The organism is Candidatus Saccharibacteria bacterium oral taxon 488 (assembly GCA_005697215.1).
Lineage (GTDB): Bacteria > Patescibacteriota > Saccharimonadia > Saccharimonadales > Saccharimonadaceae > Nanosynbacter.
This window is the reverse complement of record CP040003.1, coordinates 230686-288356: the sequence shown is the minus strand read 5'-3', so window position 1 is coordinate 288356 and position 57671 is coordinate 230686. Positions and strand designations below refer to the sequence as shown.

The window sequence follows — 57671 nt, the reverse complement described above, 5'->3', positions numbered from 1 at the left end:
CTCTTTATAATTCTCATGATACGGAAACGCTTCTAACTCTGCCCACGGGTTATCCGCCTCTGTGATGCGCCCCGACCAGTGTCGTTCCAACTCTCCTTCGGCTACCGCGCAGCGCTGCTGCACCTGACGGCGAATATCCTCGTCACGCAGCAGTGGCTCTTTACCGTGCGCCACCACCGCATCAACTAATTCGGTAAACGCCGCATTAACTTCCTCAGAAGGTGTGAGCTGCGGCAAGCTCAGCACTCGCTCAATACATTCTTTCATAGCTCATCAGTATGGCGTATTGTGTAGCTTATTGCAATTTTGTCGCAATAAGTGCTACAATTGCGACATGGATACCTTACGCGACATCTTTCGCCAAGCCGACCTTCGCCTGACCAAATCACGCTGCGAAGTCTTTACGGCACTCGAATCCATCGACGTGCCACTGACCATCGCCGAAATCGCCAAGCGCTGCCCGAACACCAACCGCACCAGCATCTATCGCATCCTCGAGACCTTTCACGAGCTCCACGTCATTAACACCATCCACATCGGCTGGAAAGTCCGTTATGAGCTTGCCGAGCCATTCATCACGCATCATCACCACCTCTACTGCACCCGCTGTCATAACGCCGAACCGCTGGAGACACCAGAGCTAGAACGGCTCATTGCCTTGATCGGCCGGCGCCATCACTTCCGTATTGAGCGCCACCACTTTGAACTCGAAGGAGTGTGCCAGGCCTGCATGGCAGCTGGTGATACGCAGCCTGGCTCAACCAAGACGACGAGCCAAGCCTAATCAGCCGCCGGCAGCAGCTATCTAAACCCCAACGAACCACACGGCCCGATATCTCTCCTACAAACTACACCTCGAGCTTCGCCCGTAGCATATCCCGCTCGCGGGTCAGCGTCCGGTAGCGCTTAAACGCGCCCATCAGTTCGTTGCGTGCGGTCGCGTCTAGGTCAAAAATTGCTAGCAGCACCGAATCAATTTCCTTGACCGCCCGCTGCGCCTCTGACAAATTCGCCACGCCCGGCACCGTATCGAGGTACTCCTCGCGAATCGCTTCGGTCTTTTTCTCGTATAGTGCCAGCCGCTTGGCCGGGCTCTCGACCGCTTTTTTGCTCAGCCGACCCAGCGCCTTTTCATATTCCTGTCGCGCCGCTAGTACCGTCACATAATCAATATTCAGCCCAAACAGCCGCGCCGCCAAGCCGCCACGCTCCTGCTCAATCGCCGTCATTTCTCGCTCAATTGCCGCCAAGCGCCTCGTTACCTCACGCCGCAGTTTCTTAACCTGACGGCCGGCCCGCAGCCGCTGCCAGCACCGCACCAAAGGCCGCGCCTGCTTGTCCACCACGGTCACACCAACCTCACCGAGCACCGCCCGGTACAGTTCATACCTCATAAAATCTTCAACCTGCTGCCGACAGACCTCGATTGGCTGCTGGGTAAACGCCAGTGTTCGTCGATACGGCTTTTTCTCTCGCTTTGACGTAAACTGCGACCTAGCAAAGGCCAGTCGCTCCTCCTCGAGCCGCACCGGTATCATCATCGCAATCAGCTGTTGCCGCGACGACGTCTCGGCCAGCAAATCCTCCTGCAAGGCTTGTTGCAACGTTGTCGCATTATGCGCCGAGGTGATCGTCTCTAGCCTCGGCAAACATTCGTCCCGCCACGCCGTCAACATGTCATGCATCGTGCGCTTGCTACGATTCAGCACCCGCGCGTCTCGTCGAAATCGTCGCGGCACACGTGCCAAGACGGTAGCCGCTTGGGCTCGAAACACCAACGGGCGCTCTTGGCTTAACTTGACTAAGGTATCGTGCTCAATTATCTGCGTCATATGTATTCACTATACTATTTTAGAGACAAAAAGTCAATATTATGCTCACGCATATTCATCTAATGTTTCGCTTTCTGGCAGGTCACCTCACACTAATTCACGCCCAACCTTCACTTACACGGTGCAAGATCACGCCAAAAACCCAACTAAAAAAGCGCCAGGTAAGGGTGGGCATCACCTGGCGCTTTGTTACCCTTCAACCCACCCGAGCTCCCGTCTCAGTGAAGCGTCGTGACTAAAACTCCAAAAGTCCGCGCCTGATTATAATATCAACACCATCCAGTGCTCACCTTAACAGAGGTCGCCTTCAAAAAAGGGCAGTTAAAGGGGTTAGTATGCGCGTAACGTTGAATCGCAAAAAGTGGAGGGTAAGAATACTTAATGCCATTGCGCGCAACCTAACATATTAGTTAGAATAGGGGGTATAAGGTGCTTTTGATTAGCACTTCGGCTAACCAATCGCTCCTGATTATAGCAAGCATTTGACAACATGTCAATACTTTTTATCACAAAAGTCATGGAAATCAATAGAATCCGTCCAGATGAGCATATTTTTACCCAGAGGTTGGCAAGTATTGCTAATCCGCCGAAAAGCTTGTGTTTTATGGGAAAATTACCAACGAGTGGCGCACCGGTAGTAGCGATTGTTGGTTCGCGCAAACCCTCGGCGTACGGCCGGGAGGTGACCGAGCAGCTGGCAAGCGACCTAGCAAAAGCCGGCTGTATCATCGTCAGCGGCCTGGCGCTCGGCATCGACAGCATCGCCCAGAAAGCCGCCCTGGAGGCTGGCGGCACAGTCATCGGCGTCATTCCCAATGAACTGCCCGACATCTCACCGCAAACCAATTACAAACTAGCCATGAATATCATAAAAAACGGCGGTGCTATTCTATCCGAATGGAAAAAAGGCGACGGTAAAGTTGTCAATCGCTGGAGCTTTTTAGAGCGCAACCGCTTGGTCTCCGGCTTGGCTGACGCCGTCATTATCACCGAGGCAGCCGAGCGCAGCGGCACACTCAATACCGCCGCCCACGCCTTATCTCAAGGCCGCGACGTCTTTGCCGTGCCAGGCAACATCACCAGCCCGCTGTCTGCCGGCTGCAACGCGCTGCTCAAACAAGGCGCCCTCGTCGCCACCACTGCCACGGACATTCTCAACGTCATCGCCCCATCAAACGCTCAATCGGCTACCGACCAAGCCGTCATCCCCCTCGGTGAAACCCCGGCCGAAAACACTATCATCGACTTACTCCGGACCGGCCTCAGAGACGGCGACCAACTACAGCAACAATCCGGTCTCAACCCAGCCGACTTCGCCACGGCACTAACCATGCTAGAGATCAACGGCGTGATCAAGCCGCTCGGGGCGAATAATTGGACTCTTAACTAGTATCAACAATGCGTCTATGCTTGTAACATTATCTACTACGATGCTATGCTAGTCCCAATGAGGAGAGAATTATCAAGGCCCAATACAACCATTGAAACGTGCCATAATCCAGACACCCCTATCGACCCAGAGGTATCAGACGACATACTCACGCTACCCAATATCGTTACTACAGTAGGTGGACTATGCAGCATATACGGCATCCGAAACGCTGACACTATTAAGGGTATCGCCGCCTTGATTATTGGCGAACTGTCGGACAAGGCTGATGGAACACTAGCGAGACGCCTCCATCAGCAATCAAAACTCGGTATCAAGCTTGACCCCATCAGAGATAAAGTGGTCGCCGCCACTGCACTCCTAAAGATAGTAGAAGATGGTCTCGCCTCAAAGACTGTCGTTGCATCTATGACCAGCCTCGAGGCGACCAAAGCAATAGCCACGCTCATAGCGGAACAAAAGCACCGCCAACTCCCCAGCCAGGCCGAACCGCTCCGACCAACACAGGTTGGCCGCATCAGTGGCGCCCTCGTGTCGACCGCGACATTATTATACATACTCAGCGGCTCGGTAGAGTCATTTGGCCACGAGAAAACAGCAAAGGTACTCCGTAGCCTCGGTGACGGAGTATCTAAAATATACTTACCAGTTGCCGGCCTAGCAGCCGCTCAATATATGATACGTGCCGCCAAACTCAGTAAGCAAGTCAAGGAAGAAATACGCCAACAGCAATAAGAGGCTCTCGCGCCCAAACACCCTCGGCGGTTGTGGTTGCGAGGTGATTTGATATAATATAGAGTTATGAAAAATCTCGTCATCGTCGAGTCGCCAGCCAAAGCTAAGACCATTGAGAAATACTTGGGCAAGGATTTTCATGTCTTATCAAGCGTGGGACACATCCGCTCAATCGTCAAAAAAACCAAGGACGGCACGCCGCCAATTGATGTGGCGAATGATTTCTTCGCTATCTACGAAGTCGATCCCGAGAAAAAGAAAGTTATCACCGAGCTAAAGAAAAACGTCAAGGCCGTCGGCAAAGACAACGTCTGGCTGGCCACCGATGAAGACCGCGAAGGGGAGGCTATCGCCTGGCACCTCTGTAAAGTGTTGGATTTACCGATTGAGACAACCAAGCGCATCGTCTTTCACGAGATCACCAAAGATGCCATCACCAATGCTATCAAGAACCCGCGCACTGTCGACATGAACCTAGTGCAGGCGCAGCAAGCCCGGCAAATCCTCGACCGGCTGGTTGGTTTTGAACTCAGCCCGGTAGTCTGGCAAAAAGTACCGGGCGGCAAGTCAGCCGGTCGCGTCCAGAGCCCGGCAGTGCGGCTGCTGGTCGAGCGCGAACGAGAAATTATGAAATTTGCAGGCAGCTCGCAGTTCAAGGTGACCGCTATCTTCATCCACGACAATCAAGAATTCAAGGCCGAGCTCAACCAGAAATTTGACTCTGAAGCAGCCGCCCACGAATTCCTAAATAGCCTCAAGTCAGCCAAATTTACTGTCAGCGATATCTCCAAGACGCCTGGCACTCGCAATCCAGCCGCGCCGTTTACGACGTCAACTCTGCAGCAAGAGGCCAACGCCAAGCTTGGCTTCAGTTCTAAAGCCACTATGGCTTCAGCCCAGCGGCTCTACCAGGATGGTAAGATCACCTACATGCGTACTGACTCGGTCAATTTGAGCGGGCAGGCCATCGCCAGCGCCACCGACTTTATCAAGCGATTGTACGGCCCGGATTATTCGACTGTGCGCAAATTCAAAACCAAATCCGCCTCCGCCCAGGAAGCTCACGAAGCCATCCGCCCGACCGACATCACCCGCGAAACCGTCACCTCCAACGAGTACGACCAAAAACTCTACGACCTCATTCGCCGCCGCACCCTGGCATCACAAATGTCGGCAGCGAAATTGGAGAAAACAACGGTGGTAATTGCTATTGGCGGCGCTCGGGCATCTCATAAAACAATCCGGGACCCGAGACAATCCCAGATTTTTTCTGAGACGCCACTCGCGCCAGATACGCCAGCAACAGCGACACCTCCTGCGCCGGAGGCTGTGAAACGTTCGCGAGGAGCGGACGTTTCAGCCGAACGCTCGCGCAGTATCTCCAGTGGAGATACAAGCGAAAAGAGTACTCCAGCGCAGGAGTGTGGCGCTGGCGATGCTGGCTTTGCTGACGATGTCCGAGAGGCAACCGTGACAGATCTTTATTTTGAAGCCAAAGGAGAAGTCATTACCTTCGACGGCTTCTTGCGTGTCTATGGCGGCGGCAAAGACGAAATCCTACCAAAACTCCACGCCGGCGACACCCTCGAAACTCACGACATCACCGCCCGCCAAACCTTCGCCCGTCCACCGGCCCGCTATACCGAAGGTTCACTGGTTAAGAAACTCGAAGACCTCGGCATTGGCCGGCCAAGCACCTACGCCACCATCATCGACACCGTCCAGACCCGCGGCTATGTCGAAAAGGGCGACAGCGAAGGCCAACCGCGCGACGTCATCGTCCTCAGTTACAACGGCGAGGAAGTCAGCCGTGACGTTATCCAGGAAAAAACCGGCTCCACTAGAGGCAAACTCATCCCAACACCGAGCGGGGAACTGATCGCCGACTTTTTGACCGACCATTTCACGCAAATCGTTGACTATGATTTTACCGCCAATGTCGAAACTGAATTTGATAAAATCGCCGCCGCTAACCTAGCCAAAAGCGCCATGTTGCATGGATTTTACACGCCGTTTCACAAATTAATCGAACAGTCAGGTGGCATCGACCGCAGTAAAGTCGGCGCTAACCGCGAAGTTGGCATCGATCCAAAATCCGGCAAACCAATCCTAGCGCGCTTCGGCCGCTTTGGCCCAATGCTGCAGCTGGGCGCCACTGACGACGAAGACAAGCCACGCTTTGCTCCACTGCCAAAAGGTGCAAAAATTGAAACAGTCACCTTAGAACAAGCGCTCGAAATGTTTAAGCTACCGCGTGTCGTTGGTCAGACTAAAGACGGGCAAGACATCAAAGCCAACATCGGCCGCTTTGGTCCGTACATCCAAGTCGGCAAGCTCTTCGTCTCCATCAAACCTGAAGATCCGCACACCATAACCCTAGAAAAGGCCCGCGAACTCTACGCCGCCAAGCTCCAGGCCGAAGCCGAGAAGCACATCGCCGAATTCCCAGACGGCGTCAAAGTCCTCAACGGCCGCTTTGGCCCGTACATCACCGATGGCACGAAAAACGCCAAAATCCCCAAAGACACCGACCCAAAAACCATCACTCACGAGCAAGCCTTGGAACTCCTAAAAGCCGCACCCGCGAAACCCGCCCGCCGCGGCCGCTCCTCAGCCAAACCATCCAAATCCCCGAGAAAAAGCAGCCGCTCAAAGAAGTAATTGACCCGCAAAGTAACCCAATCAAGCCACATTTTATTAGTGCTGTATAGACCATATCCCCATAATTCACAAAATTAAAAACTATCACACCATTTCATTGCAAAAATTGTTAAATACATGCTATAATTACGGCGTACTACACGACTTGCTTGACACGAAAATATTTTATTGTATAATAGCAATATCGTCATATATCAACATAACTTCTGAGGTGAGGCAGAGAGGATTTAACATAAAGCCATGAGCGACATACAAGAACAGAGCGCACCAGACAAGCAGCTTCGGCAAGCGGCCGAGGATGTCTTGGCGCAGATTCCGCAGGAGCGCGAGAAAGAGATTATTAGCCGTCGCTTTGGCCTATACGGCAATAAAGAGACGCTGGAACAGATCGGCGACATGCTCGGGATCACGCGTGAGCGTGTCCGCCAGCTGGAGAAGGCTATCCTCGTTCGTCTCCGTCTATTGGTGGCTGATGGCGGTATACCAAGTGCCTCAGCTGCTGAAAAGATGGTCACCTCGCACCTGTCAGAAATGGGCCGAGCCGCACCGCTGCATAATCTCGCCAAGCACGTCCTCGGCCGGGATGTCACCGATAGCGAACGATCCCATGTCGCCTTTATCGCCGAGCTCAATCCATCGATCAACATCATCACCGAGAACGATGATTATTACCATTCCGCTATTATCGGCGCGCCAAACGACGAGAAAAATATCAAGAAGCAAGTTGAAGAAATTGTCAAAGCCATCAAGCAACATGGCCAGCCAGTCACCGCTGAGGAACTACACAAAACGCTCAATTATGAGCACCCATCCAACATCGCCGCGCTCGCCTCAATCAGCAAGAAACTAGCTCACCTCCGCGGCCTGTGGGGCCTGATCAAGTGGCCGCTCGTCAACCCAAAAACCATTCGCGACAAGATCTTCGTCATTCTCGACAGCAACGGCCAGCCAATGCACTTCTCGGACATCGCGAAAGCCATCAAGGACAGTGACTTCAAACGCAAAGACGTCACCATCCAGGCCATCCACAACGAACTCATCAAAGACAAGCGTTTCGTCCTGATCGGCCGCGGTATTTACGCTCTCGAATCGTGGGGTTACGCCCGCGGCACCGTCGCTGACATCATTGCCAGTGTCCTGCGTGAGGCCGGCGAGCCGCTGCACCGCGATGAAATCGTGAAGCGCGTCCTCGACAAGCGTCAAGTCAAAGAAACCACCATTCTGCTCAACTTGCAAGCCAAACCGCAATTCCAACGCTCCGCCAAGGCCACCTACATTCTGGTCAGCGAAGCCTAGGTTTGCATTTATCTATAAGGGGTGAGATAATGAAATAGCATGGAAATTATCTCTTCGATGATTAGTTTTTTAACGCAGTGGTACGTCTGGATACCCATCACAGCCGTGCTATCATTTTTGACGTGGCGCAACTATCAGCGGGCCGACGAATTCGAACCGACCGAGAGTGTGTTATTAGTACTCGAAATTCCCAAAGCCAACGACAAGAAAGAGTTGGCCGCCGAGCAATTATTCGCCAGCCTGCACGGCATCTTGCGCGACAAACGCGAGCTCAAATTATCAGGCGGGCGGCAGGAGCATATCAGCTTTGAAATCGCCTCGGTCAACGGTCAAATTCGTTTTTACGTCTGGGTACCCCGAACACTGCAAAGTTTCGTCGAGGGACAAATTTACGCCCAGTATCCAACCGTCCAAATCCACGTCGCCAGCGAAGATTACACCGAGCACGAGCGTGAGCACTCCACCGTGTACACCACTGAGCTAACCTTGACGGCGCCAGAGTTCTTGCCAATTCGCACCTTTCAAACCTTTGAAGTCGATCCACTGGCGGGAATTACCGGTACGCTAGCCAAGCTAGAATTGACCGGCGAGGAACTCTGGGTACAGGTGCTCATCAGGCCGATCGCCGACAGCTGGCAACAGTCCGCTGATCGCTGGATCGCCAGCGTCAAGAGTGGGCATAAACTTATCCCCGGACTCGGCGGTGGAGGCTTGCAATGGATTGGTACGCTACTGGAGGCGCTCTGGAAGCCGCCAGGCCAGGGAAGTGATGGCAAAAAAGCGCCCGAGCTATCTGAGCGTGACAAGACGCGCGTCTCTGAGGCAGAGAAGAAGGCCACTAAATTAGGCTACGACGTCAAGATCCGCCTGGCGTACCTTGGCGAAGATCAAACCAGCGCCAAGCTACATATGCAGGCGCTGGTCGGTGCTTTTAAGCAATTCAACTCAACCAACCTCAACGGCTTTCGCGCTGTCAAGGGTGCGTTCGGCAAGGAGTTTCTCGACAAGTACCGCAAGCGCGCGTTTTACGGCGATGGCTACATCCTGAATATCGAAGAGCTGGCCTCTGTCTTTCACTTGCCGCACACCAATGTCGAGACGCCAAACATCGTCTGGGCCAGCGCCAAAACCGCCGAACCGCCATCCAAGCTGCCTGTCCTGACCGGCAGCGACGCCAATGACGACCAAATTTCCGCTTTTGGCGTCACTAATTTCCGCGGTATCAACCACCAGTTCGGCATGCTGCGCTACGACCGCTCGCGCCACGTCTACATCATCGGCCAGACGGGGGCAGGCAAGTCGGGATTGCTCGAATTATTCGCGCTCAGCGACATCTTTCACAATCAAGGCTACGCCATCATCGACCCGCACGGTGATTTTGCCATCAACAATATGAAATTCATCCCCGGCTCACGGCTAAACGACGTCGTCTATTTCAACCCAGCCGACACTGCCTATCCGCTCGGTTTCAACCCGCTGGAAGTCACCAACCCGAACCAAAAAACCAACATTTCATCAGAGGTCATTGGCGTCTTGAAGCGTATGTTTGGCGATTCATGGGGGCCGCGGCTGGAATACATCTTGCGCTACACCATCTTGGCACTGCTCGACCGGCCAGAGACAACCATGCTGGACATCACTCGCATGCTGACTGATAAAAATTTCCGCAAAGAGACGCTGGGCTATTGCCGTGACACCGTGGTCTTGCAGTTCTGGAATGTTGAATTCGCCAGCTGGAACGACAAATTCGTCGCCGAGGCCGTCGCACCAGTCCTCAACAAGGTCGGCGCCTTTACCGCCAACCCAATCATCCGCAACATCATCGGCCAGCCCAAATCCACCTTCAACATCCGCCAAATCATGGACGAGGGCAGAATTCTCATCGTTAATCTATCCAAGGGCCTCATCGGCGAGGACAACGCCGCCATCCTCGGCTCATTCCTGGTCACCAAGATTCAGCTGGCTGCCATGTCGCGCTCTGATATCCCAGACATCCGCGACCGCCGTCCATTTTACCTTTACGTCGACGAGTTCCAGAACTTTGCCACTGACTCATTTGCCACCATTCTGTCCGAAGCCCGCAAATACGGCCTCAACCTGACCGTCGCCAACCAGTACATCTCACAGATGAACGAAACCGTGCGCGATGCAGTCTTTGGCAATGTCGGCACCATGATTTCCTTCCGCGTGTCTGCCGACGACGCACCAATCCTCGCCAAGCAATTTGAGCCAAACTTCGAAGCCGTCGACCTCTTGCAGATGCATAATCGTAACTTCGTCATCAACATGGTCATCGGGGGAGAGAAGACTCCAGCTTTCTCCGCACGCACTCTCGAGCTCCCACCAAGCCAAGCCGACAACACGCCGCACATCATCGAACATTCGCGGCGTATGTACTCACGGAGCCGGGAAGACGTCGAGCGAGAAATTGCCGCCGTCATCATGCCGCCACGCCCGCAAAAACAGCCCAGCCAGCCGCGCCCACAAGCCGTCGCCGCAGCTGCACTAGCCCAGCCCGTTCAGGCGGCCACTAGTCAACCGGCACAGGGAACCACGGTCACTAACACCCAACACCCCGCACCACAACCCGAACCCGTCGCACCCGTCACAGACAGCGGCGAAGTCATCTTGCAAATCCGCGGCAACAGCGCATTTGAATCAGCAGCCACCGACACCACCACACCAAAGAAACGCCGACGACGACGGAAGAAGAGTGCTGCATGATATATAATAATTAAGCCTCTCGACAAAAATAGAAATAAAACAGCCCCAAAGACAGCATAAAAACTACACAAATAACTAATAACTAAGCCAAATTAAAAGCTGGCTTGGTTATTATTTTGGCACTAAAATACGCTATTTATGCTTATCGCAAGCTATGCCGTCGCCGTCTCTATCAAGGTGCGGTGCATATCCAGGCTCACCCCGGCGCATGTGGCTATAACCAGCGGCGCGTGCCTCTTTGCAATTACGGAAATGAATTTCTGCCGGAGCTGGCTGCGGAGCGGCAGGAGTAGGGATAGCTTGACGAGGTGTAGGCTGCGGTCGCGCTTGCTGCTGTCGCTGCCGAACTTTAGCCGCGGCAACCGCTGCCTCTTCTTGCTTTTTATTCTCCTCAGCGTCTCTCTTGGCCTTCTCGGCGCGTTCTTTTTCTTCCTGCTCGGCTTTTTCTAATTTGGCAATACGTTCAGAGAATGGCGTACGTTTGCCGTCTGGTAATTTACCAATATCTGACTTGGCGCGAGATATATTTTCATCACTCAATTGTTCTTCGGCTTTTTTGACTGATTCCTCGGCGCGCTTGAGAGCTTTTTCTAGCTCTTGTTTGTCATAATCAGCTTTTGTCTGACGATGAATCTTAATGGTCTTATCGCCGCGACGCTTACCGTCAACAACAGAGATAGAAATATCGCTATCACCCTCTTTGATGTCTTTAATCTCATACTTGACACTACCAGCTGCGTCTTTGCGATCATGAACCTTAATCTTATTTTCCGATATTTTTACTTCAGCGAACGAGCTAATGCCCGATATTTTAGCGGATATCTCACGCTTATTCGTATGATAATCAAGTTTAATGTTTTCATCCACATTGGAAATAATGATAGGAATATTGTCCTTATCGAGACGAGATTGCTCCATAACGTTACCGACATGTCCTATAACAGCAAGAGTAACGACAACTCCGCCAAAGATAAGCCAGCCACGCTTCCGCTTTTTAACAGCGGGCTTACTCTTATTTTCCTGATCTGTTTGTTTAAAATTTTTTCTGACCACTGATATCTCCTGTCAATTCAACATAGCAGGGAACTCATTTGTCCCGTTATTGCTTGGTACACCCCTGATAGACGACTTGCGGGGCGTTAGCAATCTAGAATCTGCTTACAGACACAAGTCCTATTAGTAATCCATCGGGAACTCACCTATAAATATATCATAAAATACATTAAACGTAACTTGGTTTCCAGTGATCCGCCCCTAGCTAGCAAATAACGTAGAGCCGCCCATTGTCATAGAGCTTGACGATGGCCACTCATAAATCGCCTTGACCACCAAAAGCGCAGTTGCTCTTTGTTAGCTCAATTATGAGCAGCACAAGTATACTCCTACTCCTGCTGCAATTTAAGGCAGGCTAGTGGAATAGCGAAACTATCAAATGAAAAAACTCTACCCTTGTCATTCAAAAATCAATGCTTGAAAATGATAGAACAAAAAGCGAACTTGTCATATTGAGCTTTCAGCCCCCAAGATTTATGTATAAGCATGCGCAGACTTTATTATAATAATAATAATAATTATTAGCAACACAATTAATTACTGGCAATAAACGAGAATAGACAGAAGCGCTCAATCACCATAAAACATAAAACGCCGAGGTAATAAAACAAATCTAAGTTTTCAGTAAATTCCGCAAAACCGCATTTGGTAGATTTATCCGTCAATCACGGTAACAGCACGGGGCATCCAGTAAAGGGCAGTCAAAACTAGGCTAGCATTACATACAAAACAAAAAATATTATCGCGAAGAGACGATAGAGCATGCGTCTTTTCGTAGATAATTTAATGTCGCACAAGGTAGCTTTTACGTATTATAGTTATTTCGATACGCTAGACTTCAAATATCCACACTTAATATACCATTTATAACTTTTTCGCCTAACACCTCTTACGGCGGGGGATCTCCTCCAGACTTTCACCATACTACGGTGAGTGCTAACACCAGGACACGGTTCAAGCTACCATAAACAGAACGGGCCACACTAACCACTTTCGACTTTCAGCCGGGGGAGTTTGGGATGCCTCCAGCGCCAGCGTCGCCTCCGTCTCTCGAATAAATATCGCGAGCTAGGCCTTACCAAACTTGAACGTCGTTACGGTCTAAGCGTAACTCGTAGACTTTTCCACATCATAAGGCACCACCCAGCATGGGCATATGCGCTTATACGAGGCCGCGCACGACAAACACAGCATCCCGCTGGTTAAGCCTACAAACATTTGACTTTTTTCCTATTTTATTCCCCTGCTCTATTTTTCCACAAGTACCCTATTTGATTTTTTGCTATTTTGATATTATAAATATGTTTTTCTTGATCCTCTGATAAACGAACAAAAAGCGAACTAATATAATCAGAGACTACGTCTCTACCCTATTGGTGGCTCGACCTACAACCCGCGCGAACGAGTAATTCACCCCTGCCCGCTACTTATAAAACACTCGCTGATTGACGCGCACATCGATATATGCAGGAGCCGCGCCACTACTCTGGAAGAACGCCATAGCCTTGACCGCTTGTGCTACCTGCGCCGCTGCCTCCCTGTCGGTGGTCACTTTAATACTGTATGGACGGCTCTTGATTGATAGGAGTGCCTGACGGACGGTGTTTTGTGGCAGGATAATTTCCGTAACCTCTAGCTGGTGCTCACGAAAGCCGGCAACAGCTTGACCGAGAAAGCTGAGAAAGTGGCGATTGATAACCTCTTGGCCAGCGGCGGTCGGCACACCGCTCTGGTCTTTGACGATGACTGACGGCGAGCTCGCGTAGGTGGTCGAGAACGTCACGCCTGCGTCGTCAACAAAATAGCTTTTATCACCAGAAGTCCACTGGACGACTGGCTGGCGAAAGGTAAGTTTGAGGCGCGGCCTAGCGAGCTGGTCGGCCTCGAGGCGAACCGTCTTGACCTCCGGGGCTTTCTCGAGGAAAAAACTAGCCAGCGACTGGTGATTCAGCACAAACAAGAATCGCTCGACCGGACGTGCACTGAGATATTCATCAATGAGGCGGTGGTAGCGATCGGCCTCTTTGGCGCTCGCTGCGTCTGGCGTTTGTACCGAGACCGTGACGGTACATTGCCATGCGAGTAGACCAATGACGACAAGCACCAGCGCACTGCTGAGGAGGATAATCCACCGCGTCCGGCGACGTCGAGATTTCGCATGCTGAACCGTGCGCTCTGAGGTCTCGACTGGCGAGGCGGTGTGGCGGGTGTTGAGATTGCGATTACGGCGATAGGCTGTTTCAAATGAGCTATCCTCGTTAATTAGCGCCGCTTGACGACGAGCCGCAATTTCGCGGCGTGTGGTCGGCGTAGATTTTGCCCGAGAAAAGGGTAATTTCACCGACGTCTCCCCTGTCGACGAATGACGGTGAGGAGCATCGCTGCCATGTCTTTGGCGGCGTTGGGCTTCGCAAATGTACCGATGTTTCGCCCGAGGCCGGCCAAGATCCGCGGTGACTTGACGAGGCCAATGACCTTCTTGCTCAGCACCTCTGGCGTCTGTTCCAGCGTCGACTCCTCAACGATCACTGCCGCCAGCGCGTCCTGATACACCTTGGCATTTTTGAGCTGATGACCAGCCGTCAACATACCGTTCGGCACGATGACTGCTGGTTTATGAAGCGCCGCCAGTTCCAGCAGCGTCGTCGCACCAGCCCGCGCCACCACCACATCCGCTGCCGCCAATACTTCGGCCATACCATGATTAACAAACGCTTCTAGTCGCCAGCCCGCCCGGCTATCAACACGCTCCTTCAGCTCGTCAAACTGATGCTTACCAGAGATCAAGAACACCGACGCCTCAGCCAGTAGCTGCTCGCGCGTGGCTACCACCGCTTCGTTGAGGCGCGCAGCCCCCAGTCCACCACCAGTTACCACCACCAGTGGCCGCGCCGGATCAAAGCCAAACTTCGCCTTTAGCTGCCGCCGCTCAGCCGCGCTATATGGTCGAAATTCCTCAGCCACCGGAATGCCGACATACTCCGCCTTGACGTCAGGATAATTATAGTGCTCCAGCGGCGCCCCGGTGCCGATCTTGGCAGCAAATGGCGCCAATAGCCGATTAGTTAGCCCTGGATGCGCATCCGAATCATGCAGCACCAGCAGAATCTTCAGCAGCCGCGCTGCATAGCCAACCGGCAGACAGACGTAGCCGCCCTTGATAAAAATCACATCTGGCCGCCACCTGAGCAACTTACAAAAGCTCTGAATAAATCCAACCCCCACCAGAAAGATATCGCGCAGATTCGGTAGCAAAATTGACGGACGAAGATGAAACGTCATGCTTTTACCGTGGTAGCGGCGGATTTTGCCAGCGATAATCAACTCAACCGGGATCGCCTCGTCAAATTTACCAAAAATACCGCGAGCACTAGCGCCAAACTTCCGATCACACCAAAACCGCAATTCGTGATCACCCGATGATCGCAACTCCTTACACACTGCTACGACTGGCGTAACGTGTCCGCCCGAGCCGCCGCCGACCGCCAAGATCTTTGCCACTTCCCTCTCCTTCCATTAATGGTTTGTGCGCCGTGTAGGCTGACAGTTGAAATGCCAGACCCAGCGCCGCTGCGATAAATAACATGCTCGTGCCGCCATAACTGAGCAGCGGCAGCGAGATACCAGTCATCGGAATAATCCCCGTCATCGAGCCAATATTCATCAGCACATGCGACGCCACCCAGCCAAATACGCCCGCCACCACTAGCCTTAGGTGCATATCAGCCAGCCGCGACGTCACCTTGAGCAGGCTCAGCAGCAGCGCCGAAAACAGTGCCAAGATAACCAACAGACCGACAAAACCAAACGTCTCACCCATCACTGCAAAAATCGAGTCGTTAATCGCCTCCGGCAGGTAGCCCGTCGCCTGCACGCTTTTACCGATGCCGAGGCCCAGTAGGCCACCCGAGCCGAGGGCGATGCGCGCCTGCTGGATGTGATAATTATTTTCATCCCGGCTGGCTGATTGATGCGTATCACCCTGGATAAAGGTCATCACGCGCTCAATACGGTGCGGCGACGAGAACGTCAGCACTAACGCCGCAGCCGCGATCACCAGTACGATGCGCCGCAGTAGCCGAGCGTCCATCCCCGACACCGCTAACACCGACAGTACCAGCGCTACGAGCGACACACCCGTCCCCAAATCTTTCTGCAGTACCACCACCACAAACATCGACACCGCCATAATAATACCAAGTGGGATCAGCGTCTCGTTGATATCGTTGAGTTTACCTTGGCGCACTCGCTTGGCCAAAAACCCAGCCACAAACAATAGCAAGCCAAATTTCAATAACTCCGCCGGCTGAAAACTACCCAGTCCACCCAGATAAAACCAGCGGTACGCACCGTTGGTGTCCGATGCAAACGGCAGATGCAGCAACGCCCCACAAACCACCAACAAGAAACACGCTGCCAAGCCCGCGATGAACAGCCGCTTGGCCCACGTCTCGGTCAACCACCGATACGGTAATATCGCCGCCACACCAAACGCCACCACAGCAGTGATGACGCTGGCCAGCTGCTTATTAAAAAAGAAGGTGTCGCTATAATTCGCGCCGTGCGTATGATTCAACACATTCGCCCGCTGCGGCCCCAGCGCATACATCACCACCAGCCCCAACATCAACAACAACCCCATATACAGCACGATCTGATACATCGGCCGGTGTCGACGCACCGCCTTGGCGGTTGAGGTGGTAGTGCGGTTACGCAATATGACCCCCCGCCAGCGCCAGCATCACACCGATAAACGCCATCACGCAGCCAATCACCCAAAACCGCATCGTCACCTTGGTCTCCGGCCAGCCGCTGGCCTCTAGGTGATGATGGATCGGCGCAGATAAGAAAATCTTGCGCTTAAAGAGTTTTTTGCTCACAATCTGAATCAAGCTCGAACCTGCCTCGATCACAAACAACAGCCCAATCACCGGTAATAACAGCAACGAGTTAGTCAGCATCGCCACCACTCCCAAGCTAACCCCATAGGCAAAGCTACCAACATCGCCCATGAAAAACCGTGCTGGATAGATGTTAAACCAGAGATAACTCAGTAGCACACCAACTACAGTGAAACAGAATCCCGCCAGCAATACTTGTTGTTGCAGCAAGGCAATCACCCCGAACGCTCCAAAGCTAATCCCCAACAACCCGCCAGCCAGTCCGTCCATGCCATCAGAAATATTAACCGCGTTACCAGTCGCCACCACTGCAAAGGCAAACAATGGGATGATCAGCCAACCAATCGCCACGTCACCCATGAACGGCACATGGAAGCTGGCCACGCCCAGCTTGACATAGAAAAACCAGCCAAGGACGATGCCGATAAGCATAATCAGCGCAAATTTCACCGGACTGCGTAAGCCGGCTGCACCACCGCCCAGCCCGCGTAGATTAATAACGTCATCAATGAGCCCAACCGCGGCACCGCCGATCAACGCCGCGAGTGGCAGCCATGTCTGCGCTCGATCTAAATTACAAGAGAACGTCACCACAAAAATCGAAATAACACCGATAACTCCAGCCATCGTTGGAATATTTCGCCGCAATTTTGCCGCTTGGAATTTAGCAAAAACCTTCAACTCTTTGCCGTCGGTACTCTCCGAGCGCTGCCGCTTCCAGAACCGATACCGATAGGCAAAAAACGTATAAATCGGCGTCAGAAACATCGCTAGTAAAAATGCCCCGACACTGAGCAAAAATACGTGTGTCAATTCGTTGGTCATTGTTTGTAAAGCAGTTGCCATGACTATCCCTTCGGTGCTAATTTCATATAATCAATCATCCAGTTGGAGATATCAGTAAAAATTGGTGCAGCGTGAATGTTACCCTGTAAGTTCTTGCGCTTGCCAGGCGCCGCGACACGTACCATTATGACATACTCGGGGCGATTTGCGCCACCATAGCCGATATACGTCGCTACTGTTTCGTCCATGGTATAGCTACCATTGATCAGCGTCTCTGAGGTACCAGTCTTGCCGCCGACATCATAGCCCGGCTTATCTTTATCGGGCATACGCTGATTGAGGACCGCCCGCGCCGTTGACAGCATACCACGCATGGTGGCTGATGACTGCTCAGAAATCGTCCTTCGTAGTAGCGAAGCAGCTGTTGGCTTCAGTCCGCCATTCGCATCCACCGTTCCAGCTACCACCGTCGGCCGAAAATACTGCCCGCCATTTACCACCGAACAAAATGCGCTGGCTGCCTGCACCATCGTCGCATTCATGCCCTGCCCGAACGTAATGTTAGCGTAATTCACCTCCGCTCCCGGCCGATTTGGCACGTAAAGCAGCCCCGGCGCCTCTGCTAGCTCAATCCCCGTCGCCTCACCAAACCCAAATTTCTCGTGATAATACTCGTACAGCGTCTGCCGCGCACCCGGGGTGATCGTCGATCCATCGCCCAGTCGCCGCGCAATCGTGATCATACCGACGTTGAGCGAATTGTTAAACGCACTCTGCATACTTGTCGTGCCGCTAAGCCCCCTTAGGGCGTTACACATTTTCCGATCCCCCACCTCAGTACAATCAGTGTTCGAATACGTTGTCTGCGGCGTCACCACACCCTTGTCAATCCCCGTCGCCATGCTGAACGTCTTGACAATGGAGCCCGGCTCAAACGGCAGCATCGTCGTCGCGTTACTAAACACTGCTGCGTTTTTTTGCTTGGCGTACTCGGCTGGATTATACGTCGGATAATTAGCCATCGCTAGCACTTGTCCATTATTCGGATTCATCACTATCACGCTACCCTCGGTCGCGCCAGCCTTGTCGATACCTCGTTTGAGCGCTTCTTCGGCGTGACTCTGCACATTGCGATCAATCGACAGCGCCACATTCTCGCCCGACTTCGCCTCAACGCGCACGTTATCCTTACTCAGCGTCAGCGGCACATTACGCACGTCCGCCACTGTTTTGAGTAGGCCATCGCGGCCCTTCAGCCTATCATTCAGCGCCCCTTCAACCCCGTACTGACCCTTGCCCTCAGCATTCACGAAGCCTAGCACCTGCGCTGCCAGTTGCCCCTCCGGATAGTTGCGAATCGACCCCTTTTGATACAAGATACCGACAAAATCCTTGGCCTTTAACTTCTCGGCTTGCGTGCGCGTGATGTTGCGTGCCAGCACTTCGTAGCGAGAGGTGGTGCGCTCCAGCCGCTTGGCCGCGTCACTCACTACCTCGCCACCGGCAATTTCCTGTAACGCCGCGATAATCTGCTGGCGCTGCTCCTGCTTGACCGTCTGCGGATCAGCGATAACCGTATAGACCGTCTGGTTGAGCACCACGGGGACAGCCGTACCGCCGTCCATCATATATAACTTGCCGCGCTCGGCCGGAATGACGAAGTGCCGCTGCTGGCTGGCCTGAGCCAGCGACACGTATTCGCTGTGTTTAATGATCTGTAGATAAAACAGCCGCATCACAAAAATCGCCATCATCCCCAACAGAATGATAGCGAGTACGCCGGTTCGAGATTGCGTTAAGTGACGTTTCATACCGCTTGTCCTATTGTACCACTTTTACCCCCAGGCTAGCGAGCGTAGTTCGTCTGTGTCGGTGTTTTCATCGCCGAGGCGACGTTGCTGTGCTTGACCTTTTCAAGTGCTGTCAGCCGCGCATTCTGTACCTCTAGCTCTGACTTTTTCGTCGCCAGCTCATTCAGCTGTGAGTCCAGCCCCTCCGCCTCGTAGCCATAGGCCGTCGTCTTGGTCGCCTGCGTCAAGTACACCAACCCCAGCACCATAATCATCAGCGCCACCAGCACCGTATGTGCCACTGGCCCGAGCTTGGTCTGTGATCGAAAACGGGTGGCGTTCTGGTTACGGCGAAGCTGCGGCCCAGGACGACGCGGAGTAAATGTGGTGGATGAGCGTGTGTGCATAAATAATTTCTGTGTGTTTAATTTGTTACGGTTTAATGCTTTTGGTGGCGCGTCATCAAGACACGGGAAAACACAGCCGGTCGGCCCGCCCTTATCGCGAAAGAGCGAGCCGCCGAGCTTGCATACTTTTTCCGGGAAAACTATCAAGCGAGCTTACTTAGCCGCGGCGTACCGCAACGGTCTCAGCTGCTTCTGCGTCCTGGAATTGTACTTTGATGTGGATTGGCATGGTGTCGCCCTCCTTTTTTGTTTATGTTTTTACAGCGTAGCGAAACTTGGCGCTTCGACTGCGCGGATTGTGAACATCTTCTGCTCCAGACACCGGTTTTTTCTCTGGGATGATCAACTCGGCCTCGTAGCCGGCAGCCGCCTGCTCCCAGAAATATTGCTTGACCAATCGATCCTCCAGACTGTGAAAACTAATTATCCCAACGCGCCCGCCCCGATTAAGAAGGCGTGGCAGCAGCGGCAATAATTCCTCAACCAGCCGAAGTTCGTGATTGACTTCAATGCGCAGTGCCTGAAAGGTGCGAGTCGCCGGATGATGTTTCATCCCGCCGCGACCGACAGTGTGCTTGATCAGATCAGCCAGCTCGGTCGTTCCCCGAATCGGCCTGGCGCCAACAATTGCCTGCGCAATCCGCCTGGCCCGCCCCGGATTCTCCTCGCCGTAACGAGTAATCAGCCGCGTCAGCTCATCAACCGAATACGAATTGACGATATCCGCCGCTGTGATTTCCGTCCGATTATCCATCCGCATATCCAGCGGTCCGTCAAACCGAAACGAAAAACCTCTCTGCTCTGTCAAGCTGCGGTGACGACACCCCCAAATCAGCCAAAATCACGTCAAATGTACGTCCCTGCTTGACCAAATCCCGCGCTGCGCTCACAAAATCTTTGTGAATTAGCGTCGCACCTTTTTCAGCCAAATCGCCCAGCGTGTTAATCGCGTTATCATCGCGGTCAACCAGCACTGCGCCCAAGTAATTATCCGTCCTCGTCAAGAATTCCCTGGCATGGCCGCCATAGCCAGCCGTCAGGTCGAGATAACTCTCGCCTCTGGCTGGCCGCAACCTGTCCAAGGTCACCTCAAGGAGTACGGGAACATGAATCGGTTCGCTCATCTGAAGCGCGTCCGACTGTGGTGGATGTTCTTTAATACTCATAGCAAAAGTATACCATCCCGCAAGCCGATCCGCACGAGCGTAAGCGAGCTTTAGGGGGAGGAGGCAGCACGGACGAATTTAGTTCGACTGGCTGCCGGAGGGGCGAGCCCCTCCTCTTTTGCCGCTCGAGATCACCTAACTGGATATTTAATTCTGGCTGTTTTGTATTTGTGTTTTGTTTGTTTTTGTTGTCTAAGAGTGGAAATGTGATGATTGTCAGTAACAACCATAGTTTCCAAAAGAGACTTATGTGTGAGGTGGAGTTTTTTGGGAGGTGTTTTGAGGAAAGAACGTTGCCGTTTTTACCGTGGAGCAAATTGCCACCTGCCATCTTCAAATACCCAGATAGTTGATCTCGAGAGGTTTTCAAATTGTTAAGGTACTGACCCCGGCTAATCAATCCGCATTCTCAGCCGCCATTAGCCGAAAATACGCACCCGCCCGTACCGCCACGACTTCCCGGTCAATGCCGGCATAGTCGAGTAGATGCTGCTCAATCGTCACTCGGCCCTGTTTCTGGTCGAGCGCCGAGGCGGTTTTACCGCGGCGGAACTTGACATTCAGGTCGGCCACGCGCTCATCCAGAATACTTCCAGTCAGCGCGCCCTCCACCTCCCGATCCCAGACTTGCTGTGGATACAGGTGCAGATATTTGCCAAACCCGCGAGTCAACACGACGCCAGATACAAACTCTGCCCTGAGCTCGGCCGGGATCGTCAAGCGCCGCTTGTCGTCCAACTTTCGCTCAAAGTAATCTGTCTGCACGTCGTCCTTCCTCCGTGGTAGATTAGTTGGTTTTTCGCAGTGGATGTTTGTTTTGGTTGGTGTTACCCGCCAACGTTCGTTCCACTGATTCCACTATACTACCCACAACTACCCACATGCAAGCCTTTTTACCCACTTTCTACCCATTTCCCTACCAAACTAAAACTTTTCCACGGTTTTGTGGAAAAGTCTAGTGGTGCTATACTTGGCTAGACCGCTAATTAGTCACGCTGTACCAAGTCATGGGTCATCCGATCTAACTCACGCTTAAGTCGCTCTAATATATTGCACGTATTAAGATCCGCACCCTGCACAGTAATCTCGTGCAAATTTTCATCATCAATAATATAGACGCGACAATCGACTTTTTCACCTTCATCGGTATTATCGCAACAGATACGATACGTGTCGAACTCGGTCTTCGACACATCACCGTTTTTATCAAACCGACCAAGATCAATGTCCTGAGAACTAATACCCAGACGATGCATCACACCCGCCATACGATCCAAATAATCCTGCGCTGTCTGCTCACAGTCAATGAGGGTTCGATTCATCTCCCGTGAGACTTTGAGTAACCGTTCTCGTAGCGATGGACCGCCGTTTGTTCCTACTGCCTCATTCATGGATTTTAACCTCCTCCCTATGCGCACGTGTTAATCCATTTTTAGTTACTGCTGTCATCGATGATTCACCTCCTGTATTATCCCTTGTGGTGATTTGCATATTACCTGTTCTCTCTATACCAGAATATACTGTTCCATCTAATCCGCTAATAACTTGTATCTGAGGAAATGCCTGAGACAGCGCTGGCGCCGTACCCCTACGTTGCTGCGGCTTGTTACCAACCGTAAGAGTCTCAAATCTTTTTTCCTGCACAAGTGGATGACATGAGTTTAGTATGATCGTATCTATCTCCAGCGTCTCTATCAGGCTACGCATACCTTTTTTATTGTACCATTCCCTATGATTAGGCGGTATCTTCTCGTACGACGACATGAAAAAATGCTTCTCAGAGCCATGACCAAACAGGACAACTGTATCAAACGTATTACTATCAACACCGACCCGTTCCAGCTTTGCTACTACATCAGACAGATCGCTCGTATGGTTTATTTCAACAGCAAATGTATCAGCAGATTTTATATTTCTATACCCACTCGCAGCACCGTTATGATCTCCTGTAACTCCCCTGACAATAATCGTTGCCGGTTTACCAGATTCGGTACATCCAGTTTCTAGTAGCTTCAGTGTGCCCTTCAAAGTCTCTGGACTCCAATCACCAAAATGGGTTATGCCAAGTTCTTCATGCAGTTTCTTGGCGTTAGCTTCTCCAATTTGGTAGATAGTATTGATAAGTGCAGAACAGCTATCCTCGTCCTCGTGGCCATTAATAAATACCTTGGGAGCAATATCCGGCCAGCGCCCCGCAAGATACTCCTCTATCAAATAGGACCGCCTAACAATGTCAGGATTTGTCAGTACACTCTCATCACCGCCGTGTATGTCTGCCGTGCTTCTTACAAAATAATCAATTATCTCGAGATCGAAGAACTCTCTTTCTATCTCATCTCCAGCAAGTATTCGACTACGCAGTGACTCTGGAAAATCCTTTTGCTCCCTCGCATCTCGCGGCCAGTACTCTGGCGGAAAACCATGTGACCCCAGCCAGTCTACACACTTATTAAAATCATGCCATTGTACTTTCATACATCTGGCCACCTCGTTAATTATTGTGTCTCTAAGGTCTTCGATTATCTCCTTAGGTAGCACCCTCTCAGCATTCATTAGTTTAACGGCCAGTTCATGGGTATCGTAGCTATTGTCAAAATAAGAACGTATTGAATCAAGCATATCCCGCATCGTATGACGTAGCCTATCAGTAAATTTTGGCATACGCTCGTAATGTTCACTAAAAAATGCTGCTATATTGTCTTGTATCAAACGTGACAAGGTCGTCTCAGCATAGCAAAGATCGTAATACCTGTCATCAGTCTCTTCCGACTCTGGATTAAGCCGGCTATCGCTCGCAACTACTTCTCTTATATTGGGTATGAACTTTTCAATTTTCTCATACTCACAGTATATAAACGCATTTATAATATCACTATTCCTATACCCCATGAGAAGGTCGGTATAGAAGTCACACTCCTCCTCAATCTCCTCAATTCTCTGCAGTGTTTCATCATCAAGTGTTTCTTCTGCTTTTTCCGCACCATCAGAATTTTCGCTATCAGCACCACCGTTGTCTCCGTTAGCTTGGCCACCTTCGCCGCGCGCCATGAGCCGCAACGCCAAATTACTCATGGTTCTTTTTACTCTACTCAAAACGCCCAGTTTTTTGCCTTCTGTTTCTGGCAGAAGAGATTTCTCATCAACCTGAGAGGAGGGCGTCCCCTCACTGGCAGTGCTAATGTTAGTAGTATTTGTTTCGGTCATTGCCAGTTGCATAGTAGCATAATATATCAAGAATGTCAACGTTGGTGCTGTCTTGCCTGTAGCTTATATCGGCACCCTACTCTATGGATTTGGATTATTTCCGCAGCTTCTTGATCACCGCCGCAAACCAGCGCGCGCTTGGCCGTACCGTCCGGGCCATGGTCTGCCGATCGACTGCCACCAGACCAAACTTTGGCCAGTATCCCTTGTCCCATTCAAAATTGTCAAGCAGGCTCCAGTGCAAATAACCGATTAGCTTGACGTCATGTTTGAGCGCCTCGTGCATGGCCTTGATCGTCTCGGTCAGCCACCATTGCCGCTGACTATCAGTGCCGTCCGCCAGCCCATTCTCGGTAATCATAATCGGCAACCGATAGCGCTCGGCTACGTCCTCCAGTAGATACTGCAATTTATCCGGCTGCATATCCCAGCCGAGATCACTGACCTTCAGGTACGGGTCATGTGCCCGATAGCCATAAATCCGCCGCGCAAAGTAATAGTTGATCGCCAAGAAATCACTGTGCCGCCGCACTCGACGCAGTACCCACGTATTCAGGAAATAATTCGCCACCCGCGCACTAGCACGACTGAGAATCGCATCATCGCCAGGATAACAATAGATCAGATGATGCGCCATCGACACTTTCCATTTTTTGCGAGCACGCGTCAATTTGTAAACTTTCTTGTGCGTCGCAACAAGGTTGCAGAGTACACGCAGTAAATCACGCTTGCGAGTTTTATTCGGCGGCCAATGCCCCTCGAGATAACTCTCGCCAGCATAGACAGTCGGCTCGTTAATCGTCACGATCCACTCAATGTCGCGCCCCAGCTCGCTCAAGACTTTTTCAACATAATACACGAAGTATTTGATGTTGCGCCGCTTTTCAAAACCACCCTTGGCCATAAACCACTCCGGCAGCGTAAAATGAAACAGCGTCACCACCGGTGTAATACCCATCTTTTTCAGCGTCCGTAGATACGTCCGATAGTGGGCAATCGCCGCCGCATCCCACGCGCCCTCTTGCGGCTCAATTCGCGCCCATTCGATACAGAACCGAAAGGCATTCATGTTGAGGTTTTTGAGAATCGCGAAATCTTCCTCATAGCGATGGTAATGATCGACACCCCGCCCCGATACGTAGTTGTCAGGCCTGGTCGCCTCTTTTTTGATGCGCAGCCAGCTGTCAATATCACCAAATTGATGCGGTGCTTGCACGGACAGCCGCTTAGCATGTTCAAGCTCCCACGTCGTCCACTGATTCACCAGGCCACCCTCGACCTGATGCGCCGACGTCGCTGCACCCCATAAAAACTTCTTTGGAAACACGATGCGTTCAGATTGCTTCGTTGTCATCAAAATATATTATACCAAGTTATCAGCTCATCTGCCAACCTAAGGCTACTGCACCACATCCTCCCCAAAATGTTTCTGTAGTCGCATCTTAATCGAGCCTTCATGGCGGCCGAGTTTTTGACTAAGTTGCTGGATAGTTGCGCCCTGTAAAAATTCCTGTTTGAGGATGTCATCGTCGGCTTTTTCCCACGGCATATAGGCGTTGGGGTGGGTTTCGCGCATTTTGGCAATCTTTTGCTGCCAGCTGGCGGACTGAGACTTCTTGCCGGATTTTTTCGGCATTGACTGTGCCCGCTTCATTTCCTCCAGCATTGGACGATAGTGCTTGGCCACCTCACTACTTGCCCGCTGCAGCACCTCGTCAATCGCCAGTGCATCTGGTGAAATTTCCAGTGCCTTGCGGTTGATGCCATAGAGATACAGATTATCAAGATCCCGCACCCGACTGAGCGCCACATAGCCCATACCTTCAACGAACGCTTTTCTCAGGTCAATTTTTGCCGCGTCCAGTGTCATGCCTTGGCTTTTATGCACGGTGATAGCCCACGCCAGGCGCAGTGGCACCTGGGAAATACTGGCGCGCTTGCGCTCACCGTCACGCAATTCCCACACATCCGGCACCATCGTCACCTGCTGTCCACTACGAAACTCCACAATTGGATAGTCCGTCAGCGGCTCGAAATCCACCACCGTGCCGATACTACCGTTGGCGTACAATTTCTGGGGCGAATTTTTCACCGCCATCACCAACGCGCCCAACTTCAACACAAGTTCGCTCGGCGCCAGCACCGACCGCTGCAGACTCTCGACATACATCTTTGAACCCGTCGTCGTCTGCTGATACGTTCGCTCCTCGCCCGCCAGCTCCGCCAGTTTCTGGCTGTTGATGGCGTCGACATCAACAGTGACGGTATGCAGTTCGGTGATATCGCCGTCGGGCAGTTCGACCTCCGTCCGCGCTAGTAAGGTCTCAGCATGATGCCGCCTAACGTCGTCATTTCTCAGTGCTGTCAAAATTCCTAATAACTTCTCGTCATTTTGCCGATATTGCCGCTCCAGATACAACACCGCCGGCTGCAATTCCTGCCACGCCTCCGAGTACACCACGAAACCGCCGCCCTGCTCGCCTGGACGATTGATCGGCGGTAATTGGAAAAAATCACCGCTCATCACCAGCTGCACACCACCAAATGGCTGGTCGTTTTCTCTGACACCGCGCAGCACCCGGTCAACCATGTCCAGCCGAAAATCATGCAGCATGGAAATCTCGTCAATTACCAGCACGTCGGTCCTAGAAATCACCTCACGCCGCGTTTTTGACAGCCGATCAAAAAAGTTGTTCACGAGGTGATCGCTAACGCCAATACCGCTCCAACTGTGAATGGTATTGCCACCTAAATGCGTTGCCGCCAAGCCCGTCGTCGCTGTTACCGACACCTTTTTACCCTGGTCACGCGCCTGTGCAATAAAAGTATTCAGCAGGTGCGTTTTACCGGTACCAGCCGCACCCGTCAGCAGCGCCGACCGACCACTCATTAAAATCGCCAGCGCTAATTCCTGGTCCATACTTAACCTCGTGGCGGTTCGCCTTCTGGCTCGCCCAACAGTTTTTTCGATTTAATTTCGTAGCGCTTGCCGGTAATTTTGCTCTCAATGTAGTCCTCGTTGATCAGGTTCACAAACATATCCAGATCATTGCCATCCATGATGATAATTGCACCGTTATCATCACTCATTAGCTCCAGCTGCATCTCGTCAGCATAGTCCAGCACCTGCTCTTGCTTGACCTCGCCAATCTCTAATTTCTGTAGTTTATTGATGGTCTTCTTGCGCTCCTTGACCAGCGCATTGAGATCCAAGCCCTCTGGGAAACTCAATTTATATTCCTTTTCAATCTCCGCCACTTTCTTATCAGCAATCACCTGCTTCTTGTACTCATAACCAAACATCCGCTCGAACTTTGAAGAATTAAAGGCGAAAATATCCTGACCGATGATCAACACCTGGTTATCATCTGGCACCTTAAAACCAACTTCCGCCTTAAAAGCGCCAAACGTGCCGTCAGAAAACTCCCACGCCAGCGCACTTTTGAGCGTCTGCCCCTGCTGAATTAACTTGGCGGTGTAAAAGACTTTTTCTGGATCATTCGGGTCAGTAAATCGCGCTATCAGCCCTTTCATCCGCTTAAACTCATGCTCGGTCTCCGAAAACTCTACAATGTCGCCGCGCTCATGCTCAATCAAATGAATCAAGGTTTCCGCTCGGCCAACCTTGGCGAGGTCTGTTCGCAGTAGCACGTTTTCTTCCGCTTCGCTTAGCTCATAATCACGCACACTGAGGCCAGTGCCCGCACCCAAATTAACTTGATTGATATAATCAAACAGAAATAGCGGCCGGAGCTGCTGCTCAATATCGCCCTTCAAGGGCATGAAATACGGCGTGTAATTTTTATTAAATAAAAACAGCTCAATCTGTAAATCATTCTTCTTCGCATCAGTTTGATTCGCCCACAAAAAAATATCAGTCGTTTCCCTCACTTCTTCCATGAGGGTAATTATAGCAATTTTTATAAGATGCCGCCAGCTGTTATTTAGTTAATCGCTCACCTTCACGCGCTCGGTTGGCCCAAGTGTCTGCCAGCTCATTTCCCTCGTTGCCCTCGTGGCCGCGCACCCAGCGGAGCTCCGCCTGGGAATTTGAGTATAGCTCATACAGTTCACGCACGATATCCAGATTCTTGATCTCACCGCCCTTCTTTGTCCAGCCGCGCTGCTGCCAACCCGGCGCCCACTTGGTCACCACGTTGATCCAAAATTCGCTATCAGTATAAATCACGCACGGTGCCTCGTCCGCGTCCCGAAGCGCCGCAATCAGCGCCTTGCCTTCCATACGGATATTGGTCGTCTCGCCATCCTCTGAACCCAAAATCCACGGCTGAAGATCACGAATCACCGCAAAGCCACCCGGGCCAGGATTGGGGCTAGCCGAACCGTCAGTGTAGTAGATTGTCATACCCTGATTATACATAGTTTGCCGAACCTAGGCGAGTTCATGCTGCAGGAAATACCACAAATCCTCTAAAAATGCATCACGCGCTGGAGTTGAGCGCTCGTTCACCATGAGATCATGGCTGGCATAGTCGCGCCGCTGATGGATCTGCTTGAGCAGCCGAGACATCGTTTGAGCAATGAAAAGTTTCTCCTCATCAGAGACTGAGCGTTGCCGCTCTAACTGACGAATATATTTATAAATAATGTGCGCCACTTCCCCCGTTCGTGAGCGCTGCCGCTCGGCCTTGGTGACAAACTGCACTTCGACCGGTACGCCATTGTCTAGCTCTGGATAATCCATCAGGAAGGTTACTTTAGAAACCTGATATTTCTGGCCACGCTGCTTTACACTTTCATCATCTTGAATGGCAAACTCGCAGCGTCCTATATCAAACCCGTGTTGCCACATTTCCCAGCGCACGGCATTAACATAATCAACCGTACCCTGCACATATATTGCACTGGATTTGCTATTGGCCTTTTTCAGCTGAAACGCTGGGTTCATATCAATTCGCCGCTGTAAAAACTCCACGAAATCACGTGCCTGATCCTTTACCGTACCTGATATAACGGTCAGGCCGAGTACGTCCATCGGCGTATACTCCAGTTTGTCATTCTGGCGAGCTTCATGCACCTTGGCTGCCCACGACCCCACGGTTTTCAGGCGATATTTTCCCTCTACTTTCTTACCATTTTTTGCTAAGAAATCTCCAATGTGAATCGACCGATTCGGGCATGATTCTTCGCTACGCGGACCGACCACTGCTTCGGTCTTAACTTTCTCAGTACCAAAAATTGTATTAACTAAATTGCGAACACCAACCTGGCTAATTGTCTCATACTGCTCGCGGATCTCCTCGATGAGCTTACGTTTACCCTGCCCCTTCAGCCGAATGATATGCGCCTGTGAACGCAGGCTTGCCGCCAGCCCATCAAACCCCATCACTTCACACAGCGGTGCATAGAACGACTCCGCCTCCAAGACATCCTGCAGTTTGGCAGACTCACGCGACGATGACGGATAGCGCATATTGTCGAGTAGCTCACAGGCCTTGATAATCACCGCCTCAATATTGGTTTTATCTAGGAACTCAGCCATCTGCTCTACATCAACAAATGGCTCGATCTGCCGCCATGCTTCAGCTGGCACCGAACCTTCATAACGATCCGTGATAATCTCTCTGATATTTTCAGGAATAGTATTAGCCACCTGTAGTCGGTGCCGGCCAGAAACCTCTTCTACTAGAATAAAGTCCGCTAGTAGCGACGCTACATATGAACCCTGCTCGCGCGTCATCCTAGTTTTAGGATTCGTAAATACATCGGCCAGAGCCAAGCCAGCAGCCTGTCGACGCTCCGGTGTACACTTCTGGCTATCTCTGTTATGAAAGCGGTCGACCACATCATGCAGCAGCACGGCATGAATCGCCTCGGGCGGTAGTTTCAAACCGGCAAACTCCTCCACCAGCTTCATCGTTCGCTCAGCATGCGCCGCCAAATCCTCTCGTTCATTCACGCCTTCACCCCTAAAATACTCCTCAAGTGCCAATTGAAAATGAGACTCAAGAGATGGGCGCTCAAGATCGATCTCAAATTTCTTTTGTAGCGTGCCCAGCTCTAGCTGCTCACTGCACGAAGAACATAATTCACTCATAATTCAGTTCGTTATCAAACTGGGCTATTATAACAGATGATGTATATTTAGTCAATAAAATAGGTGCCGGCGTCAGGATACGCATTGTACTGTTTCAACGACATACTCTGGCAATACGCCCCCGCGTCAAAGATCACTAGCTTATCGCCAATTTCCGCCCGGGCCAGCTGCCGCGATGCGAGATTCTCTGGGTTGCTGGGCGCTGGTGTCAAGATATCGCCCGTCTCGCAGCAGTGCCCCACCACGATGTACTCTCGCTGTTCCTCGCGACCCGCGAGTACCATCATCTCGTGCTGTGCGCCGTACATCCCTGGCCGCGTAATGTCGTTCATACCAGTATTAAGGCGCAAAAATGTGTGACCATCTGCACCAGTATCAACGATGTCCACTACCTCCGCAACCAGTACGCCAGCATGTGCCACCAGCCACGTTCCTGGCTCAATTTCTAGATGCAGTCGCCGCCCGGTTTCCTCGGCAAAACGAGCTAATTTCTGAGAAAACACCTCGCAAATTGCCGCTAGATCCGCCTCTTGTTCATCGCCAAACCGATGCACCTTAAAGCCGCCGCCAATATCCAGAATAGTCACCTCCGGCAGTCGCCCAACGAGCGCCAATGCCGCATCTATCGCCTCGCCCCACAACCGCGGATCAGCACCCGAGCCAATGTGAATGTGTAGCCGATCAATCGTTATGTCGTGACGCCTCGCTAGCTCCACTGCCTGCTCGGTATAGGCATGCCACAAGCCAAAACTAGAATTAACCCCACCGGTCATCGTCCGATTATTATGCCCCGAGCCCATACCAGGATTAAGCCGCAGACCAACCGTATTTGGGCGGTGTGGACTCGCCGCAAACAGCTCTAATTGATGAAGCGATGTCGCCACGTAACGTACACCAGCCTGAAGCAGTTCATCGAGGTTGTGCGCTGGCTGCTGGCTGGAGAGGCTGATCGTTGGGCCACTCACTCCCTGCTTGAGCAGCAACGTCGCCTCGTAGCTTGAACTCACATCAAACTGCAACCCCAACTTATCAAATAATCGTATAATCTCGGGGTGCGAATTTGCCTTGGCCGCGTAACGCACCGTCAAGCCGAACGGCACCTGGCACGCCAGCGCCCGCCGGGCCCGCTCCTTCAACATCCGCCTTGAATATACAAAGCTCGGCGTATCAAGCACTTCAGGCAGTTGATCAATTGGAAAGTTCATCATCGCCAATTATACCAGGAATCTGGCTCAATGCTGTCGCTACTGGCCACTCTGGATTCTCTGGCGCCATAATATCATTGTACTCAACTGTCTGGATAAACCGCACGCCATCAGGCAGATCGCTGCCGATTGGCTTATCATCAACCATCCACACCTCGCCAGTGAGGTACTGCTCGCGGAAATAATCGCCTTTCGACTGCAATGTGGTAATGATCTCCGCCCCCTCAAGCGACGGACACAGCGCTGCCTTGAACTGCTGGTAATTCGCTGGCCCATAGGTCAAGACATGCACGGTTCCGCGCTGCCTGGCCCACGCCACCAACTCAGCCACTCCGTCGTACTCCATTCGCCCATCAGCCAACGTCGACTGAAGCAGGAATGCGAATACCGCCTCCTCTCCGAGTCCCGCCGCCCGCACATGCGCCGCAAAATCATAATAGTACGCTTTCTCAGTGCGCACATGAAAGTCAGTCCGCCGCGCCAGCTCTGCCTCGCTGTCAATGCCAAACTGCCGCCCAAGCAGCCCCCACTCCGCCTCGTCCAGCTCACTTGTCCGAAACAAGGTGCGATCAAGATCAAGAAACAACTTCAGGCTCATGAAAAGTAAATCCTCATTAGTTCTCGCGCGATTTTATCGCTGTCGTGACGGATCAGACTACGCAGCGCCGCCAGCGGATCGGCCTTTTTATTATGCTGACGAATGCCATGAGCGATCAAGTGCTTGCCCGAGGCGTAGTAATGCTTCTTCTTGAGCTCCTCTTCATCCCATTCCACCAAATATTCACCATTGTGCGCGTATTTATCAAGCAGTTCCTGTGGCGGACGATAATTGTTATACAGTACATAATCCATACTCACCCCAGCAAACCGCTCAATCTCATCGACAAAGTCCGCCACCGTAAAGCCGTCGGTCTGCGTCGGCTTGGTCACGAGATTACAGACGTACACCTTCTTGGCCTTGGTTTCAGCCAAAGCCCGCGTCACGCCGCGCACCAGTAGTGCTGGCGCCAAACTACCGTACAACAACCCCGGCGCTACTACCACGAGATCAGCATCCAGAATCGCCTGTCGAGCGTGCGGATTAATCGTTGCTGGCGGGCTGAGTTCCAGCCACGGACGCTCATCACCTGGAATATTCGTCACCTCGATGGCATGCTCGCCCTCAACGACCGTACCGTCACGCAGCTTCAGTGATAGCTTGGTATCATCCAGCGTAATCGGAAACACCCGTCCGTTTACGCCGAGCACCTCGCTGGCTGTCTCGACCGCTTGCGAAAAACTCCCCGTCATCTTTTCCAGCGCCGCCATGAATAAATTACCAAATGCATGCCCCTTCATGCTACCCTCGTCAAACCGGTAATTGAACAGATCGCGCACCTTTGGCGAACTGCTCAGCGCCACTAGACATTGCCGCACATCACCCGCCGGCAACACGCCCAGGTCGTCGCGCAGCATGCCTGTCGAGCCACCGTCGTCAACCATGTTAACCAGCGCCGTGATACTATGGGTATATTTTTTCAAACCCGACAGCAGCGTGAAACTACCAGTTCCGCCGCCAATTACTACAATTTTTACTCCAAAATATTCTCTACTCAATTCGTATGTCATGCCCGCATTATAGCACTTCAGCGAGGTTAGACCAACGTGCCCTTTGGTAGCGGCCACTCGAGGAATGTCTGGTACTGTGTACTGACGGCGGTGAGTATATGCTCAGCCACCTTGGCTGGGTCGTTGAAGAAAGCATAATCATCCGGCCGATGTCCCCGCCAAAACGGCGTTTTCATCGCCCCGGGCAAGAACAGCGCTACGCGAATCGGTAAATGCTGCTCATCTGCCTGGAGGGCCAAGCTACGCGCCAGCCCCGCCTGGGCGTGCTTGGTCGCTACGTACACCGCTTCGTCCGCCCGAGCTTTGATACTACTGGTTGAGCCGATTACCGTTAGTGTAGAGCGTATCCGCTGCTGCGCCATCCTATACCAGGCCCAATGCACCAACGGCAACGGGCCAGCAAAATTCACTTCTGCCATGGAGCGCGCATCAGGCTGATCCTCGAAATCACCACGCCAGCCGTAGCCTGCCGCCCAGACAAATTGTTCAATAGCATCGCCACTCAGAATCTGCTCAATCCGCGCCGGTGCTGCCGCTACTTGTTCGGGATAATACACATCCAATTGGAACCCTTCGCCGTGCTCCTGGGCGTTATATGTCTTCCCTAGCACCAACACGCGCTTACCACTTTCTCTGAGCTGCCTAGCCATTTCGCGGCCAAGCCCGCTCGTCCCACCAAGAATAATATGCATGTGGTTATTATAGCAGGAGAAGTGATGGACTGTAAAATGCCAAGCGTAGGTACCTCAATTAAGATAATTGAGCGCCTTTACTGTTCCCTCAACTTCTTCATTAGGATATCATAGCCATCAGTCACCTCATCGTGCTGGCTACTAATCCCCAACTCAGCCATCTCGCGCCACAGACAATTGACTATAGCAGCAGGATCAGCATCCTCATCGGCTAATTGCTCCAATTCCATAAAGTCACCTAAGCTCTCCACCGAGTCGATACATACTTCTGTACCATTCAACGTGCCAGTCTGGCGAATCTTTGACATATCCGAAAACGCCACAAAGCCCAGCCCCTTAACGATAGCAATCATAGTATCTGGATCGCGAACTTCCGTTTCATGCTCAATACTATCTAGCTGCCCGGTCACTGATCGTTTGAGAGTGAACAACGCCCGCTTCGTTGCATCTTCACCTTGTCTACGCGTCTCAGTACGCACCCGTAACCAAGGCGCTGTATTGCCGTCACCGCCAGCTTCTCCCGGCAAGCCAAACACTTGATCACGCTGATGCACTGGCTCGCTGAGAACAACACCCTTAGCCGCCAGCGCAGCCAGCAACCCTTTTTTATCTCGCAATTTAACTTTTATCTCAATTTCTCTCATACCTAAATGGTATCATACTCAGGACACGCGCATTTGCGAATGACACTCCAGCCAATCAGCGATTACATCAATATCGAGATGATCGGTCGCGACGCGGACAGCAAAGTCCTCTATGTCTCCGCACCACGCCACGAAGTGGCTAATCACCGTCTTTTTGGACAAGATCCTTGTAGAAGTCGAGCAGCCTGTGAGTGCCGAAGGGTTCACCTACGCAGTCGTGGAGCATGTTCCATGAGATGAAGCGCAGCGTGTCGGCCCTTCTCCGGTTGAAGAGTCCGAGGGCTCCGATGAGGGGCGACAGGATGGCGGGTGACATGGTTGCGATTTTTGCGGGCCGATTGAGAGCTTGGAAGGCGCACTCAGCGAGCCCTTTCCAGGTGAAGACCTCGGGGCCTCCCACGTTCCATGCGCCCTCCTCGCCGTCGGTCAAGCGGTCGATGCAGAACTTCGCGAGGTCGGCGCCGTGAATGGGATTGATCCTGGTTTCCGGGCGGAAGAGGAAGACGCGACCCTTTTTGGCCATCTGAAGAATCTGGGTCATGTCGGAGAAGTACCCGGGGGGATTGATGATCTGACTCGATATCCGGGAGGCTGTCAGTTCTTGGGCGAAAGCGGTCTTTGCCCGGGTCAGCTGTGCCGGGCACTGGTCGCCTCCGATGACGTTGACGAAGCAGAAGTGCTTGACGCCGTGCTTCTCCGCGGAGCGGAGGACGGCGAGATTGGCCTGGTGGTCGATGTCCCAAGGATTGGCCTTCTGCTTGGTGACCCCCAAGGCGGATATGACATCGTCGGCCCCTTCTGCGACATCGGCGACGAATGCGGGATTCGTGACCTCCCCGACGGCCCAGTCGTCGACGAGGCCATCCAGTGAGGGAGAATCCCAGGGGCCTGGAGAGACGGCCCGCTCGCGACTGCGGGTGATCGCGCGCACCTTGTGGCCACGGCGGTGCAGCTCGGCGACGACGAAACGTCCGAGATAGCCTGTGGCTCCGGCGACGAGAACCGTTTTATGCTTTGTCATTTTGCCCCTCCTTTTTGAAATTAACAACCAATTGTATACACATAATACCATACCTGAAGCCATTAATCACGCACCGGCCCGATAATATCCGTATTGCCAAAGTAAAAATCGGTTAAGACCTGCCGCCATGGCGTGCTGGTTGCCGCAGCATATATCATTTTGCCAATATCGCCATGGCAAGCCAACAACACCGTTTGATCTGGATGTTGACGCGCCATGAAATCAAGCACCCGCTGGCCGCGAGCCAATAACTCAGGAAAAGTCTCAGCGCCATCAGGATGCAAAAAATAGGTCACGTTTTCTGCTTTGATGATGTCCGGCGCACAGATTTCCTCAATATCAGCGGCCGGCTTACCAGTCATAATTCCAAAATCACGCTCGATTAAATCATCGTGAATTATCGGCTCGGCAAGCTCCAGCTCCGCCGCTACAATCGCTGCCGTCTCGAAAGCTCGACCAAGCGGCGATGCATACACCGCGTCAAAAACTAGTTCCCTATCCTTGATGTGACGCGCCAATTGCCGCGCTTGCTGGCGTCCCAAATCGGTCAATGGCAGATCGCGATGACCGTTCAAAATCCCGCGCACATTATCTTCATTCTGGCCGTGGCGAGCGATATAGATAGTAGTCATAAACCTTAGTATATCATCTCTATCAGGCGGCGAGGAACCTCGTAGAAACCCTACTTACCACTAAAATTCCTTGTTATCAAACCATCGATACCTCCCGCGAATGACGCTCCAGCCAATCAGCAATCGCATCAATATCGAGATGATCGGTCGCGATGCGGACAGCGAAATTTTCTAGTTCGCCTCGCTGTGCTGTAAAATTATACCCATTCACCTCCAGTAAAGTCAGTCCAGCGAGCATTGCCGTCCGCTTATTGCCATCAGCGAACGGATGGTCGCCAATAATCCCGCGCATCAACGCCGCTGCCTTGGCAAATACTGTTGCATATAATTCCTCGCCAAATACTACTTGATGCTGTGTTGACACCGCAGCCTCCAGCCGTCCAACGTCACGCACGCCATCTGCACCGCCGTCTTTGACAAGCACCAGCGCATGAAACTGCAGAATCTGCTCGAGAGTCAAACTAACCATTAGCGCTTCGCCAAGTGAGAAAAGTCCTCTTTGTATCGCTCAAGGAGCGAGTTTGCAGTTTTGAGCACTTGATTATCGTCAGCCACCTCCGAACACTTACGTACTGTGACTTCAATTTCGTCGCCATCGCGAATCCCCAGCGCCCGCAAATCCCGCGCCGGCAGCGTCACGCCGCGACTGGAACCAATCTTGATAACTTTTTGAATTGTAGTGATTGTCATGCAGATATTATAACAAAATTATAATTTTATTACAATATTTTCCCTATTGTACACCGCCAGCAAGCTTTATCAAATCTGTAGTCGTATCTGAATCAATCAAAGCGTGATGGATAGTACGCCCATTCTTTAACATGATAAGCCCTAGCTCGTCTATCGTTCTTTGCGCCATGGCGTCCAACCACTCATTCGTCAATACCTCGCCAGTTTGTGGTTGCCGAATATCCTTGCATGCACGCTGAATAGCCTCTTCAAAATAATGTTTCATTTCGCTATTAAACGAAGCTCCCCTATGCCTGGACTGCCCTACATAGGCGCCCGGAGCACCTGCAATCTTTAGGCCATAAAGCGTCTCGCCAGCACCCATACAGATCTCATCATCTCGCATAAACCTTTCACGTAGAAATTTAACCGCTTCTTCCAAATCGTGATACTCTGAGAATCCCAAAATAAGCGTATCCTGGCGATACCGCTGCAGACCCTCTCTACCATATGGAACCCAAAGTTTTCCATAGTCCGGACGAACACCTGAATTCACAAGGTCTGCTACCACCTGCAATGACGATAGGTCAGTGCGATGTAAATATAATCTATTGGGGGCAGCTCACCGTCCTTACTGCTTCCAAATTGGAAAGAAGGTACCGCTTGTTCTAATTCAAAGACCCCTTTTTTGTAGCCGGCTCGCTCCAGAGCGTTAGCTAGATTTCTGAGTCCATCGTTAATAACTTTAATATCACCAGAACTAAAGATTCTCTCGCAGTAACCTATCATAGTAGCATAAATTGAATCCTTCAAACTCGTCGGCTGCACAGATTCCCTAATCATATCGCCATTTGGCATTTCTTTATTCGTAATACAATATTCGCTAAGTATAAGAGGGCCTGGACATTCTATCGAGTTTAATTTTGGGCCCAAAAACCACGTCTGTCCAGTAGCCCCATCACGCAATTTATTACGTATAACCTTCAAGGGAGCAACAGTCCGACCATCGGGTTCAAGCCGCCCGCGAACTGCCCCCATGATTATCAGCTTAACCTCAGCTTCACTTATAAGTTCTAATTTGCTCGTATCACAATCACGATAGTCGCAATTACTCAATAGCTCCTGTGTCATATCAATTATTTTTAATATAATATTAGGTTTATGTCAATATAAACGCTGCATATTATTCGCAGATACCCTTTTGCATAGCTGTTGCCATTTCATATGCGCCCCATAGGCTCGAGCTGACGCGTCAACCTCGCTCTTCTGAAGCAATAATTCCTCAGGATTAATAAACATTATTTCATCGCCCTCTTCACCTGGTATAAAATCAAAGTTCTCCGGCCAGACGCGACAATAAAAACAGATTTGATTTGCATCAAGCCGCTCGATATACATCTGTTCTGATGCGTCAAACAGTTGATAGCGCAAATCACCTTTATAGCCAACTTCTTCGTATAATTCACGTTTCAGCGATGATTCAAAATCCTCATCATAATCCATGCCTCCGCCCGGCAAATCCCAATACGTCCGATTGATTTCCTTAACAACCAAAATTTGCCCAGCATCGTTATAGATGAGAGCTTTGAGCGAAATTCGGTAGAGGTAATCGTGGCGAGTCACTCCGACTGAATCTTGCGTTACGAGATGTCCGTTGGTGAGTTTTGTCATAGGGACAATTATAACACTTTTAGCCTAAACCCGGCGTAAGTACCGTCTTGCTTATACGCTTCCTCGCCAAGGAAAGCCGGAATGGCCTGCAATGTGTCGTTATAGACAAAGTTTTTAAGATCGACAATACTTCGCTCTTCCTCGGGCAAGATCTTCCCTATCATCTTATAAAAAGTTCGCGCTTGGTCAACTGTCTCCTCGTCCAAATATCTTGCTATGTCGGCGCATATTTGCTCATACAGATCATCGTTCAAATGCGAATTTGGAACTTCATAAGCCGCGAAATTCGACACCACCGTCGTGATGTCATTAAGCGGCTCAACCGCCAGAACGTCTTTTACAGCGCTAGAGTTGATAAACCTCTGCACTACTTCATTATTTTTATCTGCCGTTATCAAAATATTTGGCTGCTCGGCAGTGGTCGTATGAAAATCCAATACCAACTCCGGCTTCAGTAACCGAATCCGCTCCTCAATAATCTTCGTACGCCGACCCTCATAAGTATCCAGGCCAAGTCCGTAGCTCCTATTTAGATCTGATTCAGTATAGCGCACATTCTTTGCGTAAGCACGCGGATTAGCTATGATGAACTCCATATTTTCCAACAGTTTAGACCGTTTGGCGAGCATATACGCCAGCAGATTTGGGCCTAATAATTCGTTGCCGTGAGTGGAGATTATTGCGAGTATTTTTGTCATTAAGACATTTCCCGATTTACTATGTATCAGATATACTCCATTATACCAAAAACCTCGACGGGGACGAACCCAAGCCGAGGTGCTGTGTGTATTATATTAGCAGAGATGCGCATATAAATCAATCCATACCTCCGCCCGGCAAATCCCAATACGTCCGATCGATTTCTTTGACGACCAAAATCTGCCCAGCGTCGTTGTAAATCAAGGCTTTGAGCGAGATGCGATACAAACAATCCAGATGGTCCGTTCCATCTAGATTCTGCGTGATGATATGTCCTTTGGTGATTTTTGACATGAGAGTCATTGTACTACACCTGAGCGCTAAATGGCTGATACCATTTCACCTACAGTATATTCTGTCTTTCCAATATCCATGATTAACTGCTCATCGAGTGTTAACACGTTGGGAATTATCTAATTGTGATACTCTTTTATTTTATGTTCATATTCATTCAAAAGATTCTTTGAATAAATTTTTTCATTTTTTGAATTTCTAACTTCTTTCCAAAGAATAGAAGCTACTTTTAATTTGTTCGAATAGTTGCGACTATTTTCGTCTGCACTAAAATCCTTTAAAAATTGATTCCATTGACAAACCGAATTATCATACTTGGCATAATCCGACTCTCCATAATACACCTTCAGCATATCTTTGATTGTAAATTTGCCATCCTTTTCTCTTTTTACTTTCCGCCAAGCAGTAGCCATATCAGCAGTAAATTTAAAAGGTGTAATACCTGTTACGGCGGAGAAATATTCTCTGAATTTTGCATTAAAAGAAAAACCACATTCAAGTAACGGCGTGTCTAATGTAATATTTTCAACTTGCTTTGTTTCGTTTTTTATTAGTGATTTTTTAATCAGATTACCCTTAAAGTACTGCTCAATAATATAATTGAGTTCTTGTTTTGTACCTCTATATTCTAATCCTAATGACTTGCAAATCTGTGAAAGTTCTTCACGATACCAATAATATTTATTAAACTCGTCAAACGATGTAATTTTATCAAACTCAGGTCTACTTTCTATCAATATTTTAGCTCCTCAAAACTAATTTATTTTTTCATATCTAGTATCTACAGCTCTCCGACCCTCACCCGCCGCTGCTCCGTCGTATCCCGCTCGCGCACGGTGACGGTGCCGTCCTCTAGTGTTTGGAAGTCGATCACCACGCAGTGCGGCGTGCCGATTTCGTCTTGGCGGCGGTAGCGTTTGCCGATGTTACCGTTGTCGTCCCACATCACCCGGCCTGGGTTGGCTTTGGCGAGTGTGGCGTAGACTTCGCGGGCTTTTTCTACCAATTCTGGCTTGTTTTTCAGCAGTGGCGAGACGGCAAATTTGACCGGCGCCAAATGCTCTGGCAACGCCAAATACACCCGCTTTTCACCGTTTTGCTCGTCCTCGCGGTACGCGCCCGACAACACCGCCATCAGCGCCCGCTCGACACCAAACGACGGCTCGATGACGTGCGGAACAAATTTTGTGTTCGTCCCCTTGACGGTGTATTCCATGCTCTTGCCACTGGCGCGCTGAATGTTCATCAGGTCAAAATCAGTCCGATACGCGATGCCCATCAGCTCCTCGCGGCCAATTGGATAATCGTATTCGATGTCAATCGTCTTTTTGCTATAATGCGCCCGATCCTCCGCTGGCACGTCCAGCTCGTGAATATTCTCTTGCTTCAAGCCCAGTTCTGCCAAAAACTCATGCGTCGCCGCCAGTAGCTCATCAAACGCCTCCTGCCAATGCTCAGGGTCGACGAAATATTCAATCTCCATCTGCTCAAACTCCCGAGAGCGGAAGACGAAGTCGCGCGGCGCAATTTCATTACGAAACGCCTTGCCCTGTTGAGCGATACCAAACGGCAAGTTCGGGTAGAAACTATCGACGACGTTTTTGAAATTAGTGAAGATGCCTTGGGCGGTTTCGGGGCGAAGATAGGAAATCGACTGTGGATCGTAGGTAATCGCCTTCATGCCACTAGGACTACGCTTACCATCGACGCCCCTCGTCAGCTCATCAATCGCCAGCTCATTTTGCCCGCTAGCACCGACAAATGTCTTGAACATCATGTTAAACTGTCGCGGCTCACTAAAATCACCTCGCGTACCACAGTTAGGACATTTAATCACTCTTAGCACATGCGACCACTCTTTCAGCCCAAAATCGCTGGCCTCCTCGAGATCAATCTCACTTGGGCCAAGCTCCATGTCCAGTATTTTCTTGAACAACTCGGGCTCTTTTTCTTTGATCTCGTCATAGAAATTCGGCGCCGTGGCATGCTCGCGATACCATTGGATCTTCTCGGTGAGAGTCTCGTACCCGTCCAACTTTTCCTGTTGATCTTTGAGTAGATGATCTTCACGAAAGCGCGCCTTGCAGTGGTTACACTCCACCAATGGGTCAGAAAACGTATCCACATGCCCACTGGCCTGCCAGACCTTCTGATTCATCAAAATCGCCGCGTCAACGCCGTACATGTCGTCGCGCTCATCAACAAACCGGCGCCACCACAAATTCATGATATTACGCTTCAGCTGCACGCCCAGCGGGCCGTAATCCCACGTACCACTCAGGCCACCATACACATCCGACCCCTGATAAATAAAGCCGCGACGCTTACACAGGCTGATAATATCTTCCATTTTTGCTTGACTCATCACACAACCTTCCTCCATGTTGGTAACATGGCGATTCATTAACTAAGGTTTATTATAGCATGCTTGACGTGTCATTAGTGATGGTGGTATAGTCGCCCTAGAACGAGAACTTGGAGGGTCAAAACATGTCGAAAAACCGAGCGTCTTCTTGTGCTGAATCAGGCTATTTTATGTACCCTGCTGAGAGCGCAACGGATGAGGTTCCTAACCCCTATCCACCATATATCATTGATAATCGCCTCTACTCTATTATTGACGCGCAGCGGTCTCCAGGACAAATGGAACATTTATTGGCTCAATGGCCACTATTATTTGAACGCGGTATATTTTTTGATAACCCGATGCCGTATCTCCAGAATCTCACCAACGAGCTAACTGATCCAGCAACGCCTTATGAGCAGACTCGTCTTGTTTCGGGTCTACTGCTTGAGGAGCAGCTGAGTAATACCCCTAAACCACAATGCGACCAGCCAGCCACTTATATCGAACGCATCAGGGATATCAACATAAAATATATTCTCGCCGCTACAGAGGCGCTGTGCTCTATCCAAAATTTATTCAATGAAACCAATCCCAAATGTAACTCTGAGCTCACCGACGATGCGCGCCGCGAATTATTTCACAAAATCCAGCAGCAAATTGCTAATTTTTGGGAGCAATTTCCCCGTCAAGATACTAGCCAGCCGACAATAACCAGCACCATCCTCGACATGCACACACATGTCGTGACGCATGATTTAGCGCTTTTTTCGAATGAACCAAGCGACCCAGAGGAAAACATCGAGGCAAAAATTAGCGCCATAAAGGGACTCCAGGTAGTTGAACGTGACATTGAATATATCATGAAGCAATCACAGCAAAACGGGGTTTCTGGAAGGCTATGTTCGTTCCATAATCATGTGAGATATTTCTACTACCTCTATGCTAAGGAAATCGGTTTTGACCCAGAAGCAGGCCGGTTGATCCAGCCAGATACCGAACTTGGAAAGACAGCCGTCGCCACTGTCGTTACCTCACCGCAATCACCACGGCCACCTAAATTCCTCGTGACTACACCGCGGCATGCTGCCTAGCCACCAGCCAGCAACTAGCGATGACCGGGCCGAGGCCGCCGATGTGGGTGAGATTTTCCAGCGGCTTGGCCTGAATGAGGCGCAGCAGCTTGATGTGATCGGCCGTTAGGTCACCCTGCTCACTCGGCCTTAGGGCCTTTTCGCTTGGATCGTACATGTATGATTTATCGCTCGTCAGCATCCGCCCAGCCACGTCAGTGCGTAAATTCAGCTCATCACCCAGCAGCCCGGCGTACTGCATATAAAACCACGTCTCGACCAGCAGCCGATCAACCGCCGGCCGATCAAGCCACGCCAACACCTGGCTAAGCACCGCGAACCACTCTGGCCCATCAACGGTCTCGGTCGCCTGCGCCACCAACTTGAGCGCCTGGTAAGCGAACTGCATCCGCTCATAATCCTCGAGGATATGCCGATAAAACGCGCTGAGCCTGGCACTGGTCAGCAGCCCCAGCTCGCCGCGGCCCGAACGAATCACCACGTCACACAGCGCCAGGAGTTCAATGCCGCCAGCCAGCTTGCTCCGCTCGCGGCGCACCCCCTTGGCGATCACCGCCCGCCGCCCCTGGGGCGTTAGTAGCTGCAATACTCGATCAGCTTCCGCATAATCCGTCCGCCGTAGCACAATCGCCTTGAGCCGCTCGCCGTCTTTCATTCAGCCTCCTCGCCTAGCACGCTGAGCGCGGCCCGCACGTCGTCGGGCGTCATTCGCGCCTTATCAAGCACCGCCCGCACGCCAAACGACCGTAGCTGATCCAGATCAAGCACTACATTACTACACACCACCACCGGCAACCGTGCCAGATCCTCATGGCTTTGCAGCTCATTCAGTAGCGCCATCCCCGTCTCACCCGCCAGCAGCATATCAAGCACCAAGCCATCCGGCCGCCACTCATCAAGCATCGCTATCGCCTGTCCAGCCGCCACCACTGTTCGGGCCGTATACCCCGCCTCCAGCGCATACCGCTCCAGCACTGCCGCCCACTGCGGATCATCCTCGATGATCAGGAGTTTTTTCATAATAAGCTCATCTGCTCGCTGAGCGGCACATCAACATAAAACGTCAGTCCGTCTCGGTGGCGTATCAGCCCGATCTGCCCGCCCATCGCCCGCGCGAACGTTGCAGCGATATACACGCCGAGGCCGCTGCTATCTGGTCGGGTTCTGACTGACTTACGCACGGTCATTTCATCCACCAACCGCTGATACTCAGCCGGGCTCATCATCGGCCCAAAATCCCGTACACCCAGCCGCACCATCGTCCCCGCTTGACGCATGGTCACGCGAATTGCTGCCCCAGCCTCACTGTAGCGCATCGCATTATCGAGAAAATTCATCATGATCCGCCCAAGCAGCAATGGATTAGCCACCACCAGTCGCTTCTTGCCCGTACGCGGCCACGTCACCCGCCGGTCATACAGCCGCAGCATATCGCGCGACTGGTGCGCCAATTGGGCTAGCAGCGCCAGTGGATTAACCGGCTCCAGTGGAAACAGCATTGGCTGCACATTCACGGTACGTGCCAAGTCCTGTACCAAAGCCAGCGAGCGCTCCGCCGTCAACGTCAACCGCCGCTGCATCAGCTGCGCCTCGGCCGGACTGAGCTGTCCATCCTCAATCAATAAACTCATCTGCCGAATCAGCGCCAGCGGTGCCTTCAGCTCATGCGCCGCCACCGCTATGCTGGGCATTGCGGCAAACTCCTTATCACTCCACTGTGGCTGCGCCATATACCTCTAGTATAGCAAACCGAGGCGCCAAAAAGAACTGCTGCCGCCCCGTGTCATTTCACGCGCCAGCCACGGCCGAGAAAATTACTGTACAAATTTCACTGTCTTAAGGATGGCCTCAAAATCTGGCTTGAACGTATCAGCATCGGTTGAAAAACGCAGCGTCTTGTCGCGCACCTTCATCAGCACCACGGAGCCGCGCAGATCCTTACTGAACGCACCATCAATGCGTGTTGCGGTATTACCGTTATATTCAACGCTACTCGAGGTCAAATCACCCTTTTTCAGCAAGCTAGCGTACTGCTCCAGCGTCTTATTAAAGTCGCTATTGAGAATTTCGAGGCGCAGCGCAAACTTGTTTGGGTTATTGCTGTTTGTACTCGTTGGTGGCACGATGACTGGATGGAGATATGCCTTGTAATCGCCGCGATCGCCACCGTCAGCCGCCACGTAAACACTCCAGGTCTTTGGATACATAAATGAGACGCGGCCGTATTGCTCGGGGCCGACGAATTCAATGCGCGGGTTTTTGGCTTCTTCATTAAATTTCTCGCGGTCAGCCTTTGATTGCTCTTCGCGCGCCTTGGCCGAAGCTACCGCCATCCGACTCTCGACCGCAGTTTTTTCCTGTGAATATGCCAGGTACGCCCAAATTGCCGCGCTACCAGCCGCCACGAACAGCACGATTGCGCTGATAGCTACAATCATCCAGCTATTCACATAGCCCTGTTCCATCTCTGTTTTTCTACTCATATGCATCAGTATAGCTTATGCTTCGGGCGATGTAAAGCCTCCCGGCAGCCGATAGAGAAAATAGCCGTGGTATTCTTTTGTCGGCTGCGTGCCGGGGACAGAAAATCCGTAGCTCACGAAAGTCAGCGGCTCGGTCTGAGCGGCTGCTTGACGCTCGGCCAGCTGAAACATTTTTGCGATATCGCGACCGTCGCCAAAGGTGTACATTACCGTTACCTTGTCAAGCACCGGCTGCCGCCAGATATTCGCCCAGTGCCCTCGGGCGCCCGGTAATTTCCGCAGCCGCCAGCGTGATATCAATACCAGAAACGGATTAATCTCATAGCCAATTGCCCGCGCGCCCTGCTGGGCTGCCGCCATCAGCACCACGCCATCGCCCGACCCGATATCAAGCACGACGTCGTCCTTACCAAGTGGCAGCGCCTCAGTAAATAACCGCCGCACTTCGCGCGACTTTGACGGTACATACGGTGCGCCGATCAGCGCTGGCAGTGCGAAGATCATCAGAATCGCTCCGCCAAGCCACAGCATCCATATCACGCGTCAAAGTCCTCGCTAAGCACTGTGATGTCGTGCTGCATATCGTCCAGCGCAGCCGTGATGTCTTTCGCCAGCTGCCGCGCCTCGATAAACCGCTGCTTGGCCTCATCCAGATTAAATTCCTCGCCCTGAAACCACGCGATGCGTTCGTTCAGCTCCGCCATCATCTGCTCAATCGTTTTCTCATTCGTTTTATCGTTTTTCACTACTCTCAATCCTCGCTTTCATAATCATATCTTTTGTTGTAATCTTTACAATACTACCAATTTGACGATCGCCGCTAATCATCGCATAACCGCGCCGCAGCGCCATCTCTGGGTCGTACTCAGCAATCATTCGTTGCTGCGACGATATCGCATTTTTAGCAATATCAACGCGGCGCAACCACTGTTCAAGCGCCGCTTGTTGCGACATTGTTGCACGTAAACGATGCTCCGCAATCTGCTGTTGAATTACATCCGCTACGCCGCCCAGCCGCAGCGCTAACTGCCGCCTCAGGTCATGCTTATCCGGAAATAGCAGCTGCGCAGCATTGCTCGGCGTGGCCGCCCGTCGATCAGCCGCCAGATCGCACAAACTCTCGTCAACCTCGTGCCCGATACCAGTCAATACCGGCACGCGACTGCCAGCCACCGCTCGCACCAAGCATTCGTCATTAAAGCTCGCCAGGTCCTCCGCGCTACCACCACCGCGAATTAGCACAATCGCCTCTGGCGGCTCCGCCAGCTGGTTACAGTGGGCAATCGCCCGCACCGCCTGATCAGCTGCGCCGTCACCCTGAACCTTCACGTTAGCGACGATAAACTTCACCCCGCCCCAGCGCTCACCAGTAATTTTCATAAAATCCGCGTAGCCCGCCGCTTGCGTGCTAGAAATAACCGCCACGCGAGCAGGATATGGCGGCAAGGGGCGCTTCCGTTCCGCGTCAAACAGCCCTTCGGCCGCCAGCTTCGCCTTGAGTAGCTCGGTACTGCGCTTGAGGTGACCCGCACCCAGCGGCTTGATCTCTTGTACCGTCAGGCTAAACTTACTCTTGGCGGTTAGCTTGGCCGAGGCCCGCACCACCACGCGCATTCCCTCCTCGATCGGCGTTCTGAGCTGCCAGGCCATCATGAAACAATTGACCACGCTCTCGCTGTCCTTGAGGGTAAAAAAGACGAACTTCTGCTGACGCACCGTGAACTCAGCGACCTCGCCTTCAATCTCGACAATCGGGACGGCCGTTTCCAGCACTTGATTGACGACCGCCACGAAGTCGCTGACGCTAAACCGCGGCGCTATCGTCATCTGGCCGCCCGTATTTGATCAGCGCGTGCTGATAAAATATATACCCAAAAATAATCGTCCCCGCGAGCAAGATCACCCGCGTCAGCACGATTCCAGCGATAGCCACGTCTGGCGCCACACCGGTCATGCTGAGAAACACGATCATAATCGCTTCGTACACGCCCGCCCCGCCCGGCGTAAAGGCTACGAGACTAGCCAGCCCCGCCACGCCATAACCAATGATCAGCACCGCCGGATTGACCGACACGCCCAGCGCCCAAAACGCCACGATGAACATCAACACATCAAAGATGGCATAAATCGCCCCCCAAACCAGCGGCTTGATGAGCAAATACCGATGCTCCGACAGCTCCACGAAATCATCATGCATCTCAGCAAAAAACGCTTCGATTTTTGTCGAAACCAGCAGCCGCTTGATCTTGCCCAGCGTCGCCCACCGCACCACCGCGTTGATCAGCCGCGACACCCGCACCGCCGTGTTGTGCATACGCCTTCGTGACGAGAACATAAAAATCAGCCCAAATGTTAGCGCCAGCACCACCAGCACGAGGAGGAAACTTGACGTCACGATGTAGCGATTTACCTGCCCGTCAATTGACAAGATTAACACCGCCACAATCAGCAGCACCATCAACGACAAAAAGCCCGTCACGTAGCGGATCACCTGGGCAAACGTTGAGCGTGCCGAGCTGACGCCGAGCTTGTGCATCCGCCACGTTGTGTAGGAAATACCGCTGACACCGCCTGACGGGAAAATGTGATTAACCAGATTCAGTTCCAGCGCAATCCGCGTCTGCTCAAACCGCGAGATATGCCCGATCAGTTTTTTGTCGCGAAGATAGGCAAAAATCATCTCGCCGCCCGCGAAATACACGATAATTTGAAACGGCAGCAGCAACATCAATAGCCAGATATTTGCCCGGCCGAGCAGCTCCCATGCTCGTACCAATTCCGCGCGCGACAAAAAAACGATCAGTACCAGCACCGCCAGCGTCACGACACTCATGATCGTCCGCGGTGATCTCAACGCCTCTAAAAACTGCCGTATCCCTTTCGACACCATATCGCCCATTATATCACGCGGTTTTTGCTATAATCAAACCATGTATATCGCCCTGCTTGGCCGCCAGCCAGAGATCTCGCTCGCCGAACTTGCGACGGTCTTTGGCGCGGACTGCGTCAATCGCATCAGCCAGCAATTCGCCAAAGTGCAGACAGATCAATTCGACATTACTACATTGGGCGGCACCATCAAATGCGCCAAAGTGATCGCCGAGCTGCCAGCCAGCCGCACCGACAAGGCCTCACTCCTCGCCGCTTCGCGCTTCATCACCCAGCATTATCAAGCCAAGTGGGCGCACTCGCCACATAAAATCACCCTCGGTCTCAGCGCTTATAACCTGGCTATTAGCGCCCGCGATGTCCAAAAAACCGGTCTGATACTCAAATCATCCCTCAAAAAATCTGAGACCAGCCTCCGTCTCATCCCCAACGATCAGCCCGCTCTCTCCACTGCCACCGCACACAATAATAAGCTCGGTGGTTCGCCATATAAAGTCGAGCTGCTGCTTGTTAAAACGACCGGCGGCCGCCTGATCATTGCCGAGAGCCGCGGCGTCCAGAATATCACCGCCTATACCCGCCGCGACCGCCATCGCCCCAAGCGCGACGCCTTCGTTGGCATGCTGCCGCCCAAATTAGCGCAGATTATGCTGAATTTAGCGCTGGGTGCTGGATCGCTGACCCGTCAAAGACCACACGACAATTCTGTGACAAGCTCGGATTCCAGCCTCTCCGATAAGTCGATGGTTCTGCGGACGGCGTTGCCGGATGCATTCGACGTGGAGGAGACGGCTGGAAGCCGAGCTGCCGTGACAATCCTCGACCCGTTCTGCGGCACTGGTACCGTCCTGCAAGAAGCCCTGCTCGCCGGCTACGACGTCGTCGGCACCGACCTCAGCCAGAAAATGGTTGATTACACGACAGAGAACCTATCGTGGCTACAATCAACTTTCACCGCGCCCGGCAACATCATCGACATTCATCAAGCCGACGCTACCACGCACCGCTGGCTAAACAGCGAGAGCCTAGCCGCTATTGTCTGCGAAACTTACCTCGGTCAACCTTTCTCCGCGCCGCCCACACCCCAAAAACTAGCGGCAGTTGTCGGTAACTGTAACCACATTATCACCAGCTTTCTCACCAACATTCGCCCGCAACTGGCGCCGAACACGCCGCTGTGTATCGCCGTGCCAGCGTGGTACGACGCGTCCGGCCAGGCCACTCATCTGCCGCTGATAAAGCACCTCCAACAGCTCGGTTATCACCACCTCAACCGTTGTACACCACTCATCTACCGCCGCCCCGACCAGGTCGTCGCCCGCGAGCTACTGATCTTGCTGACTAGCCGAGCACCGGACGTTTAAGCCGTAACGCCGGATCATAGTCTGCGAGCTGCCCCAAGCGACCCACCAATTCCTTTTCCAAAAGATCAAGCTGCGCTTGACGCGCCTCTGCTGCTTGCTTGGCCGCAGAAGGAGCGATCGCCTCCTGATGATACTGCTGACACATCGCCAGTAGATCCCTAGCGCCCAGACCAATCCGCCGCTGATTCAACGCCACAAGTAAAAATGCCAATGCCAGCCGCGCCTGCTCGGTCATTTCCGTCGTCATCTGTTGATCGGTATCGGCAAACACCTCCCGCCCGATCTGGCTCAATAGTCCGTCCACCATATTTGCCCCAATTGACGCATACGGCCCCTCGCCCGCAGCATAGTGCGCCAGCGGCTCGGAAAGCGCCACCTCAATCTTTACCATTGCACCACTCTCACGCTGCATCATCGCTGCGATCGTCTCTTCTGAGGTTGTCTGGCCATTGACGCCGCGCTCAGCAACCTCTGCCGCCGCCGTCTGTACCGCGTGCAATGCCTGCAGCGCCTCTCCATCACGAGGCGTTTCTCGAGATTCGTACACAGCACCACAGAATGCCACTGCGCCAACAGTACCCAAGCCACCCAGTAGTACCGTTCTTCTATTTACTCGCTCGCCAAACCAAGCCTCTCTTTTCGTCATATTCTGCTCGTTCATAGCCCCTAGTTATATAACACCCGCCTAATCAAGTAAAGCCCCTTGACTTTTTATCAGCCGTCACTTATACTGGTACGGATTAGGTTTAGAAAATTTAAGGAGTTTCAATGTCAAAAGTCAAAGCTGGTGGCTCAAGTAAAAACATCCACAACAACCCTGGCCAACGCCTCGGCGTCAAGCGTTTCGGCGGCCAAAAAGTCAACGCCGGTGAGGTACTCGTCCGCCAAACGGGCGCCACGAAAGTCGCTGGTGCAGGCGCATACATGAGCCGCAACTACACCATCCACGCTGCTAAGTCCGGCGTCGTTACCTTTAAGCGAGTCAAGAAAACCAAGTTCACCGGCAAAACCGAGCGACGAACCCAAGTTTGCGTCGGCTAGTCAGCACTATTCTCTATTCTATGACGCCGCCATCCCGGCATCCAGATTACACCCATCTATTTAGCTGTCTATTCCGCTACGCTAGTAGTATTTGAGCGGCTAGTTTCTCCAGGCAGCTACGACACACCCAAATGATGCTTTACTCGCGCTACCACGTCGCCAATCACCACCTGTGACTTGACGAGGTATTCGTCTACGCCCAGCGCCTCCGCCCGCTCTCGGTCTTTTTGCTGACTGAGTGCCGTCAGCATGATCACTCGCACATTGGTCGTTTCTGGCGTATTGCGCAGGATATCAAGTACGTCAAAGCCACTAATTTTCGGCATCATGGCATCCAGTACGATCAAGTCCGGCCGAAACGCCACCGTTGCCGACAGTGCGTCCTCGCCATTATGCACTTCACGAATCTCAAAGCCCTCCAGCTCCAGCCGCGACCGATAGACTGCCGCCAGTGCCGTATCGTCTTCAACCAATAGTATTTTTTTTCTGTGTTGCATGTCCCTTGCCCTCCCTTTTTGAGTCTAGACACTCTTTGCTTTCTCTAACTGTAGGTCGCGCCCATTATCCGCCGCCCCAGCCGTTACCTCGACCTTAACATCCGGCTCGATGCCCGACTTGTCAATATTCTTGCCGTGCGGCGTATACCAGCGCGCCTCGGTCACTTTCAGAACCGAGCCATCCGCCAGATCAATCGGCCGCTGCACACTGCCCTTACCATAGGTTTTTTCACCAACCAGCGTCGCCTTGCCATAATCCTTGAGCGCCCCCGCCACGATCTCGCTGGCACTGGCACTACCACCGTTAATCAACACAACCGTCTTGATATCACCGAGAAGCGGCTGGCCGGTCGATTTCTCCGTCGAGATAACCTGCTCACCACGCCGCTGGGTCATCACCACTTCGTGATTGAGCCACAACCCCGCTAACGCCTGTGCAGCCGCCACGGTACCACCAGGATTTCCCCTGAGGTCGAGGATAACTTTCTTGACACCTGCCGAACGGAATTCCTCGGCGGCTTGGCGCGCTTGCTTGCCGGTGTCATCATTAAAGCGACTGACCGTCAAAATACCAATCTCACCATCAATCTTCCACTCAGCAGCCGGCGCAACGACTTTCTCGCGCGTCACTGTCACATCTTTACGCTCGCCACCACGCGACAATACCAACTTGACCGTCGTGCCGACATCACCGCGAATGCGCTGCACCACTTGATCAACCGGCATATCAGTCACCACCGTGTCATTAACCTTGACGATGACATCACCGGCTTTGATGCCCACCTTTTCGGCTGGACTATTTTTGAGCGGCCGGATAATCGTCGGCACGTTATGCCGCTTGGCAATTTCCGCCCCGATACCGCCACCAATATTACCCGACAAGCTCTTTTCGAACTCCTTGGCTTCATCCGGATCCATATACGCCGTGTGTGGATCGCCCGTCGCCGCCACCATACCGCGCGCCGCCCCACGCGTAAGTGCTTGCTCATCTAACTTACCGTCATAATGAGCCTTTAGTTCACGGTACACGCGCTGCACCGTTGATAAATCCAGCGACCCCGTCGCCGTCCTGAGGCCAAACAGCGACCCGACCTGCGCCATAATCAGATCCGACCGCGTCCCGGCCGCAAAACTCACAATCGCAATCAGCAGCCCGCCCAAAAACAAGCGAGCCCGCCTTCCTACCCTCCGTTGCTCTGTCATATATCTATTGTACACAAAAACCCCCGCTGATGCGAGGGTTTTATTGACTCATCGTGCTATTAAAAATACACGTAGGTTAGGCCCGAGGCTAAACGCGTATACTTTCGGTACAGACCGTCCCACGCCAAGTTATAGTCGCTGACCGTAATTGTGCCGTCACCATTAACCGACTCGACGTACATCACGTGTCCATAATAGCCAACATTCATAACCGCTGCTGCGCCAGCCTTTGGTGTCGAACCGCTCTGGATGCCGTATCGCGCCGCTGTTGATGGCCACTGATTAGCGTTACCAGCCCCACCAAAGTGTGGCACAAACCGACCGGTACTGTGGATCTTCCAGGCCACATAGCTCACGCATTCGCGCGTATATAGGCCCCATGGATCGACGTAAGCATCCAGTGGTGCATTCGCCCAGACGCCTGGATAGCCGCCACCACCCGGGATACCACCCGGAATTGACACCCCGCCAAGCGCTCGCCGGTTAGCCGCCGCCTGCTCTTCGCGCAGTTTCGCTGCTTGGTTATTCCGCTGCGTTGCCAAGGCTGCATAGGCATTCTGGTCATTCTTGGTATCGTTAACCAGCTTGGCCTGCTCTGCCTGCTTGGACGCTAGTTGTGTCTGCTGAGCCTTCTGGTCTTTGAGCACATTCTCGACTGACTTTTTATTTTCTTCTAATTTAGCCTGCAGCGCCTTAATTTCCTTGATCTTATCGTTCAGCGATGATCGCAAACTACTACGTTGCTCCTGCTTATCAACATAATCACCGATTGATTTGGAGCTAGCCAGCATCTCGAGCGGTGAAATCTGATCATCGAGGTAAATATCCGACAAGATTTTACCCATGACTTTACGATTTTTTTCAATCGCTAGCTTGTTCTTAGCAATTTCGGCAACCAGCGTGTCGTGCTTTTGCTGGCTCTTGGCAATTTCCGCCCGAATCGAATCAATCTGCGCGTTAATGCGCCCCAGCTCTTCCTCCAGCGTCGCTGCCATCGTCCCGAGACGATTGGCCTCGTTCTGCGCCTGTTGCGCCTGTTGGTTGAGAGCGTTAATTTCCGCTTCATAGTCACGCGCGAATACGTGTGGGCCGAGCTGGAACACGCCAGCGCCCAAAACAACAGCACTAACCGCCACGAGAGCTGCCCGTGTGGCTCGTGATGTCGAAACTGGTGTGGTGGACCGTATCTTCATTGCTTTTTATTTTAGCACAAGCGACATATGGACGTCAAGCGCCTTGGCTCAGTAAATATTCAGGGGTCAGCGACAAAATAACTTATAATTTTAAGTATTTGCGCGTCGCAATCAATGACGAGACGATACCGATCACCGCACCGATCATGATCATCGCCAGCACCACCAGTCCGGCATACGTGGTACTAATACTCATCAAGTTATCCATCGGCAGCCGCACCGCCAGCTTGTCATGCGCCGAGAACAACAACAAATAGCCGACTCCTGAGGCCACCAGCGCCGCGATAAATCCATACATAACTGCCTCGACGATAAATGGCCCGCGAATAAACCCGCGATCAGCGCCGATCAGTTTCATCATCTGGATCTCGTCTTTACGGTTAAAAATTGCCATCCTGATAGTGTTAAACACCACCAGCGACGAAATAACCACAAACACCACCGTAGCGATCGAGCCGGCAATACTGGCAAACCGCACCCAGTCACCGATGGCGTTGATCGCCTCACGTCGATCGCCGATGAACGACGGCTCTTTGGTCGGGTCTTTATGCTTTTTATACAGTTCGTCATTCTTCGTAAACTCAACCAGCGCTCGCTGATCATTCAAATCCCTGAGCGAGGCCCGAAGCGACGCTGGCATTTCGTTACTTGATTCCTTGATCGCCTCGAGAGTCGCTGGATCATTCTTATACTTCTCGATTTGCTCCTGACGCGCCTGCTCTGCCGAGATATACGTCACCTTTTCGACATTGTGCAGCTTGCTCAGGCGCGATGTCAGCTCGTCGATCACCTTTTGCTCGGTCGAGCCTTTGAGGAAAATCGACATATCGGCCCTGCGCGAAATCGTATCCACCGAGTCAACCAGCACTTGGCGGGCGGCCATAGTGAGAGCGATGATCAGCAGCGTCACCGCCATCACCGCAGTTGCTGCGATCGTCAACCAGGTATTGCGGCTAAAATTATTGATACCATACCGACACATCCGCCAGAACGTCAGCACCCGGCGGCGGCGTTGTCGCGTGCGCTTGAGGACTTTAGGATCGACACGCGCCTTGGCAGCGGCTTTACGTGAAATATCGGTCATTGCTTGTAACTCCCCTTGGCTTGATCAGAGGTGATTTTACCGTGATCAATGGTGATCACCCGGCGTTTGAGTTTGTTCACAATATCAACATTGTGCGTCGTCAGCAGCACCGTGGTACCGTATTTGTTAATTTTTTCCAGCAAGCGCACAATATCCCAGCTATGCTTGGGATCGAGGTTACCGGTCGGCTCGTCCGCGATCAAAATCTTTGGCTGGCGCACCACTGCCCGGGCAATTGCCACCCGCTGGCGCTCACCACCAGATAGCTGATGTGGGAAATTCTTTTCCTTGCCTTTTAGGCCCACTAGCTCGATCACCTTTGGCACCGTTGATTTGATCTCGCGGTTAGTCATCCCGGCAATCTCCAGCGCGAAGGCTACATTCTCAAACACCGTCCGGTTTGGTAGCAGCTTGAAATCCTGGAACACCACGCCAATCTTGCGCCGCAGCAGCGGGATATGCTTGTCCTTGAGCGTATCATAATCAATCCCACCGACGACAATCTTGCCACCAGTCGGCTTTTCCTCGCGGGTCAAGAGTTTGAGTAGCGTCGACTTCCCCGCGCCCGATGTCCCGACCAAAATCACAAACTCGCCGGGCTTGACATGAACACTCACCCGGTTCAAGGCCGGCTTATTGTCCTTGCCATATATCTTGGTAACCCTATCTAACAAAATCATTTCCACTAGTATAGCAGATTTTTTACGATGGCGCGAATTAGCGCGACGAACCATGCTACACTAGACATATGAAAACTTCAGCCGCATTACTCAATCGTCTCAGTATCATGTTTATCGCCCTCAGTATCATCGGAGTCGGGTTAATGATTATCAGTAATCTCAGCGTGCCATTCCTACCGGATACGTTTGACGCGGCGCGACCGCAAGACACCTGGTCCTGCTGCGCAGCACCTCGAAAAACCGCTAACGCTCTACGCTGGCCGCTATTCTTGACTGGCGGTCTACTCCTATTTATCAGCATCGTCTGGGGTATATATTACCTCGGACGTGGACTACGACAGCTCGTGGGGCAATCACCTGATGAGTCAGCGCAACCTGCCCGGCGCACCTACAGGATACTGGAGATTGGTTTGCGACTATTGGCGCTACTTATGGTCATATCGCTTGGCGCCACGCTTATATGCCTATTCCTCACACCCCACGTCACGCTACTACAAGACATAGCACAACACAGCGGTATCTTCGTATATATCATGTACACTGCGACTGGACTGCTTCTGGCTACCGGCTGTCTCGCCTTGCCGCTTTATGCACTTATCAATACCAACCGCTGGCAGAACAAGGCAATTACCGATAGTAACAAGTGGCTCGCACGCCACACGTCAGCATTGGTATGGTACGGCCTCGCCATGGTGTGCTTTCTGGTGGGTACATGCGCGTGGCTCTATTACATCATCGGCGATGACACCAACCGAAAATATCCGATCGACGTCCTCGTCAGGCAAACTACTTGGCCATTTGGCGTACATTTCCTGTCCGTCATGGTCATCAGCCTTATCGCCTTTGCCGTGATGATCACCATTGCTGTCTTCCGTCAGCCGCGCGATTCACGCAAATAAGCCGTCATAAACTCATCAACATCCCCATCCAGCACGCCCTGGGCGTTGCGGTTCTCGTGCTTGGTGCGGGTATCCTTGACCAGTGTGTACGGGTGTAGGACGTAATTTCTAATCTGGCTACCCCAGTTGGCTGACTCGCCGGCCCTGAGATCAGACAGGGTTTCGGCGTGTTGCTCCAGTTTCATTGCCAGTAACTTGGAGCGCAAAATCTTCAGCGCCGTTTCTTTATTCTGGATCTGCGAACGCTCATTCTGAATCGCCACGGTAATGCCCGTCGGTACGTGCGTCACCCGCACCGCCGAGTCAGTGGTGTTCACTCCTTGGCCGCCCTTACCGCCCGAGCGGTAGACGTCAATCCTCAGATCATTCGGGTCAATCGCAATTTCATCCGGCGTATCAATTTTTGGTAGTACCTCCACCAGCGCGAAGCTGGTCTGGCGCAAATTATCAGCATTAAACGGACTGAGGCGCACCAGCCGATGCACGCCGTTCTCTGAGCGCAATTTTCCATAGGCAAACGGCCCAGAAATCTCCAGCACCGCTGTCTTTATCCCGGCATCATCATTGGTCGAGCGCTCCAGCGTGTCAACTTTCATCCCTGACTTCTCCGCCCAGCGCAGATACATCCGCTCCAACATCGCCGCAAAGTCCTGAGCATCCAGCCCGCCTACACCGGCCGAAATTCGCACCACTGCCTCGCGGTTGTCGTACGGGCCGCTAAACAGTAGATCGGTCTTGCGCTGAGTAAACTCCTGCTCCAGCGCTGCCACCTGCGCCTCAAACTCTGGCAGCAAATCATCGTCGCCCAGCTCCATCAACTCAGCGATATCCGCCAGCTGCACCCAGAGCGTCTGCCACGGCTCAACTGTCTGGCGCAAGCTAGCCGCCTTTTTGGCTAAGGCCTGCGCCTCGTCCGGATTATGCCAAATCTCCGGCTGATTAAGCCGCTCGTCCAGCGCCGCCAGCTCTTGCTCCAGCGCCGCAAAATCTAGCGCCGCCTTGGCCTGTTCTACTTCTGACTGCAGGGTTTGGATACGTTTTTTAAGTGGCTGCATGGGTACTATTGTAACAATTTTGCTATACTTTTTGTATGAAGATTGGCATATTTGATACGGGAACTGGCGGCAAATTAGTAGCAAAGAGGCTGAAAAAATTACTGCCGCAGCATTCGTACATCACGGCGATCGACCGCGAGCACGCACCGTACGGCAATCGTTCACCGGAAGAGATTATCACGCTAACCGATGCCGCCATCCAGCCGCTGCTGTCGTGCGATATTATCGTTCTTGCATGTAATACTGCCACAGCAATCTCCATCCAGCCACTACGACAGCACTATCCAAGTGTCCACTTCGTTGGCTTTGAGCCAATGGTTAAGCCGGCTGCAGCACTAACTAAATCACGTCATATCACTCTACTAGCAACAAATGCCACCAAGCAAAGCCAGCGCTTACACGCACTTATCAACCAATATGCTAGCGACGTTCACATTGATACGCCAGATACTAGCGCGTGGGCGCAGATGATTGATCAAGGTTTGGCTGACGATATTCCACTTAATGAAGTATCGGCCAGTGTTGTGGAAGGCAGCGATGTTATTATTCTAGGCTGCACACATTATTTGGCGCTTGAGGAACGATTGAGGCATCAGTTTCCTCACTGCCTCATTATTGAGCCTACAGCAAACATTGCTAAACGTATTAGTGATTTCGCCAATTAGCTGTTATACTACCCCTATGAATCAAGATATCGCTACCATCCT

60 protein-coding genes and 1 pseudogene (2 of these 61 only partly in view) are annotated in these 57671 nt (G+C 52.1%); 12 read left to right on the top strand and 49 right to left on the bottom strand.

From position 1 onward, the window contains the following. On the bottom strand, positions 1-267 hold the start of the coding sequence (locus FBF24_01450; GenBank protein QCT40557.1) for a hypothetical protein. 504 nt of this gene lie to the left of the window's left edge; 267 of the gene's 771 nt are visible here — the first part of the coding sequence; its start codon is at positions 265-267; its stop codon lies off the left edge, out of view. Positions 268-334: 67 nt separating this feature from the next. Between FBF24_01450 and FBF24_01445 the strand changes: the two genes are divergently transcribed. Then, positions 335-784, top strand: coding sequence for a transcriptional repressor (locus FBF24_01445; protein QCT40556.1), 450 nt, complete (start codon positions 335-337; stop codon positions 782-784). A gap of 64 nt (positions 785-848) precedes the next feature. Here the strand turns inward: FBF24_01445 and FBF24_01440 are convergent, their stop codons facing one another. Further along, complete coding sequence (locus tag FBF24_01440) at positions 849-1832, bottom strand: hypothetical protein (protein QCT40555.1); 984 nt, start codon at positions 1830-1832, stop codon at positions 849-851. Positions 1833-2322: 490 nt separating this feature from the next. Here FBF24_01440 and dprA point away from each other — a divergent pair, with 490 nt between their 5' ends. The 5 genes from dprA (at position 2323) to FBF24_01415 (ending at position 10638) form a co-directional block, all read left to right on the top strand. Further along, the gene (gene dprA / locus FBF24_01435; GenBank protein QCT40554.1) at positions 2323-3222 is read left to right on the top strand and encodes a DNA-protecting protein DprA; all 900 of its coding nucleotides are present in this window, start codon (positions 2323-2325) and stop codon (positions 3220-3222) included. A 45-nt stretch (positions 3223-3267) separates the two neighbouring features. Continuing rightward, the gene (locus FBF24_01430; GenBank protein ID QCT40553.1) at positions 3268-3957 is read left to right on the top strand and encodes a CDP-alcohol phosphatidyltransferase family protein; all 690 of its coding nucleotides are present in this window, start codon (positions 3268-3270) and stop codon (positions 3955-3957) included. A gap of 66 nt (positions 3958-4023) precedes the next feature. Further along, positions 4024-6618, top strand: a complete 2595-nt coding sequence (gene topA, locus FBF24_01425; GenBank protein QCT40552.1) for a type I DNA topoisomerase — start codon at positions 4024-4026, stop codon at positions 6616-6618. Between the two features lie 240 nt (positions 6619-6858). Next, positions 6859-7914, top strand: a complete 1056-nt coding sequence (locus FBF24_01420) for a hypothetical protein (protein ID QCT40551.1) — start codon at positions 6859-6861, stop codon at positions 7912-7914. 39 nt (positions 7915-7953) lie between these two features. Then, a complete protein-coding gene (locus FBF24_01415; GenBank protein QCT40550.1) occupies positions 7954-10638 on the top strand; it encodes a hypothetical protein in 2685 nt (894 codons plus the stop codon). Between the two features lie 132 nt (positions 10639-10770). Here the strand turns inward: FBF24_01415 and FBF24_01410 are convergent, their stop codons facing one another. The 32 genes and pseudogenes from FBF24_01410 to FBF24_01255 form a co-directional block, all read right to left on the bottom strand. Further along, positions 10771-11556: a hypothetical protein gene (locus FBF24_01410; protein ID QCT40549.1), complete on the bottom strand. Its 786-nt coding sequence runs from the start codon at positions 11554-11556 to the stop codon at positions 10771-10773. A gap of 1558 nt (positions 11557-13114) precedes the next feature. Next, positions 13115-14032: a hypothetical protein gene (locus tag FBF24_01405; GenBank protein ID QCT40548.1), complete on the bottom strand. Its 918-nt coding sequence runs from the start codon at positions 14030-14032 to the stop codon at positions 13115-13117. Continuing rightward, positions 14029-15192, bottom strand: coding sequence for a hypothetical protein (locus FBF24_01400; protein QCT40547.1), 1164 nt, complete (start codon positions 15190-15192; stop codon positions 14029-14031). The genes FBF24_01405 and FBF24_01400 overlap by 4 nt, the downstream gene beginning before the upstream one ends. Then, positions 15125-16408: a hypothetical protein gene (locus tag FBF24_01395; protein ID QCT40546.1), complete on the bottom strand. Its 1284-nt coding sequence runs from the start codon at positions 16406-16408 to the stop codon at positions 15125-15127. Before FBF24_01395 ends, FBF24_01400 begins: the two co-directional genes overlap by 68 nt. After that, a complete protein-coding gene (gene mraY / locus FBF24_01390; protein ID QCT40545.1) occupies positions 16401-17438 on the bottom strand; it encodes a phospho-N-acetylmuramoyl-pentapeptide-transferase in 1038 nt (345 codons plus the stop codon). The genes FBF24_01395 and mraY overlap by 8 nt, the downstream gene beginning before the upstream one ends. Positions 17439-17440: 2 nt before the next feature. After that, positions 17441-19189 carry a penicillin-binding protein 2 gene (locus FBF24_01385; protein ID QCT40544.1) on the bottom strand — a complete coding sequence of 583 codons (1749 nt, stop codon included), beginning with the start codon at positions 19187-19189 and terminating at the stop codon, positions 17441-17443. Positions 19190-19224: 35 nt separating this feature from the next. Then, entirely contained in the window at positions 19225-19722 is a 498-nt protein-coding gene (locus FBF24_01380) for a hypothetical protein (protein QCT40543.1), read from the bottom strand. A gap of 103 nt (positions 19723-19825) precedes the next feature. Next, positions 19826-20699: pseudogene (gene rsmH / locus FBF24_01375) on the bottom strand (16S rRNA (cytosine(1402)-N(4))-methyltransferase RsmH). A 438-nt stretch (positions 20700-21137) separates the two neighbouring features. Next, complete coding sequence (locus FBF24_01370) at positions 21138-21551, bottom strand: hypothetical protein (protein ID QCT40542.1); 414 nt, start codon at positions 21549-21551, stop codon at positions 21138-21140. 176 nt (positions 21552-21727) lie between these two features. Next, positions 21728-22132 carry a hypothetical protein gene (locus FBF24_01365; protein ID QCT40541.1) on the bottom strand — a complete coding sequence of 135 codons (405 nt, stop codon included), beginning with the start codon at positions 22130-22132 and terminating at the stop codon, positions 21728-21730. Beyond that, a complete protein-coding gene (locus FBF24_01360; GenBank protein QCT40540.1) occupies positions 22125-23957 on the bottom strand; it encodes a hypothetical protein in 1833 nt (610 codons plus the stop codon). Before FBF24_01360 ends, FBF24_01365 begins: the two co-directional genes overlap by 8 nt. A gap of 82 nt (positions 23958-24039) precedes the next feature. Further along, positions 24040-25299: a glycoside hydrolase family 1 protein gene (locus FBF24_01355; protein QCT40539.1), complete on the bottom strand. Its 1260-nt coding sequence runs from the start codon at positions 25297-25299 to the stop codon at positions 24040-24042. A 45-nt stretch (positions 25300-25344) separates the two neighbouring features. Continuing rightward, positions 25345-26865 (bottom strand): AAA family ATPase, encoded by a 1521-nt coding sequence (locus FBF24_01350; GenBank protein ID QCT40538.1) that lies wholly within the window; start codon positions 26863-26865, stop codon positions 25345-25347. A gap of 2 nt (positions 26866-26867) precedes the next feature. After that, positions 26868-27845, bottom strand: coding sequence for a DUF4868 domain-containing protein (locus tag FBF24_01345; protein QCT40537.1), 978 nt, complete (start codon positions 27843-27845; stop codon positions 26868-26870). A 40-nt stretch (positions 27846-27885) separates the two neighbouring features. After that, positions 27886-28311 carry a ribonuclease HI gene (locus FBF24_01340; protein ID QCT40536.1) on the bottom strand — a complete coding sequence of 142 codons (426 nt, stop codon included), beginning with the start codon at positions 28309-28311 and terminating at the stop codon, positions 27886-27888. A 27-nt stretch (positions 28312-28338) separates the two neighbouring features. Then, entirely contained in the window at positions 28339-30003 is a 1665-nt protein-coding gene (locus tag FBF24_01335; GenBank protein QCT40535.1) for a hypothetical protein, read from the bottom strand. 47 nt (positions 30004-30050) lie between these two features. Continuing rightward, on the bottom strand, positions 30051-31211 hold the full coding sequence (locus FBF24_01330) for a diaminopimelate decarboxylase (GenBank protein QCT40534.1): 1161 nt from the start codon (positions 31209-31211) through the stop codon (positions 30051-30053). Further along, positions 31192-31806, bottom strand: coding sequence for a hypothetical protein (locus FBF24_01325; protein QCT40533.1), 615 nt, complete (start codon positions 31804-31806; stop codon positions 31192-31194). The genes FBF24_01330 and FBF24_01325 overlap by 20 nt, the downstream gene beginning before the upstream one ends. Then, complete coding sequence (locus FBF24_01320; GenBank protein ID QCT40532.1) at positions 31803-32816, bottom strand: YvcK family protein; 1014 nt, start codon at positions 32814-32816, stop codon at positions 31803-31805. The genes FBF24_01325 and FBF24_01320 overlap by 4 nt, the downstream gene beginning before the upstream one ends. A gap of 26 nt (positions 32817-32842) precedes the next feature. After that, positions 32843-33508 (bottom strand): SDR family oxidoreductase, encoded by a 666-nt coding sequence (locus FBF24_01315; protein ID QCT40531.1) that lies wholly within the window; start codon positions 33506-33508, stop codon positions 32843-32845. Positions 33509-33585: 77 nt separating this feature from the next. Beyond that, entirely contained in the window at positions 33586-34152 is a 567-nt protein-coding gene (locus tag FBF24_01310; protein QCT40530.1) for a CYTH domain-containing protein, read from the bottom strand. 139 nt (positions 34153-34291) lie between these two features. Next, a complete protein-coding gene (locus FBF24_01305) occupies positions 34292-35173 on the bottom strand; it encodes an SDR family oxidoreductase (protein ID QCT40529.1) in 882 nt (293 codons plus the stop codon). A 62-nt stretch (positions 35174-35235) separates the two neighbouring features. After that, positions 35236-35805: a histidine phosphatase family protein gene (locus FBF24_01300; GenBank protein ID QCT40528.1), complete on the bottom strand. Its 570-nt coding sequence runs from the start codon at positions 35803-35805 to the stop codon at positions 35236-35238. 76 nt (positions 35806-35881) lie between these two features. Then, on the bottom strand, positions 35882-36274 hold the full coding sequence (locus tag FBF24_01295; protein ID QCT40527.1) for a type II toxin-antitoxin system death-on-curing family toxin: 393 nt from the start codon (positions 36272-36274) through the stop codon (positions 35882-35884). Then, positions 36274-36495 (bottom strand): AbrB/MazE/SpoVT family DNA-binding domain-containing protein, encoded by a 222-nt coding sequence (locus FBF24_01290; protein ID QCT40526.1) that lies wholly within the window; start codon positions 36493-36495, stop codon positions 36274-36276. The genes FBF24_01295 and FBF24_01290 overlap by 1 nt, the downstream gene beginning before the upstream one ends. A 43-nt stretch (positions 36496-36538) precedes the next feature. Then, complete coding sequence (locus tag FBF24_01285; GenBank protein ID QCT40525.1) at positions 36539-37030, bottom strand: hypothetical protein; 492 nt, start codon at positions 37028-37030, stop codon at positions 36539-36541. Between the two features lie 8 nt (positions 37031-37038). Then, entirely contained in the window at positions 37039-37605 is a 567-nt protein-coding gene (locus FBF24_01280; GenBank protein ID QCT40524.1) for a hypothetical protein, read from the bottom strand. A gap of 33 nt (positions 37606-37638) precedes the next feature. Continuing rightward, positions 37639-38145, bottom strand: a complete 507-nt coding sequence (locus FBF24_01275) for an NUDIX hydrolase (protein ID QCT40523.1) — start codon at positions 38143-38145, stop codon at positions 37639-37641. Between the two features lie 8 nt (positions 38146-38153). Further along, positions 38154-38843 (bottom strand): hypothetical protein, encoded by a 690-nt coding sequence (locus FBF24_01270; protein QCT40522.1) that lies wholly within the window; start codon positions 38841-38843, stop codon positions 38154-38156. A 118-nt stretch (positions 38844-38961) separates the two neighbouring features. After that, complete coding sequence (locus FBF24_01265) at positions 38962-39138, bottom strand: NUDIX hydrolase (GenBank protein ID QCT40521.1); 177 nt, start codon at positions 39136-39138, stop codon at positions 38962-38964. 119 nt (positions 39139-39257) lie between these two features. Then, entirely contained in the window at positions 39258-39875 is a 618-nt protein-coding gene (locus FBF24_01260) for a hypothetical protein (GenBank protein QCT40520.1), read from the bottom strand. A gap of 44 nt (positions 39876-39919) precedes the next feature. Further along, on the bottom strand, positions 39920-41521 hold the full coding sequence (locus FBF24_01255) for a glycine--tRNA ligase (protein ID QCT41164.1): 1602 nt from the start codon (positions 41519-41521) through the stop codon (positions 39920-39922). Between the two features lie 107 nt (positions 41522-41628). Between FBF24_01255 and FBF24_01250 the strand changes: the two genes are divergently transcribed. Further along, positions 41629-42576, top strand: coding sequence for a hypothetical protein (locus FBF24_01250; protein QCT40519.1), 948 nt, complete (start codon positions 41629-41631; stop codon positions 42574-42576). On the opposite strand, the gene recO is transcribed toward FBF24_01250, so the two are convergent. The 8 genes from recO to FBF24_01210 all read right to left on the bottom strand — a co-directional run bounded on the left by recO (position 42554) and on the right by FBF24_01210 (position 47958). Continuing rightward, positions 42554-43231: a DNA repair protein RecO gene (gene recO, locus FBF24_01245; GenBank protein ID QCT40518.1), complete on the bottom strand. Its 678-nt coding sequence runs from the start codon at positions 43229-43231 to the stop codon at positions 42554-42556. The genes FBF24_01250 and recO overlap by 23 nt on opposite strands. Next, positions 43228-43596 (bottom strand): response regulator, encoded by a 369-nt coding sequence (locus FBF24_01240; GenBank protein QCT40517.1) that lies wholly within the window; start codon positions 43594-43596, stop codon positions 43228-43230. The genes recO and FBF24_01240 overlap by 4 nt, the downstream gene beginning before the upstream one ends. After that, positions 43593-44306 carry a HAMP domain-containing histidine kinase gene (locus FBF24_01235; protein QCT40516.1) on the bottom strand — a complete coding sequence of 238 codons (714 nt, stop codon included), beginning with the start codon at positions 44304-44306 and terminating at the stop codon, positions 43593-43595. The genes FBF24_01240 and FBF24_01235 overlap by 4 nt, the downstream gene beginning before the upstream one ends. An 84-nt stretch (positions 44307-44390) precedes the next feature. Continuing rightward, positions 44391-45059 carry a hypothetical protein gene (locus tag FBF24_01230; protein ID QCT40515.1) on the bottom strand — a complete coding sequence of 223 codons (669 nt, stop codon included), beginning with the start codon at positions 45057-45059 and terminating at the stop codon, positions 44391-44393. Between the two features lie 15 nt (positions 45060-45074). Further along, complete coding sequence (locus FBF24_01225) at positions 45075-45563, bottom strand: hypothetical protein (protein ID QCT40514.1); 489 nt, start codon at positions 45561-45563, stop codon at positions 45075-45077. A 32-nt stretch (positions 45564-45595) separates the two neighbouring features. Next, positions 45596-45805 carry a hypothetical protein gene (locus FBF24_01220; protein ID QCT40513.1) on the bottom strand — a complete coding sequence of 70 codons (210 nt, stop codon included), beginning with the start codon at positions 45803-45805 and terminating at the stop codon, positions 45596-45598. Further along, entirely contained in the window at positions 45792-46886 is a 1095-nt protein-coding gene (gene xseA, locus FBF24_01215; GenBank protein QCT40512.1) for an exodeoxyribonuclease VII large subunit, read from the bottom strand. Before xseA ends, FBF24_01220 begins: the two co-directional genes overlap by 14 nt. Next, positions 46864-47958: a flippase-like domain-containing protein gene (locus FBF24_01210; protein QCT40511.1), complete on the bottom strand. Its 1095-nt coding sequence runs from the start codon at positions 47956-47958 to the stop codon at positions 46864-46866. The genes xseA and FBF24_01210 overlap by 23 nt, the downstream gene beginning before the upstream one ends. Here FBF24_01210 and FBF24_01205 point away from each other — a divergent pair. Next, positions 47891-49312, top strand: coding sequence for a methyltransferase domain-containing protein (locus tag FBF24_01205; protein ID QCT40510.1), 1422 nt, complete (start codon positions 47891-47893; stop codon positions 49310-49312). The genes FBF24_01210 and FBF24_01205 overlap by 68 nt on opposite strands. On the opposite strand, the gene FBF24_01200 is transcribed toward FBF24_01205, so the two are convergent. Continuing rightward, the gene (locus FBF24_01200) at positions 49290-49973 is read right to left on the bottom strand and encodes a hypothetical protein (GenBank protein ID QCT40509.1); all 684 of its coding nucleotides are present in this window, start codon (positions 49971-49973) and stop codon (positions 49290-49292) included. The genes FBF24_01205 and FBF24_01200 overlap by 23 nt on opposite strands. Before the next feature lie 107 nt (positions 49974-50080). On the opposite strand from FBF24_01200, the gene FBF24_01195 reads away from it, so the two are divergent. Continuing rightward, positions 50081-50353 (top strand): 50S ribosomal protein L27, encoded by a 273-nt coding sequence (locus FBF24_01195; protein QCT40508.1) that lies wholly within the window; start codon positions 50081-50083, stop codon positions 50351-50353. Between the two features lie 116 nt (positions 50354-50469). Here the strand turns inward: FBF24_01195 and FBF24_01190 are convergent, their stop codons facing one another. The 5 genes from FBF24_01190 to ftsE form a co-directional block, all read right to left on the bottom strand. Further along, the gene (locus FBF24_01190; GenBank protein ID QCT40507.1) at positions 50470-50850 is read right to left on the bottom strand and encodes a response regulator; all 381 of its coding nucleotides are present in this window, start codon (positions 50848-50850) and stop codon (positions 50470-50472) included. A 24-nt stretch (positions 50851-50874) separates the two neighbouring features. Beyond that, positions 50875-52053 (bottom strand): S41 family peptidase, encoded by a 1179-nt coding sequence (locus tag FBF24_01185; GenBank protein QCT40506.1) that lies wholly within the window; start codon positions 52051-52053, stop codon positions 50875-50877. Positions 52054-52112: 59 nt separating this feature from the next. Beyond that, positions 52113-53246, bottom strand: a complete 1134-nt coding sequence (locus FBF24_01180) for a CHAP domain-containing protein (protein ID QCT40505.1) — start codon at positions 53244-53246, stop codon at positions 52113-52115. A gap of 82 nt (positions 53247-53328) precedes the next feature. Further along, complete coding sequence (locus tag FBF24_01175) at positions 53329-54330, bottom strand: FtsX-like permease family protein (protein ID QCT40504.1); 1002 nt, start codon at positions 54328-54330, stop codon at positions 53329-53331. Beyond that, complete coding sequence (gene ftsE, locus FBF24_01170) at positions 54327-55016, bottom strand: cell division ATP-binding protein FtsE (GenBank protein ID QCT40503.1); 690 nt, start codon at positions 55014-55016, stop codon at positions 54327-54329. Before ftsE ends, FBF24_01175 begins: the two co-directional genes overlap by 4 nt. Before the next feature lie 62 nt (positions 55017-55078). Between ftsE and FBF24_01165 the strand changes: the two genes are divergently transcribed. After that, the gene (locus FBF24_01165) at positions 55079-55909 is read left to right on the top strand and encodes a hypothetical protein (GenBank protein QCT40502.1); all 831 of its coding nucleotides are present in this window, start codon (positions 55079-55081) and stop codon (positions 55907-55909) included. Here FBF24_01165 and FBF24_01160 read toward each other — a convergent pair. Further along, positions 55885-56964: a peptide chain release factor 2 gene (locus tag FBF24_01160; GenBank protein ID QCT40501.1), complete on the bottom strand. Its 1080-nt coding sequence runs from the start codon at positions 56962-56964 to the stop codon at positions 55885-55887. The two genes, FBF24_01165 and FBF24_01160, sit on opposite strands and share 25 nt — an antisense overlap. 35 nt (positions 56965-56999) lie before the next feature. Here FBF24_01160 and FBF24_01155 point away from each other — a divergent pair, with 35 nt between their 5' ends. Both FBF24_01155 and hpt read left to right on the top strand, forming a co-directional pair. After that, positions 57000-57629, top strand: a complete 630-nt coding sequence (locus FBF24_01155; GenBank protein ID QCT40500.1) for a hypothetical protein — start codon at positions 57000-57002, stop codon at positions 57627-57629. A 16-nt stretch (positions 57630-57645) separates the two neighbouring features. After that, on the top strand, positions 57646-57671 hold the beginning of the coding sequence (gene hpt / locus FBF24_01150; protein ID QCT40499.1) for a hypoxanthine phosphoribosyltransferase. Its footprint extends 514 nt past the window's final position; the window shows 26 of its 540 coding nt (coding positions 1-26); its start codon is at positions 57646-57648; its stop codon lies beyond the right edge, outside the window.

Coding starts and splice junctions, on each gene's coding strand:
- FBF24_01445 (QCT40556.1), top strand. CDS start 335: ATGGATACCTTACGCGACATCTTTCGCCAAGCCGACCTTCGCCTGACC.
- FBF24_01440 (QCT40555.1), bottom strand. CDS start 1,832: ATGACGCAGATAATTGAGCACGATACCTTAGTCAAGTTAAGCCAAGAG.
- dprA (QCT40554.1), top strand. CDS start 2,323: ATGTCAATACTTTTTATCACAAAAGTCATGGAAATCAATAGAATCCGT.
- FBF24_01430 (QCT40553.1), top strand. CDS start 3,268: ATGCTAGTCCCAATGAGGAGAGAATTATCAAGGCCCAATACAACCATT.
- topA (QCT40552.1), top strand. CDS start 4,024: ATGAAAAATCTCGTCATCGTCGAGTCGCCAGCCAAAGCTAAGACCATT.
- FBF24_01420 (QCT40551.1), top strand. CDS start 6,859: ATGAGCGACATACAAGAACAGAGCGCACCAGACAAGCAGCTTCGGCAA.
- FBF24_01415 (QCT40550.1), top strand. CDS start 7,954: ATGGAAATTATCTCTTCGATGATTAGTTTTTTAACGCAGTGGTACGTC.
- FBF24_01410 (QCT40549.1), bottom strand. CDS start 11,556: ATGGAGCAATCTCGTCTCGATAAGGACAATATTCCTATCATTATTTCC.
- mraY (QCT40545.1), bottom strand. CDS start 17,438: ATGGCAACTGCTTTACAAACAATGACCAACGAATTGACACACGTATTT.
- FBF24_01385 (QCT40544.1), bottom strand. CDS start 19,189: ATGAAACGTCACTTAACGCAATCTCGAACCGGCGTACTCGCTATCATT.
- FBF24_01365 (QCT40541.1), bottom strand. CDS start 22,132: ATGAATGAGGCAGTAGGAACAAACGGCGGTCCATCGCTACGAGAACGG.
- FBF24_01360 (QCT40540.1), bottom strand. CDS start 23,957: ATGCAACTGGCAATGACCGAAACAAATACTACTAACATTAGCACTGCC.
- FBF24_01355 (QCT40539.1), bottom strand. CDS start 25,299: ATGACAACGAAGCAATCTGAACGCATCGTGTTTCCAAAGAAGTTTTTA.
- FBF24_01350 (QCT40538.1), bottom strand. CDS start 26,865: ATGGACCAGGAATTAGCGCTGGCGATTTTAATGAGTGGTCGGTCGGCG.
- FBF24_01345 (QCT40537.1), bottom strand. CDS start 27,845: ATGGAAGAAGTGAGGGAAACGACTGATATTTTTTTGTGGGCGAATCAA.
- FBF24_01340 (QCT40536.1), bottom strand. CDS start 28,311: ATGACAATCTACTACACTGACGGTTCGGCTAGCCCCAATCCTGGCCCG.
- FBF24_01335 (QCT40535.1), bottom strand. CDS start 30,003: ATGAGTGAATTATGTTCTTCGTGCAGTGAGCAGCTAGAGCTGGGCACG.
- FBF24_01330 (QCT40534.1), bottom strand. CDS start 31,211: ATGATGAACTTTCCAATTGATCAACTGCCTGAAGTGCTTGATACGCCG.
- FBF24_01325 (QCT40533.1), bottom strand. CDS start 31,806: ATGAGCCTGAAGTTGTTTCTTGATCTTGATCGCACCTTGTTTCGGACA.
- FBF24_01320 (QCT40532.1), bottom strand. CDS start 32,816: ATGACATACGAATTGAGTAGAGAATATTTTGGAGTAAAAATTGTAGTA.
- FBF24_01315 (QCT40531.1), bottom strand. CDS start 33,508: ATGCATATTATTCTTGGTGGGACGAGCGGGCTTGGCCGCGAAATGGCT.
- FBF24_01310 (QCT40530.1), bottom strand. CDS start 34,152: ATGAGAGAAATTGAGATAAAAGTTAAATTGCGAGATAAAAAAGGGTTG.
- FBF24_01305 (QCT40529.1), bottom strand. CDS start 35,173: ATGACAAAGCATAAAACGGTTCTCGTCGCCGGAGCCACAGGCTATCTC.
- FBF24_01300 (QCT40528.1), bottom strand. CDS start 35,805: ATGACTACTATCTATATCGCTCGCCACGGCCAGAATGAAGATAATGTG.
- FBF24_01295 (QCT40527.1), bottom strand. CDS start 36,274: ATGGTTAGTTTGACTCTCGAGCAGATTCTGCAGTTTCATGCGCTGGTG.
- FBF24_01290 (QCT40526.1), bottom strand. CDS start 36,495: ATGACAATCACTACAATTCAAAAAGTTATCAAGATTGGTTCCAGTCGC.
- FBF24_01280 (QCT40524.1), bottom strand. CDS start 37,605: ATGACACAGGAGCTATTGAGTAATTGCGACTATCGTGATTGTGATACG.
- FBF24_01275 (QCT40523.1), bottom strand. CDS start 38,145: ATGACAAAACTCACCAACGGACATCTCGTAACGCAAGATTCAGTCGGA.
- FBF24_01270 (QCT40522.1), bottom strand. CDS start 38,843: ATGACAAAAATACTCGCAATAATCTCCACTCACGGCAACGAATTATTA.
- FBF24_01265 (QCT40521.1), bottom strand. CDS start 39,138: ATGTCAAAAATCACCAAAGGACATATCATCACGCAGAATCTAGATGGA.
- FBF24_01255 (QCT41164.1), bottom strand. CDS start 41,521: ATGGAGGAAGGTTGTGTGATGAGTCAAGCAAAAATGGAAGATATTATC.
- FBF24_01250 (QCT40519.1), top strand. CDS start 41,629: ATGTCGAAAAACCGAGCGTCTTCTTGTGCTGAATCAGGCTATTTTATG.
- recO (QCT40518.1), bottom strand. CDS start 43,231: ATGAAAGACGGCGAGCGGCTCAAGGCGATTGTGCTACGGCGGACGGAT.
- FBF24_01240 (QCT40517.1), bottom strand. CDS start 43,596: ATGAAAAAACTCCTGATCATCGAGGATGATCCGCAGTGGGCGGCAGTG.
- FBF24_01235 (QCT40516.1), bottom strand. CDS start 44,306: ATGGCGCAGCCACAGTGGAGTGATAAGGAGTTTGCCGCAATGCCCAGC.
- FBF24_01230 (QCT40515.1), bottom strand. CDS start 45,059: ATGAGTAGAAAAACAGAGATGGAACAGGGCTATGTGAATAGCTGGATG.
- FBF24_01225 (QCT40514.1), bottom strand. CDS start 45,563: ATGATCTTCGCACTGCCAGCGCTGATCGGCGCACCGTATGTACCGTCA.
- xseA (QCT40512.1), bottom strand. CDS start 46,886: ATGACGATAGCGCCGCGGTTTAGCGTCAGCGACTTCGTGGCGGTCGTC.
- FBF24_01205 (QCT40510.1), top strand. CDS start 47,891: ATGATCGTCCGCGGTGATCTCAACGCCTCTAAAAACTGCCGTATCCCT.
- FBF24_01210 (QCT40511.1), bottom strand. CDS start 47,958: ATGGGCGATATGGTGTCGAAAGGGATACGGCAGTTTTTAGAGGCGTTG.
- FBF24_01200 (QCT40509.1), bottom strand. CDS start 49,973: ATGAACGAGCAGAATATGACGAAAAGAGAGGCTTGGTTTGGCGAGCGA.
- FBF24_01195 (QCT40508.1), top strand. CDS start 50,081: ATGTCAAAAGTCAAAGCTGGTGGCTCAAGTAAAAACATCCACAACAAC.
- FBF24_01190 (QCT40507.1), bottom strand. CDS start 50,850: ATGCAACACAGAAAAAAAATACTATTGGTTGAAGACGATACGGCACTG.
- FBF24_01185 (QCT40506.1), bottom strand. CDS start 52,053: ATGACAGAGCAACGGAGGGTAGGAAGGCGGGCTCGCTTGTTTTTGGGC.
- FBF24_01180 (QCT40505.1), bottom strand. CDS start 53,246: ATGAAGATACGGTCCACCACACCAGTTTCGACATCACGAGCCACACGG.
- FBF24_01175 (QCT40504.1), bottom strand. CDS start 54,330: ATGACCGATATTTCACGTAAAGCCGCTGCCAAGGCGCGTGTCGATCCT.
- FBF24_01165 (QCT40502.1), top strand. CDS start 55,079: ATGAAAACTTCAGCCGCATTACTCAATCGTCTCAGTATCATGTTTATC.
- FBF24_01160 (QCT40501.1), bottom strand. CDS start 56,964: ATGCAGCCACTTAAAAAACGTATCCAAACCCTGCAGTCAGAAGTAGAA.
- FBF24_01155 (QCT40500.1), top strand. CDS start 57,000: ATGAAGATTGGCATATTTGATACGGGAACTGGCGGCAAATTAGTAGCA.